Annotated in this window: 50 protein-coding genes and 4 pseudogenes (1 of these 54 running past the window's edge); 22 read left to right on the top strand and 32 right to left on the bottom strand. The window is 41.5% G+C overall.

The window, feature by feature from the left end; all coding sequences use genetic code 11:
• From LNTAR_RS20610 to LNTAR_RS20600, 3 genes are all read right to left on the bottom strand, one after another.
• Window positions 1-1,949, bottom strand: partial view of a serine/threonine-protein kinase gene (locus tag LNTAR_RS20610; protein ID WP_007280701.1) — the 5' portion only. Its footprint begins 55 nt before the window's first position; the window shows 1,949 of its 2,004 coding nt (coding positions 1-1,949); its start codon is at window positions 1,947-1,949; its stop codon lies off the left edge, out of view.
• Entirely contained in the window at window positions 1,950-2,546 is a 597-nt protein-coding gene (locus LNTAR_RS20605) for an RNA polymerase sigma factor (protein ID WP_007280700.1), read from the bottom strand.
• 80 nt (window positions 2,547-2,626) lie between these two features.
• Entirely contained in the window at window positions 2,627-4,321 is a 1,695-nt protein-coding gene (locus tag LNTAR_RS20600; protein ID WP_007280699.1) for a sialate O-acetylesterase, read from the bottom strand.
• Window positions 4,322-4,520: 199 nt separating this feature from the next.
• On the opposite strand from LNTAR_RS20600, the gene LNTAR_RS26185 reads away from it, so the two are divergent.
• The 6 genes from LNTAR_RS26185 to LNTAR_RS20570 all read left to right on the top strand — a co-directional run bounded on the left by LNTAR_RS26185 (window position 4,521) and on the right by LNTAR_RS20570 (window position 11,005).
• The gene (locus LNTAR_RS26185; RefSeq protein ID WP_007280698.1) at window positions 4,521-5,201 is read left to right on the top strand and encodes a type II secretion system protein; all 681 of its coding nucleotides are present in this window, start codon (window positions 4,521-4,523) and stop codon (window positions 5,199-5,201) included.
• Between the two features lie 92 nt (window positions 5,202-5,293).
• Window positions 5,294-6,745, top strand: coding sequence for an MltF family protein (locus LNTAR_RS20590; RefSeq protein WP_162026438.1), 1,452 nt, complete (start codon window positions 5,294-5,296; stop codon window positions 6,743-6,745).
• Between the two features lie 86 nt (window positions 6,746-6,831).
• A complete protein-coding gene (locus LNTAR_RS20585; protein ID WP_007280696.1) occupies window positions 6,832-8,205 on the top strand; it encodes an alkaline phosphatase D family protein in 1,374 nt (457 codons plus the stop codon).
• Window positions 8,202-9,122, top strand: a complete 921-nt coding sequence (locus LNTAR_RS20580; RefSeq protein WP_007280695.1) for a ThuA domain-containing protein — start codon at window positions 8,202-8,204, stop codon at window positions 9,120-9,122. Before LNTAR_RS20585 ends, LNTAR_RS20580 begins: the two co-directional genes overlap by 4 nt.
• Before the next feature lie 76 nt (window positions 9,123-9,198).
• On the top strand, window positions 9,199-10,044 hold the full coding sequence (locus LNTAR_RS20575) for an alpha/beta hydrolase (RefSeq protein WP_007280694.1): 846 nt from the start codon (window positions 9,199-9,201) through the stop codon (window positions 10,042-10,044).
• A gap of 58 nt (window positions 10,045-10,102) precedes the next feature.
• On the top strand, window positions 10,103-11,005 hold the full coding sequence (locus LNTAR_RS20570; protein WP_007280693.1) for an alpha/beta hydrolase: 903 nt from the start codon (window positions 10,103-10,105) through the stop codon (window positions 11,003-11,005).
• Between the two features lie 147 nt (window positions 11,006-11,152).
• Here the strand turns inward: LNTAR_RS20570 and LNTAR_RS20565 are convergent, their stop codons facing one another.
• The 3 genes from LNTAR_RS20565 to rpoN are packed head-to-tail and all read right to left on the bottom strand — an operon-like array spanning window position 11,153 to window position 13,854.
• A complete protein-coding gene (locus LNTAR_RS20565) occupies window positions 11,153-11,911 on the bottom strand; it encodes a ThuA domain-containing protein (protein ID WP_007280691.1) in 759 nt (252 codons plus the stop codon).
• Window positions 11,912-11,935: 24 nt separating this feature from the next.
• On the bottom strand, window positions 11,936-12,442 hold the full coding sequence (locus tag LNTAR_RS20560) for an RNA methyltransferase (protein WP_007280690.1): 507 nt from the start codon (window positions 12,440-12,442) through the stop codon (window positions 11,936-11,938).
• Complete coding sequence (gene rpoN / locus LNTAR_RS20555) at window positions 12,442-13,854, bottom strand: RNA polymerase factor sigma-54 (RefSeq protein ID WP_007280689.1); 1,413 nt, start codon at window positions 13,852-13,854, stop codon at window positions 12,442-12,444. The genes LNTAR_RS20560 and rpoN overlap by 1 nt, the downstream gene beginning before the upstream one ends.
• A 159-nt stretch (window positions 13,855-14,013) precedes the next feature.
• On the opposite strand from rpoN, the gene LNTAR_RS20550 reads away from it, so the two are divergent.
• From LNTAR_RS20550 to epmA, 10 genes are all read left to right on the top strand, one after another.
• Entirely contained in the window at window positions 14,014-14,829 is an 816-nt protein-coding gene (locus tag LNTAR_RS20550) for an endonuclease/exonuclease/phosphatase family protein (RefSeq protein ID WP_007280688.1), read from the top strand.
• A gap of 91 nt (window positions 14,830-14,920) precedes the next feature.
• The gene (locus LNTAR_RS20545) at window positions 14,921-15,523 is read left to right on the top strand and encodes a class I SAM-dependent methyltransferase (protein ID WP_007280687.1); all 603 of its coding nucleotides are present in this window, start codon (window positions 14,921-14,923) and stop codon (window positions 15,521-15,523) included.
• Window positions 15,524-15,536: 13 nt separating this feature from the next.
• Window positions 15,537-15,992 (top strand): hypothetical protein, encoded by a 456-nt coding sequence (locus LNTAR_RS20540; RefSeq protein WP_007280686.1) that lies wholly within the window; start codon window positions 15,537-15,539, stop codon window positions 15,990-15,992.
• Window positions 15,993-16,255: 263 nt separating this feature from the next.
• Window positions 16,256-18,751: a DUF6797 domain-containing protein gene (locus LNTAR_RS20535; protein WP_157473748.1), complete on the top strand. Its 2,496-nt coding sequence runs from the start codon at window positions 16,256-16,258 to the stop codon at window positions 18,749-18,751.
• 104 nt (window positions 18,752-18,855) lie between these two features.
• Entirely contained in the window at window positions 18,856-20,094 is a 1,239-nt protein-coding gene (locus LNTAR_RS20530; protein WP_007280684.1) for a prolyl oligopeptidase family serine peptidase, read from the top strand.
• A gap of 84 nt (window positions 20,095-20,178) precedes the next feature.
• Window positions 20,179-20,538 carry a GntR family transcriptional regulator gene (locus tag LNTAR_RS20525; RefSeq protein WP_007280683.1) on the top strand — a complete coding sequence of 120 codons (360 nt, stop codon included), beginning with the start codon at window positions 20,179-20,181 and terminating at the stop codon, window positions 20,536-20,538.
• A complete protein-coding gene (locus tag LNTAR_RS20520; RefSeq protein ID WP_007280682.1) occupies window positions 20,538-21,401 on the top strand; it encodes an ABC transporter ATP-binding protein in 864 nt (287 codons plus the stop codon). Before LNTAR_RS20525 ends, LNTAR_RS20520 begins: the two co-directional genes overlap by 1 nt.
• Window positions 21,398-22,858, top strand: coding sequence for a hypothetical protein (locus tag LNTAR_RS20515; protein ID WP_007280681.1), 1,461 nt, complete (start codon window positions 21,398-21,400; stop codon window positions 22,856-22,858). The genes LNTAR_RS20520 and LNTAR_RS20515 overlap by 4 nt, the downstream gene beginning before the upstream one ends.
• Window positions 22,859-22,943: 85 nt before the next feature.
• Window positions 22,944-23,519, top strand: coding sequence for an elongation factor P (gene efp, locus LNTAR_RS20510; protein WP_007280680.1), 576 nt, complete (start codon window positions 22,944-22,946; stop codon window positions 23,517-23,519).
• A gap of 1 nt (window position 23,520) precedes the next feature.
• On the top strand, window positions 23,521-24,399 hold the full coding sequence (gene epmA / locus LNTAR_RS20505) for an EF-P lysine aminoacylase EpmA (RefSeq protein WP_007280679.1): 879 nt from the start codon (window positions 23,521-23,523) through the stop codon (window positions 24,397-24,399).
• Here the strand turns inward: epmA and LNTAR_RS20500 are convergent.
• From LNTAR_RS20500 to radC, 9 genes are all read right to left on the bottom strand, one after another.
• Window positions 24,365-25,285: a cation diffusion facilitator family transporter gene (locus LNTAR_RS20500; protein WP_052607353.1), complete on the bottom strand. Its 921-nt coding sequence runs from the start codon at window positions 25,283-25,285 to the stop codon at window positions 24,365-24,367. The genes epmA and LNTAR_RS20500 overlap by 35 nt on opposite strands.
• A 255-nt stretch (window positions 25,286-25,540) precedes the next feature.
• The gene (gene ltrA, locus LNTAR_RS20495; RefSeq protein ID WP_007280677.1) at window positions 25,541-26,881 is read right to left on the bottom strand and encodes a group II intron reverse transcriptase/maturase; all 1,341 of its coding nucleotides are present in this window, start codon (window positions 26,879-26,881) and stop codon (window positions 25,541-25,543) included.
• Between the two features lie 2 nt (window positions 26,882-26,883).
• Window positions 26,884-27,006, bottom strand: coding sequence for a hypothetical protein (locus LNTAR_RS28305; RefSeq protein WP_274377967.1), 123 nt, complete (start codon window positions 27,004-27,006; stop codon window positions 26,884-26,886).
• 481 nt (window positions 27,007-27,487) lie between these two features.
• A complete protein-coding gene (locus tag LNTAR_RS20490; RefSeq protein ID WP_007280675.1) occupies window positions 27,488-30,820 on the bottom strand; it encodes a mechanosensitive ion channel domain-containing protein in 3,333 nt (1,110 codons plus the stop codon).
• 147 nt (window positions 30,821-30,967) lie between these two features.
• Entirely contained in the window at window positions 30,968-32,197 is a 1,230-nt protein-coding gene (gene gltS / locus LNTAR_RS20485) for a sodium/glutamate symporter (protein WP_007280674.1), read from the bottom strand.
• Window positions 32,194-32,682: a hypothetical protein gene (locus tag LNTAR_RS20480; protein WP_007280673.1), complete on the bottom strand. Its 489-nt coding sequence runs from the start codon at window positions 32,680-32,682 to the stop codon at window positions 32,194-32,196. Before LNTAR_RS20480 ends, gltS begins: the two co-directional genes overlap by 4 nt.
• Entirely contained in the window at window positions 32,679-33,092 is a 414-nt protein-coding gene (locus tag LNTAR_RS20475) for a hypothetical protein (protein WP_007280672.1), read from the bottom strand. The genes LNTAR_RS20480 and LNTAR_RS20475 overlap by 4 nt, the downstream gene beginning before the upstream one ends.
• Window positions 33,093-33,167: 75 nt before the next feature.
• The gene (locus LNTAR_RS20470; protein ID WP_007280671.1) at window positions 33,168-34,844 is read right to left on the bottom strand and encodes an alkaline phosphatase family protein; all 1,677 of its coding nucleotides are present in this window, start codon (window positions 34,842-34,844) and stop codon (window positions 33,168-33,170) included.
• Between the two features lie 93 nt (window positions 34,845-34,937).
• Window positions 34,938-35,645, bottom strand: a complete 708-nt coding sequence (gene radC / locus LNTAR_RS20465) for a RadC family protein (RefSeq protein ID WP_007280670.1) — start codon at window positions 35,643-35,645, stop codon at window positions 34,938-34,940.
• 312 nt (window positions 35,646-35,957) lie between these two features.
• Between radC and LNTAR_RS20460 the strand changes: the two genes are divergently transcribed.
• On the top strand, window positions 35,958-36,302 hold the full coding sequence (locus tag LNTAR_RS20460; RefSeq protein WP_007280669.1) for an Hpt domain-containing protein: 345 nt from the start codon (window positions 35,958-35,960) through the stop codon (window positions 36,300-36,302).
• 62 nt (window positions 36,303-36,364) lie between these two features.
• On the opposite strand, the pseudogene LNTAR_RS20455 reads toward LNTAR_RS20460, so the two are convergent.
• Window positions 36,365-37,102: pseudogene (locus LNTAR_RS20455) on the bottom strand (sulfatase-like hydrolase/transferase); the annotation flags it as partial.
• Window positions 37,103-37,234: 132 nt separating this feature from the next.
• Between LNTAR_RS20455 and LNTAR_RS20450 the strand changes: the two are divergent.
• On the top strand, window positions 37,235-38,680 hold the full coding sequence (locus LNTAR_RS20450; protein WP_007278401.1) for an ISNCY-like element ISLar6 family transposase: 1,446 nt from the start codon (window positions 37,235-37,237) through the stop codon (window positions 38,678-38,680).
• Between the two features lie 7 nt (window positions 38,681-38,687).
• Here the strand turns inward: LNTAR_RS20450 and LNTAR_RS20445 are convergent.
• The 14 genes and pseudogenes from LNTAR_RS20445 to gloA all read right to left on the bottom strand — a co-directional run.
• A pseudogene (locus LNTAR_RS20445) lies at window positions 38,688-39,452 on the bottom strand (sulfatase-like hydrolase/transferase); the annotation flags it as partial.
• A gap of 166 nt (window positions 39,453-39,618) precedes the next feature.
• Complete coding sequence (locus LNTAR_RS20440; protein ID WP_007280666.1) at window positions 39,619-40,899, bottom strand: BatD family protein; 1,281 nt, start codon at window positions 40,897-40,899, stop codon at window positions 39,619-39,621.
• The gene (locus LNTAR_RS20435; protein ID WP_007280665.1) at window positions 40,892-41,545 is read right to left on the bottom strand and encodes a tetratricopeptide repeat protein; all 654 of its coding nucleotides are present in this window, start codon (window positions 41,543-41,545) and stop codon (window positions 40,892-40,894) included. The genes LNTAR_RS20440 and LNTAR_RS20435 overlap by 8 nt, the downstream gene beginning before the upstream one ends.
• On the bottom strand, window positions 41,538-42,488 hold the full coding sequence (locus LNTAR_RS20430) for a VWA domain-containing protein (RefSeq protein ID WP_007280664.1): 951 nt from the start codon (window positions 42,486-42,488) through the stop codon (window positions 41,538-41,540). The genes LNTAR_RS20435 and LNTAR_RS20430 overlap by 8 nt, the downstream gene beginning before the upstream one ends.
• Window positions 42,481-43,482: a VWA domain-containing protein gene (locus tag LNTAR_RS20425; protein ID WP_007280663.1), complete on the bottom strand. Its 1,002-nt coding sequence runs from the start codon at window positions 43,480-43,482 to the stop codon at window positions 42,481-42,483. Before LNTAR_RS20425 ends, LNTAR_RS20430 begins: the two co-directional genes overlap by 8 nt.
• Window positions 43,479-43,970, bottom strand: a complete 492-nt coding sequence (locus LNTAR_RS20420) for a DUF4381 domain-containing protein (RefSeq protein ID WP_007280662.1) — start codon at window positions 43,968-43,970, stop codon at window positions 43,479-43,481. Before LNTAR_RS20420 ends, LNTAR_RS20425 begins: the two co-directional genes overlap by 4 nt.
• The gene (locus tag LNTAR_RS20415) at window positions 43,970-44,944 is read right to left on the bottom strand and encodes a DUF58 domain-containing protein (RefSeq protein ID WP_007280661.1); all 975 of its coding nucleotides are present in this window, start codon (window positions 44,942-44,944) and stop codon (window positions 43,970-43,972) included. The genes LNTAR_RS20420 and LNTAR_RS20415 overlap by 1 nt, the downstream gene beginning before the upstream one ends.
• Before the next feature lie 9 nt (window positions 44,945-44,953).
• Window positions 44,954-45,922 carry an AAA family ATPase gene (locus LNTAR_RS20410; RefSeq protein ID WP_007280660.1) on the bottom strand — a complete coding sequence of 323 codons (969 nt, stop codon included), beginning with the start codon at window positions 45,920-45,922 and terminating at the stop codon, window positions 44,954-44,956.
• Window positions 45,923-46,002: 80 nt separating this feature from the next.
• Complete coding sequence (locus LNTAR_RS20405; RefSeq protein WP_007280659.1) at window positions 46,003-47,568, bottom strand: arylsulfatase; 1,566 nt, start codon at window positions 47,566-47,568, stop codon at window positions 46,003-46,005.
• A gap of 141 nt (window positions 47,569-47,709) precedes the next feature.
• Window positions 47,710-48,042, bottom strand: a complete 333-nt coding sequence (locus LNTAR_RS20400) for a hypothetical protein (protein ID WP_007280658.1) — start codon at window positions 48,040-48,042, stop codon at window positions 47,710-47,712.
• Window position 48,043: 1 nt separating this feature from the next.
• A complete protein-coding gene (locus tag LNTAR_RS26180) occupies window positions 48,044-49,408 on the bottom strand; it encodes a rhomboid family intramembrane serine protease (protein WP_007280657.1) in 1,365 nt (454 codons plus the stop codon).
• Entirely contained in the window at window positions 49,396-50,097 is a 702-nt protein-coding gene (bioD, locus tag LNTAR_RS20390) for a dethiobiotin synthase (RefSeq protein ID WP_007280656.1), read from the bottom strand. The genes LNTAR_RS26180 and bioD overlap by 13 nt, the downstream gene beginning before the upstream one ends.
• On the bottom strand, window positions 50,094-51,305 hold the full coding sequence (tgt, locus tag LNTAR_RS20385) for a tRNA guanosine(34) transglycosylase Tgt (protein WP_007280655.1): 1,212 nt from the start codon (window positions 51,303-51,305) through the stop codon (window positions 50,094-50,096). Before tgt ends, bioD begins: the two co-directional genes overlap by 4 nt.
• A gap of 5 nt (window positions 51,306-51,310) precedes the next feature.
• A complete protein-coding gene (gloA, locus tag LNTAR_RS20380; protein WP_007280654.1) occupies window positions 51,311-51,694 on the bottom strand; it encodes a lactoylglutathione lyase in 384 nt (127 codons plus the stop codon).
• A 418-nt stretch (window positions 51,695-52,112) separates the two neighbouring features.
• On the opposite strand from gloA, the pseudogene LNTAR_RS20375 reads away from it, so the two are divergent.
• The 3 genes and pseudogenes from LNTAR_RS20375 to LNTAR_RS28525 all read left to right on the top strand — a co-directional run.
• Window positions 52,113-53,054 (top strand): annotated as a pseudogene (locus LNTAR_RS20375) (IS110 family RNA-guided transposase); the annotation flags it as partial.
• 130 nt (window positions 53,055-53,184) lie between these two features.
• Entirely contained in the window at window positions 53,185-54,630 is a 1,446-nt protein-coding gene (locus tag LNTAR_RS20370; RefSeq protein WP_007278401.1) for an ISNCY-like element ISLar6 family transposase, read from the top strand.
• Window positions 54,631-54,789 (top strand): annotated as a pseudogene (locus LNTAR_RS28525) (IS110 family transposase); the annotation flags it as partial.
• Window positions 54,790-55,288: 499 nt separating this feature from the next.
• Here the strand turns inward: LNTAR_RS28525 and LNTAR_RS20365 are convergent.
• Window positions 55,289-56,506, bottom strand: a complete 1,218-nt coding sequence (locus tag LNTAR_RS20365; protein ID WP_007280652.1) for an OmpP1/FadL family transporter — start codon at window positions 56,504-56,506, stop codon at window positions 55,289-55,291.
• A gap of 138 nt (window positions 56,507-56,644) precedes the next feature.
• Entirely contained in the window at window positions 56,645-56,848 is a 204-nt protein-coding gene (locus LNTAR_RS20360) for a hypothetical protein (RefSeq protein WP_007280651.1), read from the bottom strand.
• A gap of 187 nt (window positions 56,849-57,035) precedes the next feature.
• On the opposite strand from LNTAR_RS20360, the gene LNTAR_RS20355 reads away from it, so the two are divergent.
• The gene (locus LNTAR_RS20355) at window positions 57,036-57,473 is read left to right on the top strand and encodes a hypothetical protein (RefSeq protein ID WP_007280650.1); all 438 of its coding nucleotides are present in this window, start codon (window positions 57,036-57,038) and stop codon (window positions 57,471-57,473) included.
• Window positions 57,474-57,671 lie beyond the last annotated feature (198 nt).

Here is a 57,671-nt window from a genome sequence, read left to right as displayed (position 1 = left end):
TTCAAAACTAATTTTTCTAAATGATTTAATAAGCGCATAGAATATCCAGAAATCTGGCTTCCACGGATATCTAATTCTTTTACTGAAGATCCCATTAAGGAATCCATATTTTTAATCGAGCTATTAGAGAGATTGAGTTTTCTAATCGGCAGCTTTCTTAAAACATCTAAAGTAAAAAGGCGCTTATTATTGGATAAATCGATATCAACTTGTGACTCAAAAGTTGAGTACTTCATGTCACCTTTTACCGGGTTCGTCAGTTGTAGTGCGAGACTCGCAATTTCCATTTTTTCTTCCAGAGAATACTCTGGCAGTGTATAGGCGTAGTTGACGATATGGATCAAAAACTTCATGCTTTCATTAGCTTTTACAGGGATGACAAAGCTACTCCTCGTATCCTTGAGTAAAGACTTCAGCTCTGCTACGTTTAAGAATAAATCATCATTAATTTTTATTTGAGCGTACTTTGAACAAACTTCAGCGGTTTTTTTCCTTGGAAAGCTGGGGCTCATGATCCCCTGAAACAAGCGATTCGCTTCATCAAAACGCTGCGTAATCATCAGTATTCGCCCTAGATAAAATTGTGCATCTTCATTGTCGGGATCCCACAAAACGGCTAGGCGTGCGTTGGCAAGGGCTGATTCATAATCAAAGCGACCTAAGTCAGTTCTCGCCACGTTCACTAGGCGCGGGCTCGCCGCCTTGCTTATCGCTTCCTTTTCAGCCTGTTCTTGAAGCTGAGATTGATAAGCTTCTTCAGCACGATTTTTCTCTATTAGCGCTAATTGACCCAATTCTTCGGCACGAATTTTTTCAATTAAGGCAACTTCACTGAGTTCAACGGCTTTTTGTTTGGCAAAGAAAAGGAAAGAACTGAAAATTGAGGATGAAATCAAAAATAGAAAGAGTAAAAAGCTCAATTGCTTATGGCGTTTGAGTAAATAGAAAAGAGATTTCAGCGCATTATGATCTTCTGCCGAAGTCATGTAGCCCTCTTGGAATTTATGTAAATCCTCAATGAGTTCTTTCACCGTCTGATAACGTTGGTCTCGATCTTTTTCTAAGGCTTTTAAAATGACCAACTCCAAACTCTTGGCTAGCTTGGGGTTAAGCTCGCGTGGTCGCTTGCGTTTCCCTGCTAAAGTCTGTTTTAATAAATCTTTACAATCCTCGGCTGAGTTGGCGCGCTTGCCACACATCATTTCATATAAAATGGCTCCCAACGCATAAATATCGCATAACTCATCTCTTTTTCCTAAACTCTTTTCAATCTGTTCAGGTGCCATGTAACCTGGAGTCCCCTTCAACATCCCATGCTGACTATGTTCGTCATAGATATCTTCGACCAAAAGTTCTTCACTCAAACATTCATCGTTCACACCTCGCGCGAGCCCCCAATCACCGACTAGAACTTCGGCAAATTCCCCAAGATAGATATTTTCGGGCTTCAAATCTAAATGCACAACCTGCTTGGAGTGGGCATAGGCCATCGCTTGGCAAACCTTTAAGAAAAGCTCTAAGCTATGCTGATAATAAAATTCATCATGAAGTTGATTTTCTTTTAAATAATTTTTTAAAGTTTTCTTACCAACCGGCTTCATGGTAAAAAAGGCTTGCCCCTCGCGATCGTAACCTGCATCATAGACGGGAACAATATTCGGGTGCTGGAGCTGGGCCGTAATTCGAGCTTCTCTGAAAAAAGACTCTGTTTTTTGATCGTTTTGTGAATCCAGTAACTTGGCCTGAGCCACTTTTCGCGCGGTCAATTTGTCTTCACTTAAGAGAATTTTTTTCATTCCTCCACGGCCAATTTCATCGCCAGAAGTATAACGTCCCTCCCTCATCTGCATTTCTGTGCTTATAGGGTACTCGAATTCAGAGTCATCATCATTGAGCATATTGCTAAGACCCGATGTGACCTTTACATAGGATTTTTCCTCTGAATCCATTTAAGCTAACTCAGCTTTTAGGCGACGTATCTCATCTTTTAAGCGATCGCGAATGCGTTTGCGATACACGTAAATAACTTTGGATTTGAGTTCGTATTCGGCTTCTAAATCTTGAGGGTTTTCACCCTCTGCCAAACGTAAGAAAATCTCGATTAAACGATCAGAGAAATGGGGCTTAATATTTTCTAAGGCCAAAGAAGCCAAATAATCATTCCACTCACTCTCGGCAAGTTTTTCGACTTCTGGTAAGCTCTGATCTTCTAGGTATTGCTCTTTAACTTTGCCCTTGAGGCGACTCTGACTATTGAGTTTTCGATAAAAATCGCGCCCCGTATTTTGAATGACTCGACAAAGCCAACTCCGAAAGCGGCGTGACTCATCATATTCGAAATTGGGAAAATGGTTCCAGAGTTTAATCAGCACTTGCTGAACCACCTCGTCAGCTTCATGATGAGACATATCCATTTTTCTACAGATAAGATAGATAAAACCCTGATAGTACTGCACAAAGTCCTCCCAGCTCTTCTCATCTTTTTCATTTATGATGCGCTGAAGCAGGGTGACGCGAGTCCCATATGTTTCGTTATTTTCATTCATAGGTGAATCTATGCTTTGGCAAAACACTTGTCAATATTCTCCTCTACTTCAGTCATTTGCGATCGTCGCAATTCATCAACTTATTGTGTCATGACGGGGCGTTTCCAGTCTTCTGTTGCTTTAGTCGCGGCTTTAGCGGGTTTATGCACGGTAATGATCTCCGCTGAGGAATCATACAAATCCCATTGGTCCGTTCTGAAAGGCGATGCAGGGAGACCCTCTTTATTATAGAGCAAGTTGCGCTCCGAGGGATTCATTGCCCAAGCATAGCGAACCGCGACGGGTTTTGCGACTTTCGCAGAACTCAAGACGATTTTATCACCTTGGATTTCCGCATCTGCCCAATGCCATTTTTGATCTTCTCCTGCAATGGCAAAGGCATTCAGTTTACCCGCTTTTGCCGCCATCATCCCAGAACCAATTGAGTCGAAGCTTATCACGATTCTATTTCCCTTAACCTCATGAGATTTATACTTGGGGCCGTAATCGACAAAATCTTTTCCATAAGTATTTTTAAGCGCTAAATAAGCATGGCGAATCCCAATGGGTTTTTTATTTTTAGGGTGAAGTTGAATCGCATCTCCCGTATCAATGGCCACTGACATGTAGGCATTTTTGATATCTTGGGTGACCAAACGCATCATCTCACGATTAATTGACCAAACGGCTTCGGGTCCTTCCACGGCTTTAGATTGCGCTGGATTCCAGCTCGGAAGTTGTGTGAATTGAAAAGGGAAGTAGCGGTCTGTATTACCTTCACTCATTTCGTTCCAGCTCTTACGGTAAAAATCAATCATGAGTGCTAACTGTTTACGATAATTAATTGCTTGAGCGGCATCTTTTGAATTGCGTTCCCCTTGATACCAAATAGCTCCTTTGATTCCATAAGGACGAATTGGGTTAATCATCACATTAAAAATGTGCGACGGATATTGGTGACCCAAATTTGAGGGTTTTGTAATAATCGGCGGGGCAATTTTCTTGGTCTTATTTTTCATAATGTCTCCTGCTGCGACGCGCTTGTTATAGGTCGCGAGTTCTTTCGCATGTTGAGCTAATGATTTTTCTGCGCTTATCCCTTTCTTCTTGAGTTTCTCACTCATCTCATCCATTTGCTTCATGCCAGCTACGGTTCGCTGATCATTCATTTGAATTTCTTTGGGCATCCAGCCTTCAATAGGTGTCCCCGCAAAAGCTTGCACCACTATCCCCACTGGAATACCCAATTCTTGGTGAAGTTTTTTGCCAAAATAATAAGATACTGCAGAGGTTTCTAAGGCTGAATCTTTCTTACAGCTCTTCCAGGTCGCCATTTTGTCTCGTGCTTCATCCAAAGGCTCGTGCCAATGTTCACGCGCCGATTTATATATGCGGAAATTGGGCAAATCTACTGCCTCAGCTTCTTCTTCACCACCAAAAGTCATTCCCAATGCCCAACCCATATTAGATTGACCCGCACAGAGCCAAACTTCTCCTATTGCCACATTTTTAATATCAATCTGATTCTTGCCTTTTATCGTCAGACCAAAACCCGTGCCATGACCTGGCGTTGGCAACATGACTTTCCATTTGCCCTCGGAATTCGCCGTCGTACTTGCACTAGACCCCCAGCTCGCTTTTACTTGAACTTCTTCACCGGCATCAGCAAAGCCCCACACCGCATTGGATGTCTTTTGCTGTAAAATCATATTGTTGGCAAAAATTGTCGTCATGCGCACATCAGCCATACTTGCTGAACCCGCAAGAGCTAAAGCTCCTAAAATAAATTTCTTCATGGCTATCTCCTTGAGTTAATTTGAATGTAATTACCCTCAATACGGAATGAAAACTTTTGATCTAACACCTTTCTCAAAAAATAAAAAAATGTTCTTATAGATTTTTATCATAAAATTTAAAAAAAAACTGTCAACTCCTTATAGACCAGCTCTATAGAACGTCAAGAACCGCCTATAAATTAGCTTTAAGGATAGCACAATGAAAAAGAATTTCAGCCTCATAGAACTCTTGGTAGTGATTGCCATTATCGGTGTTTTGGCCTCCATGATACTTCCTGCATTAGGTAAAGCCCGTAGTACAGCTAGAATGGCAGACTGCCTCAGTGAATTACGTCAATATGGCACCGCTAACTACATGTACTTTGATGATAACGACTACAAGTTTAGCAAAAATTACTATGGCGGCAGCCAATACTACCTTAACGATACTGTCGTCACTACGGGATCGGCTCCCTTACATACTCAAGTTATTCTCGATAGTCTTTATACAAATAACAAATCTGTATACATGTGTGTGGAAAGTACTGAAGAAGAAAGGGATTCCTTTACTGGGGACCACTCATTTAATACTGAAATAATTCGTAATGATGGTTCCTTCACACCAGAAGGTATCAATTACAAAAATATCGAACCTAATATGATTAATAAACCCTCTGAATTAATGATCGCCACTGATACAAATTCTGGTTGGTTAAAAGCTGATACACCCCAACGTATTCAAGTACGCCATAGCAATAATAAAAAACTCAACCACCTATGGATGGACGGTCATGCCAATTCACTAAATTGGACCATATTTTATAATAATGCTCAATGGCTACAGCCGAATGCGGACACCCAAGTGAGCTTCTCCACTGAAGGGAACTTTGAATTTAATTAATTTTTTGTGCTTTTATAAAAAAGTCTAAGTCTTAGCTTAAATAGATTCTTTTAATCTTTTATCTTGGGCTTTTTCTTTTGTACAAAAAAATTTTGAAACTTACTGCCCCTTTAATCTGCACGATATCTCTCATCGTCTTGTGTAATGATGCTAAAGAAAAAAAGTCCACTGAAGGGACTTATCTTGAGGTCATCAAACCCCTTGTTGATAAAAAACTCGCCACATGGGAAGACATTAAACACGGTAAAAACCTTCGCATACTTGTAACGCCAAGTCGCACCAATTTTTTCATTGCTAAGGATAAGGCAAGAGGGTTCGAATATGAGATGTTTGAAGAGCTCGAAAAAGATTTGCAAAAATCCTTAGAGCTAAAAAACTTTCAAGTAACCTACATCCCTGTGGCCCATAATAAGTTAATTAGTTCATTAATGCAGGGCTATGGTGATGTGGCGGCGGCATTGCTCACTATCACCCCAGAACGCCAAAAACTCATCGATTTTTCTAGCCCCTATTTTCAAGGTATTTCCGAAGTTCTATTAAGACATAAATCAGCTCCCCCGGTTAAAAGTATGGAAGACTTGTCGGGAAAGGAAGTCTTTGTTGCCGATGGCTCGAGTTATTTAAGTTCATTAAAAAAACTTAATCGTCGTTTGGCCTCTGAAAATATTGCTCCGGTCAATATTATAACTTTAGATGAGCTCAATACAGGAGATGTTTTAGAGCTCCTAAACACGGGTCTTTTCCACTATACTTTTGCGGATCACAATTTAGCTGAGCTATGGAAAAGTGTCTTGCCAAATATTTTGATAGATCCCGAAATTCAAATCGGTAAGAACAAGGAAATAGCCTGGGCCATTCGCAAAAATTCTCCTCAACTCAAAGCTCACTTAGATCGTTTCGCTCAAAAACATCGCCAAGGAAGCTTGCTCGGAAATATTTTCTTCAAGCGCTACTACCAAAGACCCTACTGGGTTGATAATGCTCTTCTCTCTAATCTTGGGAAATTAGAAAAATATAAGAAGTTTTTTCAAGAAGCAGCAGAAAAATATGATCTCAACTGGGTTTTTTTGGCCATGCAAGCTTACCAAGAATCAAGCTTAAATCCCAATGCTAAAAGTCATGCCGGAGCCATTGGCATTATGCAACTTCTGCCGAGTACAGCAAAAGACATGGGCGTCAAGGACATTTATGACCCCTATCAAAACATTATGGGTGGAGCAAAATACCTTGATTGGATTCGTGCCCGTTATTTCAGTGATTTACCTAAAGACGAGCAATTATGTTTTTATCTCGCGGCTTATAATGCGGGTTTTCGAACTGTACAAAATTGGCGTAAAGACGCCAAGTCCTTGGGTTATAATCCTAATATTTGGTTTGGTCATGTGGAACACGTGGCTCTTCAAAAAACGGGCCTTGAACCCGTTCGTTATGTTTCTAATATTACAAAAGCCTTTACTGCTATATCACAATATTACAAAATCGCTGCCGAAAAAGCCAAACTTATCGAAGACGCCAAAGAAAAAGTAGGCAAAATAGGCAAATAATAAAAATAAAAAACTAATTATTGTGTAATTTATTCTATCTCTTGTGGGGTATACATAGAGATAGATAATTTTATAGGAAAATTTTTATGAGCAAACTTCAATTCTTTTATTCGCTTTTTTTACTTCCTCCCCTTCTCTTTGCTCAGGCTCAATTTGCCAATGGTTTAAAAGTTGGCGAAGTCACTGCGGACTCCGCAATTATTTGGACGCGCCTTACTGATGGCCCAGCCAAATTTTCCACCACAGTCCAACAGGATCGTGAAAAATTCAGCAAAATGCGCCCACCGCAAGTGGCTCCAGGCATCAGTGGTAAAGTAAAACTTACTTTAAAGCAAAATGATCAAATTTCTTACCAGAGTGAATGGATTTCAGTTGATCCCAAGAGAGACTTCACTCATCAATTTCGACTGCAAGAACTCTCAGCAAAAACCACTTACACAATAAAAATTGAATCTGAAGCGAGCAGCTTCGTCAAAGGTGAATTTACCACTGCACCCAAAGCTGAAGAAAAAACTGAGGCCACATTTACAGTTGTCACTTGCCAAGCCATTCGCTCTGCAGAAGATCACCGCAAAGGTCACTCAGTCTATGGTCAGATGCTCAAATTAAAGCCTGATTTCTTTATCCATACGGGAGATATCATCTATTACGACAAAGGTTACCTCGCGAAAAACGTCACTGACGCTCGACGTAAATGGAATCACACCTTTGCTTTGCCTCTCAATCGCGATTTCTCGACTCAAGTGCCTTCATTCTTCATGAAAGACGATCACGATACAGTAGACAACGACTCCGATCCAAACTCCGTTTATGGAGAACTGACTTTCCCGCAAGGTATCGAAATTTTCAAAGAACAAGTCCCCATGGGGGAATTCACTTATCGTCGTATTCGCTGGGGTAAAGATGTGGAGCTCTGGCTCACAGAAAATCGCGACTACCGTTCAGTCAACAAGATGAAAGATAGCCCCACAAAAACGATCTTAGGTGAAAAACAAAAAGCTTGGCTCAAGAAAACGATTGCTGAATCTGATGCAACTTTCAAATTTATTGTGACTCCCGGCCCCATTGTCGGACCAGATAAACCTAGAAAAAATGATAATCACTCTAATTCAGGTTTCTTTCACGAGGGTGAAGAACTACGTAAATTCATTGCTTCTCAGAAAAACCTCTACGTGATTTGTGGCGATCGCCATTGGCAGTACGCTTCCATTCACCCCGAGCACAAAGTTCGCGAGTTTGGCTGTGGCCCCATTAATGGTGAGCACCTCTTTGGCGGAGCTCCAAAAATGGATCCTAAATGGCACGAATTCCTCAATAACCGTGGTGGCTTTCTACAAGTGAAGGTTTCGCGTACAAGTGGCGTCCCCAAGGCTACCTTAAGTTGGTATGATGCAGAGAAAACCGATCAAAAAACTGGTCTACAACAAATTAATAATCAAATCATTCTAGAGCATAAATGAAACCATTTTTATCCCTCGTAATTTTTCTCTGTTTTTCTTTATCCGCTAAAGATAAATACGAAAAATGGCTCGAGTCTATTGAGGTACATATCCCCAACAAAACGACTGTAAAAGCTGAAAAGAAAAAAGTGCTGCTTTTTTCTTTGGCTACTGGATACAAACATTCCGTCATTCCCTACGTCGATGCAGTGATGGCGAGAATGGCTGAAAAGACCGGCGCTTTTGAACTCGTCGTTAGTGATGATATCGATTACTTCACGAAAGAAAAAATCTCACAATTCAATGCCATCATTCTCAACAATAATTGCTCTGATCGCAAAGAACGTAACCTCTTTCGCGATGTACTCATCAATAAGAAAGATAAGTTTGGTAAAAAGTATCAAAACTTGAGCTCCGAACAACGCGATCAATTAGCTGCTCAACTCGAAGATAACTTGCTTGAGTATGTTCATGGCGGTAAGGGACTCATGGTTCTTCATGGCGCAATCAATATGCTTAATAAGTCTGAGCGCATTAGTAAAATGATTGGTGGCAGCTTTGCTTATCACCCAAAATTCCAAGAAATAACTTTAAAGCTTGTCGATCCCGAGCACCCCATGCTTAAAGCCTTTGGAGGTAAAGAAGTTGTCTATAAGGATGAACCCTACATACTCAACAAGGCCTACAGCGATTTTAACTTTCAGCCTCTCCTGGAAATGGACACAGATAAGCTCGTCAAAATAAAAGATTCTGTTAAAGAACTCCCCCGCTATATGGCATGGATTAAAAAACATGGCGAAGGCCGAGTCTTCTACACCGCTCCGGGTCATAGCGAAACGACCTATGAGCGCGCCGATTTCCTGCAATTTTATCTCGATGGTTTGCAGTACACCCTCGGTGACCTTAAATGTGATGATACGCCGCTTAAAAAGCAGTAATTGAAATAAATTTGTCAAGTATTTAGCTTCGTGGTGTATTAAGCTATTAATGCACTTTAAAATAATAGGAAAACACATGAGAAAAACAACTGCCCTTATCGTCACTCTATTCATTTCAATGCTCACTCAGGCACAAGGTTTCAAAGCCTCAGAAGTCGTCACTTTCAAAGAAATTGAGGGCAAAGATGACCTCGTCCTCAACTTTTTTCTGCCAACTGATTTTAAAAAGAACGATGGTCAAAAACGCGCCGCAGTGGTCTTCTTCTTTGGTGGAGGTTGGTCTGGTGGCTCTCCAAAACAATTCTATGCTTTTGCCGATCATTTAGCAAAAAAAGGCATGGTTGCGATTTCCGCACAATACCGCACGAAAAAAAGCCATGGTGTTATTCCTTCTGAATGTGTAAAAGATGGCAACTCGGCGATTCGCTGGGTTCGCAAAAATGCCGCAACCTACGGCATTGACCCCAATCGTATTGCTGCAGGTGGTGGATCTGCCGGCGGGCACGTCGCTGCGGCCACCGCAACAACCACGAAGTTCGAAGACCCCGCTGATGAGCTCTCTATTAGTTCTCAACCCAACCTTCTATTACTCTTCAATCCCGTTGCCGATAATAGTGAAAAGGGTTACGGTTACGATCGCGTCAAAGCTTACTGGCAGGATTTTTCACCCCTCCACAATATTCACCAAGAAACACCTCCAAGTATTTTCTTCCTAGGTTCAAAAGACAAGCTCATCCCCGTATCAGTCGCTAAAGATTGGGACGCAAGAATGAAAGCACTTGGCATTGATTCCGAATATCACATCTGGGAAGGTCAGAAACATGGTTTCTTTAACTACAAAGGCAAAGATGGCGGAAAAATCTATCAAGAAATCGTCGCCAAAATGGATGCATTTTTGAAAAAACATGGCTATATAAAGTAAGCACTGTGTAGCAAATACTTTTAGAGCTTGTTATAAACCATAAACAATTAGGCCCCCTATGAAATACACCTTCTTCTTATTACTATTTATTCACGCTCTAGTAGCTCAAGACCATCAGCTAATCGACATTGGAGAGGCCTATTACTCTCCTGCAGAAAAGCTCATGCTCGAAAAAGTCCAAGAGCCCAAATCACTCTATCAAATTTGGCCTGATGATGGAAAGCGTGCAGATGACCCTGCCAAAGGCCTGCAAGAACAAGGTGTTGTCAAAGGTGTCTTGCGTATTAGCAATGTGGATCGCCCAACACTGACTTGGGTAAAACCTGAAAAGCCTGATGGGCGCGCCATCCTCATTTGCCCTGGCGGAGGCTACAACATTCTTGCTGCCACACACGAGGGTTCAGATGTAGCTTCATGGCTCGCCAAACAAGGCATCACGCCTTTTATCCTCAAGTATCGAGTTCCTCGCCGTAAAGGCTTAGATAAACACAAGGTTGCTTTAGAAGACTCTCAGCGCGCCATGAACCTTATTCGCTTTCACGCCAAAAGTTTTGGTATTGATAAAAATAAAGTCGGCATCCTCGGTTTTTCCGCTGGTGGACACCTCTCGGCACTCACTTCCGTTCAACAACGCTCTTACAAAACTATTGATGACGCTGACAAAGAAAACTGCTTGCCTAATTTTGCTGTACTGATCTACGCGGCCTATACTGGCGATAAAAAAACTCGCGAAATCGATCCCCTTCTTAAACCAACGCGAAAAATTCCCATTCTCTCAGTTATCGGTTCAAAGGATACCAACTTTCTTCCTGGTCTTGATGCGTATGTGCGCTACTTACAAAAAAATAATATTCCCATCCAACACTCGGTTTACGATGGCATTGGCCATGGCGTTGGTCTCGTGGGCAAAGTTTGGCAGAAAGACTGCGAAGCTTGGTTAAAAGAACTCAAATTCCCCTAATTAAGTTCGCTTAGGCTTCTCAATTTGACTTCTTCTACATTGGGAAAATCTTTGGGAAGCTCATGCAATTCTAAGCCTGCCAAAAACCTTGTGGCTCGAATAAACGACGTTTGAAAGGCCACACATCGTACACCCGCTGGATCTTGCTTAAGACCATGCCAGTAATGCCCATAAGTTGAATTGTAGACTTGCCCCCTCGCCATACTTAACAAGCCAATCAATGGTAAAATCCTTGCCGGTTTTCTCATCCTTCCCATAGGAAAGCACGCTCAAGTTTTCAGCGGGTCCTCGCGCATAACGATAAACTTCTAAGTCAGCCGCTCTCCACGTATCTGGGTAGCTGCTGTTGATTGGATGACTTGTGAGTTTATGAACCAAGACATTTCGCCTCTTGCCATGCCCTGTATTTTCACCTTCTCCCTGGGAAACATAATGAACATGATCGTCATGGATCATCACCGCCTTACCAAAATTCTTGTTTCTCCACCCAAGACCAATCATTTTATTGTATTCTTGCCAATTGGGGAAAGCATTATTTGCCGAGTAAAAAACCACCATGGCTCCACCTTCATACATATACTTTTCAAAAGATTTTTTCGCGGCTAAAGGCCATTTTGAACCATTATTGATGTCATTAGTATTTTGAATCACCACATCAAATTGCTTGAACTGAGGTTTCCAGCTGCCCCAATTGGGGTGATCCATGGCTGGTACTGTCGCGACCGTCAGCTCAATGTCAGCTTCTATTTTTAATAAACGCTGAATGATCTGGGTAGTCTTTTTCCAATCGTGATTACTAAAACCATCCACAATCAAAATTTGAGCTTTGTCTTTATGAGCTTTACTGACACAACTCGTTATGCCCACCAAAAACGATAGCAAAACAATTTTATAAAAGGCTTTCACGAAAGAACTCCTACTGAATTAAAATTATTTTCGAAGTTTATAAGATGCTTGAAAGAGGACAACTGCAGCACAATTCGAGACATTTATCGAATTCTTACGCCCATGGGCATTGAGGCGAATATATTCATCGCAGGCCTCTAGAGTTTCCTGCTGAATTCCAAGCGCCTCATTGCCAAAGACAAAGGCGCATTTCCCCGAGAACTGCGCTTCGTGAACATCAATAGCGGAATCAATTGTGTCGACCGCATAAACTCGGTAGCCATTTTTTTTAAGGGATCCCACGGCTTCAAGAGAATGATCAAAGTGCTCACAATTGACAAATTCATCTGTTCCCATCGCGGTTTTTTCTAACTTGGGATGCGGAGGGCTCGCGGTATAACCACAAGTGTAAACTGCCTCGACATTCGCCGCATCCGCCAAACGAAAAATATTCCCCACATTATGCGCTGATCGCAAACGATCTAAAACCACAATGACTTCAACTTTTTCACTCGCTTCCGTTTCGCGGTCACCAGTTTCAATGATCGCCATCAAAAAATCATCTTTCTTTTTGAAGCGGCAGAAAAACCCGCTGCTTCACGATATTTGGCCACTGTTCGGCGGGCAATATTGATTCCCATTTCTTCTAATTGAGTCAAAATTTTGCCATCGCTAATGGGTTTCTCGGGATCTTCATCGTTAATGATTTCACGAATGATTTCTTGAATGCCTTCGGCAGTCATTTCTTCGCCTTCGTTGACCTTCACCGCGTGATTAAAAAAGTCACGTAAAGGAAAAATTCCTTTGGGACTATCTAGGTACTTGCCGGCAACAGCACGTGAAATCGTCGTTTCATGAAGCTCGAGTTCACCCGAAATTTCACGCATGGTGACAGGCTGGAGGCTAGATGATTTTCCCGTAAAAAAGGACTTTTGATCACGAGCCACTAAGCGACTTATCCTCAACAGGGTGCTTTCACGTAAATCTAAACTGGCTAAAAGTGAGCGACTCTCTGCAAGCTTCTCACGTAGATAAGTTTTTGTTTCTGCTTCTACTTTAGGATCTTCCAACATATTCATGAAATTTTCCGATAAACGCAAGCGTGGTACAAAGTCTTTTGAGCTCGTCACTTCTATCTCATCATCTTTCAATTCAAAAATAATATCCGGAGAAATAAAGTCGGGACGCTTATTACTATATGCCAAGCCAGGCGCAGGATTGAGTCTTTGTAGGTACTCAATTAAATCTTGAACTTCAATCGGACTTATTTTAAGCGATCTAGCAATTTCTTTGATCTTATTCTTTTCAAGTTTCTCTAAATGTTTATCGACTAATCTATAAATCAAAGATCCTTTTTCGTTTTTTAATTGAATCAGAAGACATTCGCGCAAATCCCTCGCTGCAATTCCAGGTGGGTCAAAAGTTTGCAAAAGTTCTAGTACACGACTCGCATCTTTTAATGGGCACATCGCATTAAATGCGACCTCTTCAATACTCGCGTTGAGGTAGCCTCGATCATTTAGTAAGGCAATGATTACATTAGCGATTTCAATATCTTCGTCGGATATTTCACCTTGGTGAATCTGGGATAAAAGAAAACTCGATAAATCCTGTTCACAACTCAATGAGTCAAAATAATGCTGACGCTTTTTATCTTGATCGGGGTTAAATGCACTATCACCGTAATAAGATTCTAACTGTACCATGCCAATCAAAGATTCATCCTTGTCGACAGCATTCATTGCTTCACTGGTCATTTCTGTACTTTCACTCAAGGGATCGCCTGCTAAGTTTTCTCCAAGAGCTTTATCCAATTCTAGTGTAGGATTTAGCGCCAATTCTTCATTAATTTTTTGCTGTAACTCCATAACTGGCAAGCTGAGAATCTCTAAAGACAATAATTGATGCGGGGCAAGAGTTTGCTCTTGCCTCATAGTCTGACTTTGAAAAAATGCGTGCTCCATTACAATACCTTAAATTGACATTAGTTAAGATGAACATGAACAGAACTAAATCAAGTATCTTAAGCTTATAATTTTTTTTTGATAACAATATAAATACTTGCTTTCCTACTTAAAGAGAGATTCTTTAGAACATGTTAACATAGATAAGGTCACTCACCCATGCCCAAATGGCTCCAAGCTGGAGAAACAAAGAAAATCTCTCCCCTAAGTACCAAGCATAATTTTTGCGATCAACGCAAAGATATCTTGCGCTTGAGCACCTTTAACCTCGCTCACGGACGAGGACGTTCACTCAGCCATTTCACCTTAGGCAGAAAAAAGATTGAAGCCAATCTCATTGCCACTGCCCAACAAATCCAAGCTTCCCCCGTGGATCTACTCGCTTTGCAGGAAGCTGAAGCAGAAATGACTTGGCATAAAAATTTACATCAGAGTCAATTTCTTGCGGAACAGGCCGGCTTCTCTCAAGTCGCCCAGGGTGAACACGTCCGTGGCAAGCGTTACTCCTATGGTACGGCCGTTTTATCGAAACTCAAAATTGTCCATTCCGAATCCCATGTCTTCCCTCGTTCTAAGCTGACTTTCCCCAAGGGTTTTGTCTCTGCTGAAGTCATTAGTCATTGCCAAAAACATTTCCGAGTCATTTCCCTCCATCTTGATTTTTTACATGAAAAAACGCGCCAACGACAAATTCAGATGTTGTGTAATTACATACAAAATCAAGCGCCCCTGCCCCTCATCATTATGGGGGACTTCAATTGCCAATACCGCAAAAATGGCGTCCTTGAACGCCTTGCACAAGAACTCAATCTGCAAGTTTGGAATCCTCAAGAAAAAATCGTCAGCTTCCCAAAGTTGGGTTTGCGACTCGATTGGATTCTCATTTCACAGGAAATGCGCTTTAATTCCTACGAACTCTGGGATGATTTAGCCAGCGATCACCTCGCCGTCCGCGCCGAGCTCGAATTTATTTAATAAAAATAGGCTAATTCAAGCTTTTCTAAGTGGATGAAAGTCTCTAGCCAAGTTTATTTATGATTCAACGAAACTTGGGAGTCAATCATTCATGCGTACTAAAGGCAATGAAAAAGCGGAGAGCTGGGACAAAATTTACCGAGAGGGAAATCCCGGCTGGGATATCAAAAAGCCCGCACCACCTTTTGAAGATCTTTTTAAGCAAAACCCATCATGGCTCAAAGCAGGCTCTTTAATCAGTTTTGGTTGCGGTGGGGGACACGACGCCAATTTTTTTGCTCAAAATGACTTTAATGTGACTGCTGTCGACTTCGCTTCAGAAGCCGTAAAACTTGCTAGAAGTAATTATCCGCAGCTCAATGTCATTCAAAAAAATATCCTCGAGCTCAGCCCAGAATATGATGAGCAATTTGATTACGTTCTCGAACACACCTGTTTTTGTGCCGTTCCCCTCGATCATCGCCGAGCCTATATGGAAAGTGCCCATGCGATTCTCAAAGCAGGAGCCTATCTCTTTGGACTCTTCTACCGTTTTGATCCCCCCGATCAAGATGGCCCGCCCTATTCTCTGAGCCTTGAAGATTTAGAAGACGCCTACTCTGGACTTTTTACTCTCGAAGAAAACGCCATACCCAAACGCTCTCATGGCCGCCGCACCCAACGCGAACGCTTCATTGTTCTCAAAAAAATATAAGGATTACCCTCTGATGAAAAAACTTATTTGTACGCTTTTAATTTTAAGCTCAGCTCTTTACGCCGACTTCTCTCACAATGACTTTCAAATCACGCCACCAAAAGCTGACTCTAAGCTTTCACCGAATGGCCCTCAAGTTGCCATCTTTTTCTTGCCTCCCATGGATAATTTTCAGGCTAACGTCAATGTGCAAAAACAAGCCTTCAAGGGAACAATTGAAGAGTATAAAAACATTTCCATGGGGCAATTTACAAAGATGAAATTCACCCTAATCAGTCAAAACCTCAGCCAAGGCGTTTTCACCGTTGAATACACAGGCAATATGCAAAATCGCGATTTCCAATGGTATTCAAAAGCAGTCAAAAAGGGTGATTATGTCTACCTCGTCACTGGTGCAGCCCCAAAACGCACATGGCAGTACCAAGGCGACAAAATCAAAGCCTCAGTCAATAGCTTTAAACTGAAATAGGCCACAAACTTTAGGATATTTCAAAACATTAATTTGGCACTTGCCGTCATCATAATTTATCTAATTCAAAGCTTATCATAGATACCGCTTATTCTTTTAAGCACCTCACCTATTCAAATTAGGCATATTATTAGGTTCCCTATGATATGTAAGCTCTTTACTTTATTGCATGCAAATATAATTTATTTCTCATGAAAGTACTTCTTTGCATACTGTTATTTTTAGGTTTTCAGTTGAGCTCGGCTGAAAATTATGGCCCATTTGTGGAAAAAAATTTCCCCTTTGTGCAATCAGCCTTAATTGCTGACTCGCAAGCCCCCTTTCCCAATACTAATACATCTTCACGAGCTGTTCTTATTCAACTAGGAGAAAAGACCTGGGCGAGTTTCGATACCGAACTCATGCGGATTTCTGCCATTTGGAAAGGAAGCTTTGACTTGAATTCGATGTCTCAAATATCCTACCCAAATAAAGGTGCCAAGTCATCCACATTCCCTAAAATCAAAGGTGACTTGCTCTTCGCAAGCCCCATGCAACGAGGCCCTAGTTTAAGTTTGGATCATCAGGACAAGCGAAAAGTCCCCCTTGGGCTTCACAAAAACCTGAATTGGCAGGGACTTCAAACGAGCCACAATAAAGTCATTTTAAATTATCAGCTCCAAGACTTAAAGATTAAAGAATTCCTTAGCCTTGATTCCATGGGAATTTTTTCTCGTAACTTTCAACTCTCCCACAAGCAAAACATCTCCCTATTACTCTTTCAAAAAAGCTCTTACAAAAACCTTAGAAAAGTGGGAAGTACTTATCAAGTTGATGATGGTAATGAGCAGCTCAAGCTTTTTGCTACATCAGGTGACTTTACTTTGGATAAAGGCGGACGCCTCTTTTTGCGTAATCCGCAAAAGACAAATTTTGAAGTTCGTTTTTCATACGAAACCGCTAAGCTAGATAAAGTATTATCAAGCGATTCACCCTCCTTTCAGGTTTCCAAGAAGTTGCGCTGGCCGCAAAAGATTCAGACAAAAGCCAAAATTTCCGCTTCGAATCAAGCTTATGTGGTCGACGAAATTGAACTCCCAAAAAATAACCCTTGGCAACGCTCTCTACGTTTAGCGAGTCTCGATTTTTTCAGTGATGGTCGCGCCGCCGCGGTGACTTTTGATGGCGATGTATGGCTCATTGATGGACTAAAAGGAGATATGAAGACGATAACTTGGAAGCGCTTTGCTTCAGGTCTTTATAGCCCGCTCTCACTCAAAATTCACAAAAACAAAATTTATATACTTGGACGAGATCAAATCACTCGCCTTCACGACACAGACAACAATGGCGAAGCTGATTATTATGAGAATTTCTGCAATCTCTTTGACCATAGCCTCAACACTCGAAATTTTGCCATGGACATGGTCTTTGACGAAAATGGCGATATCTACATTGCGCGTGGAGGCATCCTCGACAAAAAGGATAAATACGCCCAAAAACCTTTTAAAATCCCCACAGACACAGGGTCTATTTTAAAAATAAGCAAGGAGGGCAAATACATAGAAACTTTTGCCGATGGTTTCCGCGAGCCCTTTTTAGCCTACAATCCGCTTACTCAACAATTGTTTGCTAATGATCAACAAGGGCACTTTGTTCCCTCTAGCCCCCTAATCAAAATTCAAGCAGCTGACTTTGCAGGATTTCAACCCGCCAATCATCGAAAAGTCGTCAAAACCCACCAGCCTTTTGTTTGGCTCCCCCATAGAGTTGAACCCTCCTGCGTTGGCATGAACTTTGTTAATTCGCAAAATCTAGGTCCCATAAATCATCGCATGATTAGTCATTCCTACAGTAAAGGACGTTCTTTGCTAATGTATGAAGGCAAAGGCTTCGGTGCAGCAGTCATCTTACCATACAGCACCCACTTTCCTCTCCTCAAAGGCACTATTCATCCGTTGGATGGTTCACTATTCCTAACTGGCTTTAAAATCTACTCAAATCGACTTGCTCCAAATAGTGGACTCGCACGCATACGTTATACTAAAAAGCCAGTGAACTTCCCACTAAGAGTCCAAGTCTACAAAGAAGGGCTTGAACTTACTTTTGATGAAGCCTTGGACGAAAACTCTGATCTTAACCTCAAATCCTACACATTTAAGCGTTGGAAATACAAACGTAGCTCAAGGTATGGTTCTGGACACTTTAAGCTCACTGGCGAAGCTGGTGAAGAAAGTTTATTAGCTTCACAAGCCATCCTGAGTCAGGATAAAAAAAGCCTCATGCTCATCATTCCGGGCATGACTGCTTGCGATCAATTCACCGTCAATTATAGCTTCAAAAAGGGTCAAAATTATATCAAAGATACGATCTATTTAACTCTCGATCATTTTCAGCCCATCCCGACTCAACATTACGCTTTTACTGAAGTTAAAAAACACGACTTAAAGCAAGTCAAATTTGCAAACACAGCAAAAAGAAAAGCGAGTGCCACACACGGTAAAGAACTACTCCTTAAAAACGCTTGTATCGCCTGCCACTCGCTGGATGGAAGTCAAGAAGGCAAGTTGGGCCCCAGCTTTAAAGGCATGTTCGGCTCAACTCGGAATTTTGAGAAAGCAAAGTCCCTAAAAGCCAACGAGGACTTCATCAAAGAATCACTCATTTTCCCCAATAAAAAAGTCGCCAAGGGTTATGCGGTCGCCATGGCCTCTTACGCAGGTATCCTTTCAGATAGCGATATGGAATCCATTATCCTCTACTTAAAGACGCTTAAATAACTTTCTTATTTCTCCTCTTAATGAGAAAATTTTTCTTCAATTTCAACTAGGTATTTCTTCTTTTACATTAATTGTAGGCTGGATAGAAATACTTAGGAGGAATTATGAAATTTATTTACACAACGCTTACTTTATTACTTACTTTAGCCAGTTATGGAGAACAACACCGTAAAGGTAAATATTCTATTACTGATAAGGCAATCCCAAGGCCGTATTATGAGGGAGTTCATCAACGTTGGCCGGGAAGCGAAGATAAGATCCCTGATGGTGAACGCATCCCTATAATGACAATTAAAGATAAGACCTTTCATGAAGTTACATGGGATATAGTCGTTCCCGAATCATACGATCCAAACATCCCCACTGGCATCATAACTTATATCACTCCTGGATCTGGAAAAGCCTTTATTAATTTGCTCAGTAAATATAATTTAATTTTAATTACAGCAAAAAATTCTGGAAATGATACCTACACCTATGCTCGTATATCCATGGCTCTGTGGGGCATTGATAAACTCAAAGAAATTTATAATATCGATGCTGACCGTATTTTTGTTAGTGGCATGTCTGGCGGTGGTCGTGTTTCGAGTATAGCTGCAGCTCTTTTCCCGGAAATTTATAAAGGCGCTATTTATCAGTGTGGTTGCAATTTCATGCATAACAACGAAAAAAGTCAGATAAGTAAAATGCAAGAAAATTATTTTTACTTTTTAACTGGTGATGGAGATTTTAATTTAGAAGATACACAAAGAGTTCATAAAAAATACACTGATGCAAAAATTCTCAATACTAAAATTCACGTCCAAAAAAATCATAAGCACCGCACTTTGCCGACTGAGGTTTTAGATAAAGCGCTCGCTTATATTGACACGCCCCGAGTCGCGAAGTTAGAGACTCTATACACCAAAGGCATGAGCGCTATTAAGAAAAAACAGTTCTCCGAAGCCTTTAAAAATCTTCAAGTTGCCGCTGCAGGTGGTCATGAACTAGCAAGTGAAGAGTTTGAGAAAATCCAAGCTCCCTACACTGAAATCCAAGATGCAATCTCCTCCTTTGATCAAGAAAAATATTACGTCCAAGCCTATAAACACATTCAAAAACTCATTTCGACTTACGGAAAAGAAATGGCCAGTGAAGAACTCAAAATTGTAGAAAAGTATAAACAAAACCCCGCCATCCTTAAAGAATTTAAAGCGGATGCTTACCTAGAAAAAATTAAAGCTGCCATGAAACGTAAAGGCTCTTCCAAAGAAAAAATTGCGGCTGGCTTAAAAAAGATTTTAGAGCTCTGCCCCAATACCAAAACTGCCGAAAGAGCTCAAATTTTACTTGATACACTTTAAATAAATCTCATTTATTTTTAATCATTGAGAAAAAATAGTACAACTAAATATTTGACTTACTGTTATAGTGTTATATAACAGTATATGAACTTATCTATAAACACTGGCTCAAATACTCCTTTGTATGCTCAAATTACTGAGCAACTTGAGCAGCATATTATACTTGGGCAATACAAATTTGGGGATAAGCTGCCTTCACTGAGGCAAGTCTCAAAAGATTTGTGTGTCAATTACCTCACTGTAAAACAGGCTTACTCTGAATTAGAAAAGAGAGGATTAGTATATATTGAGCAAGGGAAAGGAGCGTTCATTTCGTCTAATCAATCAAGACGCCAAGAAGTAATTCACCAAAAATGTAGTGACCTAGTTGAGCTAGCGAAACAAGTTGGATTGAACGTTAATGATCTGACTGAAATTTTAAGAAACATTGAGGAGGAAAATTAATGTCTTTTATTCAACTCATGGGAATTAATAAAACTTATGATTATCCAGTTTTAAAAAATCTAAATTTAAGCATTACTCAACCAGGAGTATACGGTTTACTTGGCCGAAATGGCGTAGGTAAAACGACACTAATCAAAACGATTACAGGTACATCTTTACCCGATAGTGGTATTGTTTCAATTTTAGGTAAAGACCCCGTTAAAGATGAAGTTTGGTTGAAAAAGAATACTGGATATTTATCGGACGATGATAGATGGCCCGTTCTGATGAGCTTTGGTGATTTACTCAAACTTTATTCTCAATTGCACTCTAAATGGGATAAAAATTTAGAGAAAAAGCTCATCTCTGAGTTTCGTTTAGACAAACGTATCGGTATTGGTGCCATGTCTAAAGGTCAACGCCAAATGGCTGGACTCGTATTAGCTGTTTGCCATAAACCTAAAGTTCTCATTTTAGATGAACCCGCATCTGGTTTAGATGTAATCGTCAGAAAAAAAATGTATGAGTGCCTAAATGATTTAGCTATGGAAAATGAATCTTGTATAATCTTTGCAAGCCATATACTAGATGATGTTGAGAAACTAGCCGACAGTTTGATCGTTTTAACAGATCATAATGTGGCTCTTTTCGGCACTATTTTTGATCTATTAAACTCTCATACTTTCATTTCATGTGATTACACAGAACTTGAATCCTCTCTAATCATGTCCTCTTCTTCCAAAAGCGGAAATTTTGAATTTATTTTTAAAGGCTCTCAACACGATGCTGAACAATTTGCGACAGAACATAGCTTGAATATTAAGTACTTGCGAAGCCCCAGTTTAGAAGAGCTCTTCATTGCCTGTAGCGGAGGCGATGTATGAACCAAAAGCTTTCCCAGTTTTTATTTCAGCACAACCGTACATATAACTATAAAATCGCAGGTGCTCTATTTCTAATCAATGCCTTTGCCGCTCCTTTTCTAAAAGACTTTTCGTCTACTCTTTCTGTGTTATTGATCATTAATGGTGCCTATTTATTTAAAACGATTCTATCAGAAGAAGAGCAAGAATTCATTCTATTGATTAATAAAATTCCTCTCCCAAGTATTGAAATATATAACCAGGTTTTAATATATAATTTAAAAAAACTCGCTTTTTGGCTGTTTTGTGGCCTTCCCTTCTTCCCCGTTTATCCCCAAGTTAGTCTTAGTATATTTCTCGTACTCGCTGGTTTTTTCTATATGAGTGCCTTTACCAATATGCGAGAAGGAGCCCTATCATCTTTCGTACTAGTCCTCTTTCTTTTCGCTGCTGGATTTGCAATTTATGGAGCCCATAATCCTGTAGGCTACCTTTTCAGTCTGTTGACCTATACAGCACTTTACATTACAGGAAAAAAATTCTACCAATCCAAGTTTGCATTCACTTGGCCACGTTTCCTCATTGCTTTTCTAGTTAACTTTAAACTCCCTAAAATGATCTCGCCAAAGATGAAATTTTGGATAGAATCTACCCTAAAATCTTACAAGGGATTAACGCTTTTATTCTCTCTATTAGCCGGGTGGATTATGGGGTCGAACTTCTTTTCTAGTAATTTATTTTGGGTTTACATTATTTTTATGGGCCAAGCATCTTCAGGTAATAATAATTACTCAATAATCTACAAAATTTATGGGCGTAAAATAGATTTTTTACACACAACAGCCTGTTATACGCTTCCGTTTTTATGCACCTTTCTTTATTTCTTTTCACAAGTTGAACCGATTGAATTTAATTCTAACTCTCCTCGTTATTCAAATCGAATTTTCGAGGATGCTTACCCCTTAAGCGACATTGAATCTACACTAAAAAACGTTCGATATGATAATAGTACAGGCATTACAACATTGAAAACTATCACAGATTTAAATCAGATCCGCGAAACACTCTACGGTGAAAAATTCATTCAAAATCTTGATAACTATCAACCCTCAAAAAGTCTTAGTCTAAAAGTTGAAGACAATAAAATTCTCCAACTCTCTTCTCTCTGCCTCATCATTATGCTCATTGCATTGAGTAATAGCTCGAGACAAATAAATAACTTTTTAAATAAGCTAAAGATTCTAAAATTAATCTCGAGAGCTGTTGTCGTCTTGGTCATAATTTGTGTAGCAGCACTTATCTTTGATTATAAGCCTGAATTCTTTAATTCAATCTTTATTATGATTATAGGCTTTTTCAATAAAAACATTTTTTCCATGTTAATTTTATCTAGTATTTTATTTATTTTTAGCATCTACTTAAACTACCTTTCATGGATGCAAAATGACTATTGCACTCATAGAAAAGCTGAAGAATAAAGTCCTTTTAAAGCTATTGCTTTTTGAGCAAGGCTTGGCATTGTAGGAGGAAATTTTTAATTAATGCAAATACTTAGGAGTCAACATGGCTGTAATCGGCGTCGAGCAACTTAAGAAAAACATCAAACTCAAAATTGATGGTCAACCTCACACAGTAACGGATTTCAATTTTACTAAGCCCGGTAAAGGCCAAGCAGTTTACCGCTGCAAACTCAAAAACCTTATCACGGGCAATACTTTTGATCGCTCATGGCGCTCAGGTGATAATGTTGAGAAAGCTGATCTCTCTACAAAACAACTCATTTTCTCTTACGTCGAAGACAACGCTTTTGTTTTCATGGATGGCGAAACTTACGATCAAGTGATGCTCAGTAAAGACGTCGTTGGCGATAACGAGCACTTCCTCATCGACGATGGTGAAGTTGAAGTCCTTTTCTTCGAAGACAGAGCTATTGACGTTCAAATGCCTAACTTTGTTGTTAAACCCATTCACAAGTCTGAGCCTGGTGTAAAAGGTGATACAGCCACAAACGTAACTAAGCCTGCTTATACTGATACAGGCCTCGAACTTCACGTTCCAATCTTCATTAACGAAGGCGACCTCGTAAAAATCGATACGCGTAATGGCGAATACGTTGAGCGAGTTAACGCTAAGAAGTAGTTTGTCTCGTTTAAACTCACTCAAGCAGCGCAGTGACCTTCTACAGGCTCTGCGCCGTTTTTTTTGGCAGAGGGACTTTATCGAAGTTGAAACTCCCATTCGCCTACTCACCCCTGCACTCGAAGATTACATAGATGCGATTCCCGCAAATGGAAAGTTTTTGCGAACCTCGCCAGAACTACACATGAAGCGTTTGCTCTGTGAAGGCGCAGAGAAAATCTTTCAAATTGGTGCCTGCTTTCGCGAACATGAACACGGTGAGCGCCATCGCGAAGAATTCACCATGCTCGAATGGTATGAAGCTCATTGCGATTACCGCAAAATTGCCGATGACTTGCAGGCTCTCTTTAAATTTTGTTCAAAAGAACTCGCCTGCCGTGAAGACTATTTCTCACAAACATTTGAAGTCCTCAGTCTCGAAGACGCCTTCGGGTCATACGCAAAAATCAGCCTCGACGAAAGCATCGCACAAAATAATTTTGAAGAAATTCTCTGCTTTGAAGTGGAACCTCACTTGGGCAAAGAGCGCCCCACACTAATCAATGATTATCCCGCCTCGATGGCTGCCCTCTCCCGCAAAAAGCCAAATGCTCCTCACTTAGCTGAACGTTTTGAAGTCTATGTCGATGGCCTCGAACTCGCCAATGCTTACTCAGAACTCACCGATGCCCAAGAACAGCGTCAAAGATTTGTGGAATGCCAAGATTTGCGAACTTCGCAAAAACGCATCACTTATGATTTGGATGAAAACTTTCTCCAGGCCCTAGAAAAAGGCATGCCCGAAGCTGGGGGCATTGCCCTCGGAGTCGATCGCCTCGCCATGGTTCTCTTTGGTCACAAGGATATCAGCTCGGTTTTAGCGTTTGGCGACGAGCAATAAGTTCTTCGTCCACCGCGCTAATGGGATCCATGTGCACTAAACATTCTGAATCTTCCCAACGTTGCTGGACTTTTTTCTCGATGCGATCAGCAATGTCGTGGGCCTCACTCAAGAGTGCTTGATCCTCAAATTCTAAATGCACTTGAAAGAATAAAGTTTTTCCAGAGCGACGCGTTCGCACATCGTGATAACCCAAGATATTTCTTTCATCCTCAATCATTTGCTCAAACTCTTTCACATCTTCTTGGGGAAGTTCGTGATCTAAGAGCATTTCCAGGGCGTGTTCAAAAACTTCCCAGGCAGCTTTCACAATCAACAAAGCCACCACAATGCCACCTATGGCATCCGCATAGGAAACGCCTACATAAGCTAGAATTAAGGCCACAATTGCGCCCGCGTTGGCCAGGATATCGGAAACAAAATGGGCGCGATCGGCCTTCACCACTAAAGAGCCTGTAATATTATAAACTTTCTGCTGATAGGTAATGAGGGCTAAAGTTAAAGCCAAAGAAAAAAGCATAATGCCAATAGCCAAGCCCGTTTTCTCCATGGGTGCGGGATCAAATAAGCGCACACCAGCTTGATATAAAACACTGAGCCCCGCAATCAATACAATGCCCGATTGAAAAACAGCAGCCAAGCCTTCAGCTTTGCCGTGGCCAAAGCGGTGATCCTCATCGGCGGGTTTAAGCGAATAAGTTAAGACGGCAAAACTTAGCATTGAAGCTAAAAAATCGAGGCTCGAGTCAGTTAAAGAGGAGAGCAAGGTCGCTGAACCCGTAAAATTCCAAGCTATAAATTTTGAGATAAGCAGAATAAGCCCCGTGGCCATCGAAAATTGAATCGCTCGCCGACTGAGTTTGCTATATTCATCGTTTTTATCCATAAAAGAATTTTGTCGTCTTAAGTTGATTTTACAAGCTAATAAGCCATGTGTATTTTGAATACTACAGAGTTGCGACGCTGATAAAAAAGTTCCCCCCACTCAGGGCACAGAGAACACCGAGGGTTTATCCACACATTCCTCAGATTAACACCGATCAGAGATTAAAAATGATCTAATAAGGGTAGGGAAGACTCCTTGCGGAGTCTCCCCTCATTCCGAACCGTACGTGCGGTTCTCCCGCATACGGCTCTCCAGTCAGTGCTTACTCCGAAGAGACTGAAATTCCAGTTTCCAGGCTTCCTCCAGTGAAAAGAAGCCTAGATCTGTAAAGTAGGCTTTATTGTATTTACGAGTATCAATCATGCGATGAGAACCTTTCTTGCGATGATGCTTAGCCAGAATACTACGCAGTCTTCTGCGTGTAAATTCATCTATACCTCGCATTGCATACACAGTGGAGTGCTTGAAGTATTGATACCATCCGACAAGATTTGGCCGAAGGTAAGCAATTATGTCCTCTATTGAGTCCTTATTGCTTCTCCTCGTTTTCTTGCGTATGGCATCTTTGCATTTCTTCAGGCTCTGCTTCCTTGGCCAACGTTTAATACTATGGGTATTTCGCGTTCTCTCGAAATGGTATCCGAGAAACTCGAAGTACTCGCACTTCTCTGTCATGTCGGCAATTCGCGTCTTTTCTGGATGAAGTTTTAGCCCATTGGCTTTCATCCACCTTCGCGTTTTGCGCAATGCCCTTTTGGCCGATTCTTTACTTTTACACATGATCAGGAAATCGTCTGCATAGCGCACTATCTCAAATCCAGCCTCGGTCATCTTGTGATCAAAGGGATCAAGATAGATATTTGCTAACAGAGGACTGATAATTCCTCCCTGCGGTGTACCTTCTTCAGGTTCCCAATTCTTGAGACCATCAAAGATATTGGCTTTGAGGAATTGTTCGATCAAGCCAAGAATTTTACCATCAATGATCTTTTCCTTGACTCGACTCATGAGTTTCTCATGTGGTATAGTATCGAAGTAGCTTTGGATGTCGGCATCCATAACATAGAGATAGCCCTGCTTTAACAATTCATTCACTCGTCTAAGTGCATCCTTGCAACCCAGCTTTGGACGAAATCCAAAACTGTAGGGCGAGAAGTCGATATCAAATATCGGCTCTATCACATGTTTCAGAGCTGTTTGAACTACTCGATCACGCACTGTGGGTATTCCCAAAGGTCTGGTCTTTCGACCATCACCTTTTGGGATTTCCACTCGGCGCACTGCACTGGGATCATACCTTCCATCTTGCAGTTCTTCGAGAAGCTTAGCGTTATTATGTTCTAACTCTGACTCGTAGCGTTTAGTTGATATCATATCCACTCCATGTGAGCCCTTATTTGAGCAGACTTTTTCCCAAGCTTCCATGATATTATTCTTACGCATCAACTTATCGGATAAGCTGTACCATTTACCTCTTTCAACTCCTCTATGAAGAGTTTTCAGCATCTGATCCGTCCAGACAGAAGGTGACGCCCACGCTTGTATTTCCACAAAGCGTTCATCTCGTCCTAATATTTGTTTAGCCATTTCTGACATTCTTATATTCCTTCTATTCTTTTCTTCTCAGTTTTACCTTCCTGCCCCCCTTTGCTCCAGTGACTTTCACCACCTTCATCGCTACTATGAGGGCTCTGACTTCTGCATGCCTTATTGCACTGCACATGCAGATCTCCCTGATTAACGTCACACAACCTTCACCGCATTCCGTCTCCAACCACTCTATAGACTTCCTCTACTGCTTTTCTACTCGCTGATATTCAGCATAAAGGATCTTCAGAATTACTCCTTATTATTATTTTCATTTCGTTCCAAGCTTCGCCACGCGATCGCAGGCTCGCTAGTACTATAAAGCCGAATCGAGTTCGTCATCCTACGGACTGCTGCTTCGCCTTGCCTTGCTCTCCACCCCGCCTCACGACAACGCAGTTAGGTTCGACTACAACATAATCAGCCTTTGTTGATGAGGACTTTCACCTCACTGATTGTGTGCGCTCTCAGGCGCACGAGCGCAGGCATCCTGCCTGCTTTAAAAAAGTGGATAGAATGGGCACGTAGTCCACGGTTTAGAGGCTGTACTACGAAGCTTCACCAAAGATTGGTCGTCTAGGAGAATGAAATCATTAGATAGTTATGCTTGACCCATTAAAGTTTGCCTTGTGGAGTCATGAGAGAGCCTGAATGTTGTCCATTTTGTAATTCGACTGTATATCCGGGTTTCGCCATCTTAATGCCACTTTCAGTAAATTTTTGATGGATGGCTGAAAGGAGTTGGTCTTTGGTGCTGAGGCGGTATTTACTGGCAGGTACAAAGACACGTAAATCAAAGTTAAAGCCATCACGGGTCATATTCGTCATGAAAACTTGAGGTGCGGGGTCATCAAGAGTGTTTTCGTGATTATCGCCCAGGTCTTTAAGGATCTGATGGACTTCTTTAACATCTGAATCTAAGGCAACCGAAAGTTCAATGACCACACGGCTGATGGAATCAGATAGCGACCAGTTAATGAATTCACCAGTAATAAAGCTCTTATTGGGGATAATGAGCTCGCGTCTATCCCAGTCACGGATGGTGGTTGCTCGTATTTGAATCTTCGACACAGTTCCGCTCGTTTGACCGACAGTGACAATGTCGCCTACGCGGTAGGGACGTTCGAATAAGACAATGAGGCCGGATACGAAGTTGGCGACAATTTCCTGGAGACCAAAACCTAAACCCACACTCAGTGCAGCAACGAGCCATTGCAATTCAGACCAGTTTAACCCCAGCTTTTCAAAAGAATAGAAAAGACCCACAGTAAAAATAATGTACTGAAGGATGGTAACAATTGTAAATTTCTGTCCTTGATCAAAAGAGAGCTTATTGAGGATAAATACTTTGAGAATATTTGGCAGTGCACTGGAACAGTAAAAAGTTGCGATGACAAAGATAAAGACAATTAGCAAGTTCTTAACGGTGATTTGAACAATAGTTGAAGTTTCATTATCCATGACCGTTTGGTTCCAAAGTGGATATTGATCGAGGATATTTAAAGCGGGGAAAAAAACTTGCCAGATGTAGAAAACACCTGTAAAAAAGACGATTTTTATAAGGCTTGAGAAACCCCGACGGGTTTCACTCATTTCATTTTCAAGTTTCTTTTCTTCTTGCTCCAACAAGACTTCGTGCTGAAGTTGAAGTTTTTCCGTTTCCTGAATCGCAAGTTTTTTCCGTACACTAAGTTCAGCAAGTTTTTGTCTTTTGGTGAGTAAATAGCAATTTATCAAAGAACTCACGAAAAAGATCACTATGCAATGAACACCCATTTGCACGATAAGATTTTTCAAGACAAATGCAGAATAGAAGTAACCTCGAAAGGCGAGTATGAGAATCGAGACCATGACGATTATCGATGAAAAGTAGGCCAATTTAAGCAACTTATTGGCTCGAGGATTTTCTGAAGAACTCGGCAAAAAATCATTTCTTTTTACAAAACAATATAAGCAAACACAAAGGACAACTGCGATATTTCCAATTATGCCAAATTTAGAAATATTATCTATATGTTCATCGTAAACTTTATTGGATAGTTGCCCCAAAAAGACAAAGGGAGCGACTAAATAAAGCCAAACGCGAATGAGCTTATAGTAACCATTACAAAGTTCTTTATCCCAAGTAAAAGCTTTTATCCCAAGACCTTTAGGTCGCATTGAGTGGGTAAAGAAAATCGAGAAAAAATAGAAGAAAGATAAGGCTTTAAAGCTATGGGAAATATTAATGGTAACTTCACTACTTGCATTAGCTCCTGGAACGAGTGCAAATGAAAAGTAATACAGAATCCAAGGGACAACTAAACTCAGAGCAATGGTGGTGAAAAATAACTTAAGTGTATAAGAAAAATTCTTATTTTTGTTAATTTCATCACTGACTTTAGGAACAACTTTTCTAAGATAATAAACTCGAAAAGCAATGAGTAAAATTAAACCAAATAGAAAATTTCGATGGGTATTTTGATACGAGTTCCATGAACTTTGATAACGCTTTTTGATATCATCCCATGAAAGAACTTTTGAAGTGGCTTGGAAATCTTCATTAAGCTTGGTGAAGTTAGTGAGTTTAAGTTCCTGTGAACTGGGGATCCAAAAGAGGTGACCTTTGATATAAGTCTTGTAAGCATCAACTTCTAAATTAATTTGTTCGTTGAGCGCATGCAAAGCATGAATTTTGTCAAAGTAGAGTTGACTAGCATCTTGTATTTGAATGATATGATTGCGTTGGTCTGAGTAAGTTTGTAAGATTTTTTCCTGTAGCTTTTTATCGGGGTTCTTCGAGCTTGCCAGCAAATCTTCTGTGAGCTGTGGAATATTATTGAGTCCCTTTAATTCCTGTCTCCAATCAAGTATATCGCGTTCTAAATCAGACATAATAACGAGGCTTTTATCTTCTGAATTCTTAAGCTGATTGAATTCATCCAAGATCGCAAATTTCTGGCGTAGAGCGACTCCCACAACTTCGTTGAGGATTCGACGGGAAAGCATATCCTTGGTATCGGTGAAATTGCTCTTTAGTGCTTCGAATTTTTCATTCTTTAGTTTAAGTTCTTGATTCACACTCGCGCGAAGCTGATTGAGTTCTTTAAGTTTTTTCAGGAGAGCAATGTTCTTATCAAAGACAAGTTTGATCTCAGGAGATTCAGCGACCATTTCTTTCGATTCAGCAATGGCGACCTGTTCTTTTTTTCGCACTTCTTGAGCTCGGCGCTTGAGGATGTATTCGCTCCAGAATTTATCAATTCGTTCATAGTTTGAATACTGGGTATCAAGCAGGGATTTTTGAGCATTGCGGCGTTTATTGATGGTGGAAAAGGAACTTTGTTGCAGTCGTAATAAGCGGTTTTCTGTATCGATCTTTAAAATCTCATATTTTACTAAGAGTCGACTGGCTTGCTTTTCTTTTCCTGGATCGGAACTTTTCTTGTTGAGAAGCCCTAGACGATCGACATTTTTCAAGATTTTATCTTGGACAGAGTCGCGTAATTGCTGACTCTTAATTAAGTCTTGGGAACTTAGGTCGAGGTCTTTTTTAAGCTTAATGCCTTGTTCATTATGTTTTTTGTAAATGACTTCGAGTTCATCAAGCGGCAATTTATCGAGTCTTTTTTTATCGACCTCAAGCGGCTTGAATTTAGCGAGTTTTTCTTCGAACTCTTTTTGGACTTGAGGAGCCAATTTTATATCTTCTTCAAGTTTCTTGATTTCCTGCTCTATGCTGAGCCCCTCCTCGATGAGCTTAATCACTTTCTCGAGACCTTGGAGTTCTTGCTGCTCTTTGGCATTAAGAGTGTCTTTATTTTTTTCGAGTGCAGAAGCTTGTTCTTTGAAGCGCAGTAGATCTGCTTGACTATCAGAACTTGCAGTCACCTGTGAAAACAGTGTATAAGTCAAGCAGATGAGGCAGCTAAAATAAGCCCAAAATGAGTTTCGTGATTTTTGCTTCATTGCTTTTCCCTTTGACACACAATAAATAATTGAACTTAATATAGTTTATGAACAGAAATTTTAAGTAAATTTATGTTTTTTTCTAGTTAAACTCAGTCTTTATTGCTCAATCCTTCGGCGTGATTTTATCTAAAAAATTGATTCTCTTCAGCCTGCCTGGAAGATGGGGAGTGCAATAAAAAATTTAATAATCAAGACATTCATGATATCGATAAAAAAGGCCCCAGTCAGAGGTACAATAATCAGCGCTTTTTGCGAATGGCCGAATTTTCTCATAATCGCATCCATATTGGCGATGGCAACAGGTGTGGCACCGAGACCAAGTCCCATGAAGCCTCCCGCAATAACGGCAGCATCATAATCTTTACCCATGAGGCGAAAGACAATATGCACGGCAAACAAGGTGATGAGTAGACCCTGACCGAGGACAATAAACAAGAGAAAGCTAGCTGATTCCATGAGAGAAAGAAGATCCATACTCATTAAGCTCATAGTTAAGAAAAGTTGCAGTGATAGACCACTAATTAGATCAATGGCTGGCTGACTCATTTTTATTTTAAAGTGGTCGGCGCTATTGGTCAGGATAATACCAACGAGCATAGCAGTTAAAAAGCCAGGTAATTTAATATCGTGAGTAAATAGATAGCGATTCACGGAGTCACCCAAACCTAGGCATAGGCCTAGAGAAAAGATAGTGCCGATAGCATCGTTGACAGTGAGCTTATGGAGAGGTGAGTTTGCTTCAGAGCTCACTGAGAAGTCATTAGCAGAAGCCACTTTTTCATCTTTGGGACTCAGTTGATGTTTTTTGATAAGACGATTGGCGATGGGGCTGCCGATAAGTCCTCCAACAACTAAGCCAAAGGTGGCACAAGCTAAGCCGAATTCAGCGGCTCCTTCGAGGCCGGCTTTAGTGGCTTCTTCTCCCCAAGCAATCGCCGTACCATGTCCGCCGGCAAAGGAAATACTTCCTCCCAATAAACCAAAGCCTGGGTGGGCCCCAGCTATGTAAGCCATGATCAAGCCTAATATATCTTGAACAATCAAAAATAGGGAGCAAGCAAATATCATAATAACTAAGCCCTTTCCTCCAGTAATAAGGCTTTTGATTTTGGCGTTTAAGCCAATGGTACTAAAGAAAACGAGTAAGAGTGTATCGCGTAAGTCGAGGTCAAAACTTACTTTGTAATCACCGAAGTAGTGTAAACAGGCGGTGAACAGGCTAAAAATAAGCCCGCCTGTCACAGGTGAAGGGATGCTATTTCTTTCTAAGAACTTCCATTTTTTATTAATTCGTTCACCGAGATAGAGCACTGCAATTGCGAGAACAATGATTTGTGTCCCGGCAAGCTCTAGCTGGTTAGAAGCTGAAGTCATTTTTGTGTTGGGGGAATCACTTTAACGCTTTGTATTTTCCAGGTGCCAGAAGGTTTTAATAAGCGAACTTTTAGGGTGCGGCTTTCATTAAAACTATAATTTTTGTTGTGGCCTTTAATGGTGCACACGAGTTCAACTTCGGCCTGATCGTCATTAACATTTATCGTGTACGAAGATAAAGTAGATTGAAAGTTGGGCACCATGGGGGCGATGCTGGTGGCCTTATTAATGAAGTCTTCGCGATTCGACATTTCCATTTTGTACTCAGGAACAGAGAGGGAGAAATCTTCTGTTAGGTACTGCTTAAAAGAGCGAATGTGACTGAAAAGAGGAATGCCTTTAAGTGCAGGGGTCTCTTCAGCTTTTCTTAAGATCAGCCCAAATTGATCTTTGATTTCTTGATGAGGGTCAGCTTTGGGTTTGAGGAATAAGTAAGCTACAAAAGCGACAGCAAGAAAGGCAATTATTGGGAGGACTTTCTTCATTCTGTAGCAATCCCCATATCGTCACGCATGCTCGAAACCACGTGGATAATTCCCTGCATCGCCATTTCGATTTGTTCATCATCAAAACTAAATTCTTTTGAAATGAGCTTAATACTGAAGCAGAGTCCTAGCCCCTCTTGTACGGGGCGCAACATCCATGAACCCAAGGGCCAGGTAAAGTTTTCCTTGAGCAACTCTTCATAATGAGCCGCTTCTAAGGCTTCTTCAGCTACAATTACATCGGCAAGTCCCCAGACTTCTAGAACTTGATGCTCTGCGAATTCCGCAGGTGGAGTGAATTGAACTTGAATGACGTGACCCGATTCAGATTGAGCAGCGACCACAAGAAATTCATCCTCGGAAAAAGGAAGCCCTAAGCGAGCGAGTGAGTCTTTTATTTTGTCGTACATAATAAACCTTAATTTTTAATTCAGTTTATATGCTGAGATAAAAAAATAAACTTTAGCGCCCAAACTAATCAGAACTTAATCTTCTAAGACTTCTTCCAAGACATTGGCCACTGAGCCAGATGGCGGACGGCAACCAATGATATTTGAGAGCGTCAGTGCTAAGTCACAGGTGCTGACGCGACGGGGAACTTTTTGATCGTCAATACCAAAGCCGGCAAAGATAAGTGGCACATGAGTATCGTAGGCCCAGGGAGACCCGTGAGTGCAGGCAACTTCTAAACCATCAAAATCATTGATGAAGCAATTGGAGTCAAAAACGATGTAGATATCTCCCGATCTTTCGGGATGAAAATTATTGAGCACGGCTTTATGAATGGCAGTATTAGGTAGAGCATTATTCTCGAGAGCACGGCTCGAGATAGCTAGGTTGACGCCATTAATTTTGGTCAGGTAATCCACCGCAGCTTTTTCGATGGCTAAGCGTTCTTTATCGCTTCTTGAGTAGACTTCTTTAGAAAAATATACATAGGGATGTTGGTACTTTTCGATGAGCTTAGTTTTGATATCGAACTCTTTCTCAAGGCTTTTGATAGCACTATCATTTGGCCATTCGCAAGGGTGAATAAACTTGGCGGGTATCTTGAGGCTATTGAGGTAGCCGGGAACTTCTGGAGCTCCATGATCAGAAGATAAGACCACAAGTGTATTTTCGAGACCCACTGTATCGTCGACATATTCAAGTAAGTTGGCGATAAAGCCATCCAGTTGATAGAGGTTATCTTCCATCTCTAGACTCGAAGGTCCAAAAATATGACCGACGTAATCAGTTGAGGAAAAACTGACCGAGAGATAATCGGTAACATTATCTTGTCCTACTTTTTCCTGCTTCATGAGTTCTTTGGCAAAGTTCAAAGTCAGCTCATCACCAGCGGGACTTAATGTGAGTAGCGTTGTAAAGTATTTACCTTCTTTCCAAGGGTGAGGAAATTTTTTGCCAAAGCCCGCTAAATCAGTTTCCCAAGGAACGTCATCCATATGCGCCAGTTCATACTCGCTTTTGTCTTTACTTAGAGTCCAAGATTGCCCCTTGTATTTATCGAGAATTCCTGAGCTATTCCATGTTTCAAGCCAAGCAGGGTATTTCTCTTGGTAGTAATTAGAAGTCACAAATGATCCCGCTTTTTTAGAAAACCAATAAGCTTTTCCTGCGTGACCAGCCATAGAAACAGCGCCTCTATCTTTTACCGATACACCAAAAACTTTTGATTGACCCTTGGTGAAAATGGCGAGTTCGTCACTAAAGGTAGTGGATAAAATCCCCATGGGTGAGCGTCCATCGGTACTGGCAGCTTTTTGGGTGGGATCAATTTCATTTTTTTGATCCACATCGGCATTTTTACTGAGCAAGTGGTAGTTGGGGTCTTCTATATTATATGTGGTTTTTCCCGTGGCGCGGTCGACCCATACATTGCCGATCATGCCATGGACTGAGGGCGTCGCCCCAGTCGCTAAAGTTGTATGTCCGACAATTGTCTCGGTATTCGCATGGGGATGATGAGCATCGGTGTAAACTGTGCCCTCTTCATAGAGGTAGCGAAAGCCCCCATCCTTGAAATTATGCATGTAGCGCAGCGGTAAGTCGGCACGCAATTGATCAACAGTAATTTGTAAAACTAGTTTAGGTTTTTTCTCCGCAGCGAAGCTAGTGAAAATACTTGCGACTAGAGCACAAGTAAAAATTTGTTTGATCATCTTTATCTCCTATTAAATAAATGAATTTAGCTAACTTAAATCCTCGGATTAGCGGAATCAATTCTAGATTTGTAAGTGTTCCATTTAATTATCTTAAAAATCTACTAAGCCTAATTGGCGTAAGCTCACAAATTGACGACTATCACCTGGAAGTTTGTGACCAATGATGAGGTGATCAACGACTTTGACACCTAAGATTTCGCCCGCTTCAATGAGGTTCTTGGTACACTCTATATCTTGAGGTGAGGGTGAAGGGTCCCCCGATGGATGGTTGTGCGCGAGGATGATTTTTGCCGTACCATAACGAAGAGCTTCCCGAAAGACTTCCCGCGGATGAACATGAGAGCGATCGAGCAAACCGATCGAGATTTGCGAGGAGCGCATAAGTCGATTCTTAGTATCGAGCAATAAAATATGGAATTCTTCTTTACTTTTACCCGCTAAAAGTTGAATCAAATAAGGAGCAGCTGATTCTGGTCGGTGAATCGTAAATTGCTCCATGGCTTCCTCTGCAACCAGCTTGCGAGCCAGAGCGAAGACGGCACGCAAACTCGTGGCCTTGGCGGGGCCCACGCCATGAATAGTTTCCAAGTCTTCAAGTGTGGCGCGACTTAGTCGAAAAACAGAGTTATCAAAGTGAGCTAAAATTTCACGTGCAAGCCCCAAGGCGGATTGCTCTCGAGTTCCACTACCGATTATAAGAGCGAGTAACTCTGATTCACTGAGTTGTGCCTCACCTAGTTGCAGCATACGCTCACGGGGGCGATCAAATTCGGCTAAGTCTTTTATTTTTTTATTCATCCAAGCTCCAATTCATTATAAAACCTGAATCCGTTAGTAGGCTTTGGAAGGATCTCGCAGGGATTTTATTTTCAGAACTTTACAACTTTTTGCAGAAATACCCGTAGGTCTTTTGAAAAAGTTGTAAGTCAATGAAGGTGAGAGAGCAAGATGATTCAATAAATACAGCTCACGGATTCAGATAAAAGTTAAAACTTGAAAATCCATAAGTAAAATTTCTTTTATTAATTTTAAAAACTTTAGGCAAAATACTTTACAAACAGTCTTTAAGCTTACAGATTTAAGTCAAAGATGGAATAAAAGGGAAGTGATATGATCGAATTTGAAACACTAAATGTCGAGCAGGGCGTTCGTTACACCAATGATAACTTAGATTTATATAAGACGATTCTAGTAAGCTTCTATGAGGATTATAAAGATGCTTTTATTAAATTAACTCAGCTTAGTAATAATGATTTAGAGAGTTGCCATATCTTAGCTCATTCCTTAAAGGGTACTACGGCAATTATTGGAAGTGAGCAACTGCCGCCTCTTTTTTATGCTATAGAGACTGCAGCAAAAGAGAATTCTACGGAATTAGCGACTTGTATTGAAGCAGTGAAAGAGCCTTTTTCAGCTATGATCAATGAATTAAAAGCCAAAGGTTTTAGCGAATAAATTGTCACGAAAAAGCCCCCGTAAACTTAGTTTACGGGGGCTTTATTTTAATGTCTTTCTACTTACTTAGATCCGGTAGAGTTTTTCATCTTCTCTAGAACTTGGTCCAAACTAAAGCTAGCTGCTTTTTGTCGTGGAGGGAATTCCTTAAATGTAGAGAGGAATTCACCGACGTATTCTTGTGCTGGGACGAGAAAGAATACGTGATCCATTAGCCAGTCATAGTAAGTGTTTGAGGTGAAGTAAGCACGCTCATAGGGGTCACGACGAAGATTAAAGATGAGTGGGATTCGCAATACGGTCCAAGGCTCAATCCATGCACGTAAAGTGCCCTTTTCCTTTTGTTCCATGAACATGGCCTTCCAATCGTTGTAGCGAAGAGCTGTTAAGTCACCATCATCTGAGAAATAGAAAATTTCTTTACGACCAGACTTATCAGTTTTCCCTGTAAGCATGGGTAAGATATTGTAGCCATCGAGGTGCACTTTGTATTCACGGCCAATAGCCTTGACACCGCCTTTTTTCAGATCTTCTTTGATAGTATCATTTCCAGCCATTGCCAAGAAAGTTGGTAACCAGTCCATATGGTGAACAATTTCATTACTAACCGAACCTGGTTTAACTTTACCGGGCCATTTTACCATAGCCGGTACGCGCCAGCCACCTTCCCAGTTAGTATTTTTTTCACCTTGGAAGGGAGTCATACCCGCATCAGGCCAAGTGTTCATGTGAACGCCATTGTCTGTTGAATAGAAGACAAAAGTATTATCGGCAATGCCCATTTTATCAAGAGCATCTAGCAGGATGCACTCCGACAGTTCATTCAAGAGGCTCATAAATAATAGCTTTAAAATGTATTTATTTGTAAAAAATTCCGCCTAAAATGCTATATTGTAGTTCTTTACAAAAACAAATAGCAGGCGGAATTCATCATGAACGATACTCTTTTTTCCGAATATTTCATCGGGGAACTACAACAAACGGCAGGAATTTTAAGCGGTCCGCTGAAGATTGCGGGGGAAATCATACTTCTTCCTGAATTTGAAGGGATCCGAAAAGCGATTGAGAGTGATCAATTCCAGTTGAGTATGGATAGGGCCGCTACTAAAAATCGCGAATTTAAAAATGGCAATACCAAAAAGCATCCACCAGCGGAATTAGTGGTTGCCTTGTTCATAGCCCGTCACTTTTATAATAATTGTTACGGGGAACGCGGCTATAGCATGTTATGTGAGAACAGTTCATTACATCAATTTATCGGGCGCCTAGGCATCGGGAAGTTCCCTTCACGCAATACGATTCATGAACAGATTTCTGCACTTTCTGAACATACCCTTACACTTTTTCATCAAGCTATTTTGAACTGTGTCAAAGCATGTGACTTAGATGATTTCTCAGCAGTAATCATTGATTCCACAGCCATCAAAGCCGATTCGTCCTGGCCGGTTGATAGTGCATTACTGAAGAACCTTAGTTGTAAAGTTATGAAAAATATTCAGAAAGTACATGATAAGCTCCCTTGCCTTGAACGTAGAGGAATCCCTCTCAAACGTCTACAGAATTACTGTGATGATATGAGTAAATTGGATTTTGTGATTTCGATGTTTAAAGGGAAGAAAGGAGCCAAGAAAATGAGGTATAAGTCTTATACACAAGAACTTTTGCCGAGGTGTCGAAAATTTATAACACGCCTGGAAAAGGTTCTACCTAAAATCAAACAGCACTGTAGCAGTATAAAGTCCTCGATGCTTGATGAAGATTTTTCTCGCTTTATTGATAAAGTTTTGATGGTTGAGCACCGCTTTAAGATGGCTCCTGAGGACTACGATGCCAAGACGGCAAGAAAAATTTACAGTATGAGTGATGACGACGCTGCCTTTATCAAAAAAGGCGGTCGTGAAACAGTTTTTGGTTATCGTCCAAACTTTGCTTTTAGTGCCAATGGTTTTCTGACTTCTTTCATTTTGGAATCTGGAAATACCAGTGACAGTAAAGTCTTTGCAGATTGCCTTGTGGAAAATAAAAAAATGACTGGAGAATCCGCTATGATGGTCAGTGTTGATGATGGATATAGCTCTGCAACGAATTTGGATTACGCCATAGAACAGGGAGTGGAATTAGTCAGTATCAGCGGTTCAAAGGGCAAGAAGCTTCTGGGAGAAGAAATTTATGAAAGTGAAAACTATCAGCTGGCGAGAAACATCCGCTCAATCTCTGAAGCGGGGATTTCAAAGATGAAGAACTATCACAATCTTGAGAGGTTTACCGTTTGTGGCTTAAAGAGAGTTCGACAGGAAACGCTCATAAGCACTATAGGGTTCAACTTGGAGAGACTCTACCAGTTATTATCTCAAATCGAACTTCAAGTTGCTGCGTAGAATGTCGGAGTGCATCTAGCAGTTCACCCACGTGCATATCGTGTTCAACCATGCCGTCGCCATATACATCCTGTCCAGAAATACCTTTATGCTCATCCTTTACGTGAGTTCTAAAGTGCATGCGTGTACCATTCCACCAAGTGAAGAAGGGCTTGCCTGCTTTATGCTGACGTTCCATGAAGTCGATAGCTGCAGCTACGGTTTCGTTATCAACTGTTTCCATACGTTTCTTGGTCAGAGGACCCGTATCTTCAATTTTGCCATCGGCAGCAGATTTAATCACACCGCGTGGGCCATATTTTTTTCTGAATTCTGGATCTTTGGGGTAGTCAGGACGCTCAGGTTCTTCTTCAGCGTTAAGGTGATAGAGGTTGCCCAAGAATTCATCAAAACCGTGATTTGTTGGCAGGTGTTCGTCTTTATCGCCGAGGTGATTTTTACCAAATTGGCCAGTTGCGTAGCCCTGCGCTTTGAGTAAGCCCGCAATTGTAGGATCAGCAGGATGCATACCTTCTTTAGCTCCAGGAAGACCTACTTTCGAAAGTCCAGTTCTAAATACCGATTGTCCCATAACAAAGGAGGAACGACCCGCGGTACATGATTGTTCACCGTAGTAATCAGTGAAGATCATGCCCTCTTTGGCAATGCTATCAATGTGTGGGGTTCTATAACCAACGAGGCCCATGGTGTAGGCGCTGATATTTGACTGACCTATATCATCGCCCCAGATGACGAGAATATTGGGTTTTTCTGTTGCGGCAGTAGCAGCCATTGTTAGGGAGAAGAGTCCCCCAAGTGCGAAGGCTTTATTTAAGTTCATATTGATCTCCTCTATTTTTGATCGAAACTAATAAAGTCCCGACCATATGAGGAAACAAAAAATCCCTAATCTTTAAGGAAAGAAATAAAGCTTTTTTGACAGGAAATTAACTTATGTATCAAGCAAAGTCTAAAAAGCTCTTTTTTTGCTTGTGGAGAACTGATTTATTTTTCAGGTAAGCCTTCCTAGATTTGCGCAATTCGCCAATAAAGACTTGTGTGTCAAAGGCTGATTTAGGTGCAGTAAAGAGTTCTTGGTTGAGGGCGTTGAACTGATCTTTTAAGCTGGGATTCGAGTTGCTTTCAATCAACTTAGCGACAGAAGAAAAACCGAGTTTTTTCACCCATAAATCAGCCTCTAAGTAAACTTGCTGAGGGCTTAAATGGGGAGCCTTTTTTGCGAACTCCGCAAAAAGGTAAGCTTCGCTTTCTTTTCTCTCTTGATTCCAAATTTGAAAACGAATTTGGACTTGCTTCCTAAAGATGATAAGTGCAAGCAAAGGAATGAGTATAAGTGCGAACCACCAGGGCTTCATCTTTTCTTCGACCATAGCTTGATCAGTCGTCTCTTCTTGATAGAGAGGGTTGGGGGCAATGGCTAATTTTACTGCATCGAGTTTATGCTCGGTTATTTCTTCGTTTTTTGGATTAAAGGAAGAAATTTTGATTTCCGGTAAAGTGAGCTCAGTTTCTTCTTTAAAGAGGTAAGTACATGAATCTATGCGTTGTGCTGAAAAATCCCCACGGACCATGGAGTCCTTTAATTTAGCTTTGTCAGGGTAAACTAAAAATTGTTGAGTAGGCTGAATGATGATGGGGGGAAGAATCATCGATAAATTATTATCTGCCGCTTGTGTGATTGTTCGCTTAAGTGAATCACCAACTTTGAATGAATGGGAATCCGGAGTTTTGTCCCAGTGCTCTTTAAGTGAGTAATTTTCACTCACAATAAAAATTTTACCCATAAGTTCCTTGGGAACTTGAGTCTCTAGAGTTAGGGGCTTTGATTTGAGGGTGACTCGTTCGGGATCTTTTCCCGTCCTTGCTATGCCGTACTGCACATTAAACGCAGGAATGGTAACTCGACCAGGCCGACGAGTAAAAATGGCAAAAGAATGAATTTGCTTGGTATAGCTTTGACCATCCTTTTCTAGGTTTCCGAGTACAGGCGAGCCAGGGATTTTGAAAATGACTGCATCTTTCATTTCGGGAATATCAAAACGAGGTGTTCCTGAAAACCATGTAGGGGAATGAAGTTCTACATAAAAATCGAGCTTTTGTCCGACCCATTGTTTATCCAATTTCTTTGAACTCGTGGTCACAAAAGGCGCGCCTTCTTGAGCCGCTATTTGAAGAAAACTAAAGAGGCAAAAGTAAATAAAAGTGAGTCGCTTATTCATTGTTTTCACCTTCTCGGCTCAGTTGGTAAGAGAACTTAATTTTCATAAAATCTCGAGGTTTACTTTGCACGCGTCGCATCCACAGCTCGTTGATTTCGGCTTCACTCATCGTCTCTTCCGTAGTTACTTCGACTGAGCTTTGATTATTCTGAGCCGGTTTATCATCGAAAACGATTTCATCGGCACCGAGTTTTCCTCCTGTCCCCTCGTCCATTTTATCCTTGGCGTCATCCAAGATTTTTTTTCGCTTGAGGGCAAGTTCTCGATTAAATTGGGCTTCACTAAATTTGGGCTTGAGTTCAAGGGCGCGATCGTAAGATTTGATGGCTAGATCATAGTTGCCCATCATAATGAGTGAGTTCGCCGAATTGAAGTAGGCTTCGGCGGTTCCCGCTTGATTAAAGGCGATGGCGGCTTCTTCGAATTGCGCATTTTTATACAAAGCCTGACCTCGTTTCAGGGGATCCTCAAAAAGTTTTGCGGCCTTCGCAAATTCAGCTTTCTCTAATGCGACTTGGCCCTGTTGGTTTTTTGTTTGCCAAAAATCATTAAATGAATCAATACTTTTCCCCTGAGTCACGTAAAAAGTCACGCTTGCGAGGACCGCAATTATGAGGCTGATGTGGAGAGTGATTTTTTTATTCATAGTTCAACTCCCAGCCTTTGCGGAACCATAAAAGTGAGAGCATGAGAATGAAGGGAACCAAAACGTAACCCGAGTCTTTCCAACGTTCACCACCTTCTTTCATAGAGGCCTGCATACTACTTTCTATATGTGAGTTGACGCGATTTAAATCTTCATCATTAACGGTCATTTTTGTCACAGAGCCGCGCAATTTTTGAGCCGTGGTTTTTAAATCATTCTCGTTCAAAGCTTGGACCGGTGGGATATCCAAAGGCGCTTTTGCACCGGGAGGCCCAGCACTTGCGTAAACTTGTACCGCAAAGGGGTACGGACTCTCTTTGAGTTCAGCTTGTTCTTGTTGGTTAATACCGTCGCACATTAAGAGCACGGTTCCAGGAATTTTTCCTTCTTGGAGAACTTTATTGGCTAAATCGAGGGCTGCTTTTAAAGAACTGCCTTCTTTGGGCATAATAGATGGATCGAGTTCTGAGGCAAAGCGAGATAAAATCTTTTGATCTTCGGTGAGGGGCAAGACGAGGTGGGCACTGCCCGCATAGGCAATGAGAGCGGTCTTTGTTCCCTTGCGTTTGGTCAAGAGGTCGGAGATTTTCTGTGCACTGCGACTCAAGCGGCTCGGCTGGACGTCTTGAGCGAGCATGGAAGGGGTGGTTTTGAGAATAATGACTAAGGCGGCTTGGTCTTCACTAAAGGGCGAGGCTTCTTTTTCGTAAGTGGGGCCTGCCAAAGCAAAAATACTTAGAAAGCCCGCAAAAATAAAGATGTGGTGAGGGCGCAAACGGGATTTCGTCCCCGACTCAATCAGGAGATGTTCAAGTAAATGTGGCGCAATGACTTTGCCCCAAAGTTGAATCACATTATGGCGCTTAAGCAAAAGATAAGTCAGCAAGAGCATGGGAATCAGCGCTAATAAAAAATAGGGGCGAATAAAATGAAAATCACTCATGACTCACCACCTCACTTTTTTTGATATGACGAGAAATTTTGTAGAGATTATAAAAGTGATAGAGCATGATTAAAACTAAGAAAAACGCGAGGGGAAGGTGATAGAGTTCTTGTTTGGGGCGGTGACTCACTGTATCGAGTTCTCTCACCCCAATTTTGTCGATCTCATCGTAGATCCCCGCTAATTCCTCACGATTCCCTGCCCAATAATATTTCCCTTTCGTGAGTGAAGAAATACTTCTTAAAGTAGCTTCATCAAGAGCTTGTTCACCCGCAGCTGCGGGATCGCCCACGGCTACTGTGTGAATAACAATTCCTTTGTCGCGGGCAATTTGAGCTGCTTTTTCGGGGGCGACCAAACTTCCAGTATCATTGCCATCGGTAAGCAAGATCAGCACTTTGTCCTCTAATTCACTTTGGTCAAAAATGCTAATGGATAAGCCAATGGCATCCCCGAGCATGGTTTGGGGCCCGGCCATGCGAACTTGAGCTTCATCCATGAGTTCCTGGCAAATTTCTAGATCCTCGGTAAAGGGCATTTGAATAAAGGCGGCACTCCCGAAAAAAACCAGGCCGACTCGATCGCCTTCACGTTCAGCTAAAAATTCGGAGAGGACTTCTTTTACAGAATCTAAGCGCGTGACATTTTCGCCGGACTTATTTTTGAAATCCTTAGTTTCCATGGACCCCGAGAGGTCGACGGCAAGTAAAAGGTCACGTGAGGCAATGGTCTTGGTCAGTGGTTCTTCAATCAGTTGCGGGCGAGCGAGAGCCACAACGAGTAAAAACCAGGAGAGGTAAACAACGCATCTTTGAGCTAATGAAGAAGCTTTGGTACGAGCTTTGTTGGGGTCGATTCCCGTGAGTTGTGTGAGGTCCTTGAAGAAGGGTAGTTTAATGGAGGATTTATGCCCTTTGTGCTCAGGAAGAAATTTTATCAAGACAAAGGGCAGTAGCCACAAGCCGAGTAAAATGGGGTAGGCAAAAGTGATCATAATAGTTCCCCTTCAAGAACCCGGTGAGTTCTCACCCACAGCTTGGCGTCTTCGATGAGGGATTGTAGATCTTGCTCAGGAATTGAATGGATAACTTCGTCTTTCTCATAGGATAATGAAGCAAGGATTTGAAAGGCTGTGAGCTTAATTTCTGCTTGTGTTTGATGCAGGAATTGCTGCCAAGCTTCCCCACTTAAACTCGATGATTGAGGCGCAAACTGATAAGCCACTTTTTTTAAGATTAAAGGAATTTCTTTGAGTGGAGCCTTATCTTTCTTCGTCACCCAAAGATTTTCGATTTTTCTTAGTTCAATGAGACCCTTACGGCGATAGAGATTTTTTCTGTGGCGAGTGTAGATGAAAAGAGCCAAGTAGCAAAGCAGGATGATAATGAGTGTAAATAAAATTGGCCAACCCGGCGCGAGTTCATTCTCTAAAGGGGGAATGATGTTTTCTTTGAGATCATTGAGACTAGTGGACTTCTTCATCAGCGAGAGCCCTTCATTGCCTGGGGTTTATGCGCTCTTTTTAAGTGTTGGCCACCTAAGATTTTTCGCAGCTGATCCGCCACGTCTTCATGAGTGTTGATCGGTAAAATGGGGACATCAAATTTTCCAAGTGAATCACCCAAGCTTTTGAGTCGTCCTTGGAGTAGGTCGGGAATGCTTTTTCTCAGCTTGGCTTGGCTTAAATCCAGCTCAACTTGGTCGATGCCATCACTGAGCCGTATGGGGAAATGATTTTCGGGAAACTCTTTGGCAAGTTCATCGTAAACCAAAGTTAAGACCACATCATTATGTCGACTCAAAGCGCGAACATGATGATAGGTTTTTTCGTCCATGCCATGAAAGTCCGAAATAATGATGATCAAGTTATTGTGACGAGGCTTATGAAGTAATTTCTCTAAGCTCGAATTGAGCATATCTGGAGATTCAATAATGCCTTGATCGACGCCAAGCTGATGATTAAATTTGACGGCTTCACTCAACATCGCCATGGTCGCTTGTCGACTGCGCTGAGCTCTGAATTCGCGACTTTCGCAATCGTTAAAAATGATTCCTCCAACGCGATCCCCCGAGTCTAAGACTTTCCAAGCACCGAGTGTGAGTGCTTCCACGGCGGTCACGGACTTAAAGGATTTTTTTGAGCCAAAAAACATGCTCAAACGTTGATCCACGACAAACATTACCTGACGTTCTTTTTCTTCGCTATAGACGCGTACATAGGCCTTGCGAGCGCGATTGCTCACCTTCCAGTCAATGGTACGTGTGTCATCGCCTTTTTGATAGAGTCGAAGCTCCTCGAAATCGAGTCCACGTCCTCTTAAACGCGAAGCATGACGGCCGGCTAAAAGGCTTTGCAGTGGCTGACGAGGCAGGAAGTGAAAACCCGAAGCTTTGTGCTGCAGGCGAATCACATCTTCGAGTTCGATGTAGACTCCATCTGTATTTTTTTTCTTCAAGACGGGGCCTTATATGACGGGAACTTTTTCAATCATTTTATCAATAAAGTCATCGACTGTGAGTCCTTCGGCACTCGCTTCATAGGAAAGCACGAGGCGGTGACGCAAGCAGTTGTGAAGGATGGCTTTAGCATCGTCTGGAGTGACGTGATCGCGATCCTCTAACCAAGCATGAGCACGTGCGGATTTATCGAGTGCTAAAGTTCCACGGGGGCTCGCACCAACGGCAATATAATCAGCGTACTCATCGCCCATTTGAGCTGGGTTACGGGTCGCACTTATAAGTCGAATCATGTATTCTTCCACATTCTCGGCAACGTGAATATCTTTCACTTCATCTCGTGCTTGAAATAAAATGTCTTGAGACATGGCGCTGGGCTTGGAGTCATTGGCTTGTTTTTGCTCGCCGCGAACGAGACGCATGATTTCGAGTTCATCTGCATCAGAACCATATTGCACTAAGATGTGCATCATGAAGCGGTCCATTTGGGCTTCAGGAAGCGGGTAAGTGCCTTCTTGTTCGACGGGGTTTTGCGTCGCTAAAACCATGAATAATTTGGGCATGGCATGAGTTTTTCCTGCCACAGTGATTTGCTTTTCTTCCATGGCTTCGAGCAAGGCCGCTTGGACCTTTGCTGGGGCGCGGTTGATTTCATCCGCTAAGACGAGGTTGGCAAAAATAGGACCTGGTTCAAATTTGAAGCGTTCGGCACTATTTTCTCCGAGGTAGACTTCAGCACCGGTGATGTCTGAGGGGAGTAGGTCGGGAGTGAACTGCACGCGACTGTAATCCGATTCAATATTCTTGGAAAGACTTTTGACGGCGCGAGTTTTGGCGAGGCCAGGAAGACCTTCGAGCAATAAGTTGCCATCGGCAAGTAGGCCAATAAGGAGAGATTTGACCACGTCTTTTTGACCGATGATCGAAGCTTCGATACGTGTTTGAAGTTCTTTTATTTCATTGTGAATTTGAGACATATCTATCCTCAATTTTAATTTGTGGATAAAGTAAAAAGCCACCAATCTCTTGAATTGGTGGCTTTAAAATTTAAGCGCTACTACTGACGGTTGCCAGGTGTGAGTTTTTCTAATTGATTTAGCTTTTTCTGAAGCTGAAGCATATCAACGGTATTGTAACCGATATCACTAGCACCAAGAACTTGACCTTTTTGGTAGGGGTAATCAAAGAAGCCTTTAGCGACTTCCGCAATTTGTGCCTGGATAGGAACAAAGAGCCACATATTATCCGCATACCAGCGAACGTACATTGAAGATTCCTCAGCCATTTTTTCATAGGGATCCGCTTTGAGGTGAGTGATTACTGGCCAGTTGGGGACAATTCTAACTCCTTGAGCAATGTTACCCTCAATCTGCGCAAAGCTAACTTTCCAGTCTTTCCAACGAACTGCAGATAAGTTACCTGCCTGGTCCCAATAGAAATAAGATTCACGTGGAACTTCTTTAGCTTCGCCTTTGAAGTACGGAAGGTAGTTGTAACCCGCGAGTTTTACGCGCCATTGTTTACCGTTAGCTTTGTGACCCTTTTTAGACATAAGTTTTTCTTTTACATCGGGCTCACCAGCAGCTGCTAAGAAGGTAGGCATCCAGTCCATATGAGAAATCATGTCATTGTACTTGGTGTTGGGCTTAATAACACCAGGCCATTTTACGAGAAGTGGAACGCGGTGACCACCTTCCCAGTTTGTGCCTTTTTCACCGTGGAAAGGTGTAATACCGCCATCAGGCCAAGTAAATGTTTCAGCACCATTGTCAGTAGAGTACATGATGATGGTGTTATCAGCAATACCTAGCTCGTCGAGTTTGTCGAGAAGTTGACCCACATGGCCATCGTGCTCAACCATACCATCTGCGTAGATGCTAATGCCTGTTTTTCCTTGGCTCTCTTTTTTGAGGCGAGTCCAAACGTGCATACGAGTTGAATTGAACCATAAGAAGAAAGGTTTCTTAGCTTTGTGAGCGCGATCCATGAAGTCGAGACCGTGAGCAAGGAAATCTTCGTCACAAGTTTCCATGCGCTTACGCGTCATTGGACCAGTATCTTCGATTTTGCCATCAGAAGTGGATTTAATAACGCCACGAGGACCATATTTCTTGCGGAACTCAGGATCTTTTGGGTAGTAATAAGTTTCGGGCTCTTCTTCAGCGTTAAGGTGATAGAGGTTGCCGTAGAATTCATCGAAACCGTGATTTGTTGGTAGGTGCTGGTCTTGGTCACCGAGGTGATTTTTACCAAAGTGAGCGGTCATGTAACCATGGTTTTTAAGGAGGTCACCCGTTGTTGGCGCCCAGTCAGGGATACCGTGAGTAGAGCCAGGCATACCAATAGTGAGTAGACCCGTACGGAAAGGAGATTGCCCGAGAATAAAAGAAGCACGACCAGCAGTACAAGATTGTTCGCCATAAGCATCTGTAAAGAGAGCCCCTTCATTTCCGATTCTGTCGATATTCGGTGTTTGGTAACCCATTATTCCATGGTTATAGGCACTGACATTGTGAACACCAATATCATCGCCCCAAATGACGAGAATGTTTGGCTTTTCTGTAGCGGCATACGCAGACCCCAAAGTGAGTGCAGCTGTTGCAACGAATTTAGTTAATGACATCATAATTCCTTAATCCCTATGTTTAATTTTAAGGTTATTAAAGATATACGAGAGGCAATGATTTTATTGCTTTTTTATCGGCTCAAGCAAGAAATTAATCATTCTTTAACTTAAAAAAGACAAATTCATCCTGAAAGTCACCTACTTATATTGCTTGAGTTCTTGGATCAGTAATTCGCAATTAAAATTGCGCTTGTTGATGATGGCGTATTGCAGAGCCAAAATTTGACTGCAGAGCGCTTTATTTTTCTTGTCGCGCATGAGGATTTTGAGCGAATAAATTTCATTGGAAGAATCTTTTTCTTTGAGCCAGAGGTAAACCGAGACTAGTGCTTCTCGCAAGTCACCTTTTTCAGCATTTGATTTTATGGCTTTAAAGAGTTTGCGTTTCTTGGAAGTTTGGATGAAATAGGCAAGTCCAATAAGTAGAGCAAGACCTAGGGCGAGAAAAAGCTTTTCTTCAAAGTTCGTCATCTTATTGAAGGAGCCTAAACCATTCTTTTTGTTTGTCTATTTTAAATAAATTCATTTTTTTCTTATCATCTGTATACAAAAGAACTTCTTTTTGAAATTGGATTTGGAATTCGCATGCTTTTTGAATTCGGATTATTTCTGCATAATTACGAGATTTTGGATCATGCTCTATCGAGTTGATTTGCTTGAGTAAGTGTTTCCAAAAAACATTATGAGTTTCAATCCCTTTTTTCATTTCATCTACAGTACTTTCTCCATTAATGAATGAAGTTAAATGTCTATTAACTCCTTTTAAATGAAGCACTTTTTTATCATACCATGAGATACTAATTTTATTAAGAGTAACTATTGGCTTTTTTTGAATTAAACCACTCTTCCAAATACCTACGCAAATCAGTGGGAGGCAAACAAGCCCTAAAATTAGCTTTGGAATAAATTGAGCTGTTCTTTTTTGCGGATCCAGTGAACGGCTCATGATTGCAGCGCCAATAAATCCGCCTAATAAACCACCGAAGTGAGCGGCGTTATCTATACCGGGAACTAAAGTGCCGAACAAGAAGTTAAGCACGACAATTTGCACCATGCTATTCTTGAGGTTTTTAAAGGCTGTTGGAGGCACGTCATCGCGACGCATGACAAGGAAAGCTCCGACCATACCCACAACACCAAATACAGCACCTGATGCTCCCGCACTAATTACGCCATCGGAATTCCAAAGCAGGCTAGCGAGGCTGCCCGTAAAAGCAGAGAAAATGTATATGATAAAGTAAAAGCGAGGACCTAGGAGCTTCTCGCTCAGTCGTCCAATGGCATGAAGAAAGTACATATTGCAGGCAATGTGTAAGAGACCAAAGTGAATAAAAGCACATGTGAAGAGTCGCCAAGGCTCATCAATAGTTTCAAAAATTCGATTACTCCCCCACTGTATGAATACATCTAAGTTTTTAGGTTGGATAATATTGAGTTTTTCTATGCCATACATTAGGAAAAAGACAATGATATTGAGGGCAATAATAACTGTAGTTACAGGAGTCTTTTTAGCACTGAAATCGAGATTCTGCATAAAGCTTTGGCTTTCTTGCGCTTCTTTTTGAAGGGGCAAGTAGGACATCAGGTCCTTGGCTTCGTCTTTATTTTCAAAGACCATGGCAAAAGTTTGGGGTCCCTGAGCCGAGTTAATACGAATGCGAAGTTCATTTGCCTGTAATTGCAGGGTATCTATATCGCTCAAAGGAATGCGAATATCGCGATCGGCCATCACCAAGAGCAAGTAATTGGAGTAGTACTGCAACGAAGCTGAGATCTCGCGCATCGAGCCCTCGATATTGACGAGTACTTTGACTTGTTTAGAAACTAAATAGTCCACGGCATGAGCTCGAAATGAGTTTCAGAAGCTTGGAAATCTTCAGGGAGTGAGCCTTTTTCGGAATCGAGGCCAGGGTAATGAGGCAGACAGGCTAAGTTAGGGGCCATTTGCGTCAGTCGTAAAAGGTTATCTTTTTCAATGACTTCCAATTCGCTTTCAGGACGCATGAGGATTGTAGAGATTTGATCAATGCCGTGTTGCTGCAGGTAGTTAATTGTCAGTTTGCTATGATTAAGCGTTCCCAAAGCCGAGGAACTGACCACAATGGCGTGGGCGTTTAAAGCTTTACAGAGGTCATGCATTTCATCTTGATTGTTGAGGGGGACAGCAATGCCACCAGCACCTTCGACCACCAAGTAATCGGGCTGAGTCTCATCAGCAAAAGCCTTCATTTTTTCAATGAGATGATCCAGAGAAATGGGGCGATTTTCTCGTTCGGCCACTAAGTGAGGGGAAGCAGGGATATGAAAATTCATGCAACAGAGGGTCCCCACCATTTTGGCTGCGGAAGCTTTGACGTACTCTAAGTCAACCGAGAGCAAAACTTCGCCACAGGGAATACCGCCAGTTTGTATGGGTTTCACATAGGCCACTTTGTGTCTTTGTTCACTGAGTTCGCGGCAAAGCCAAGCACTCGCAACCGTTTTGCCTACGCCTGTGCCCGTTCCTGTAATGAATAGAGTCTTCAATCTTTTTTCTTTGGCTGAGTACGCATTTTTTTGCGAGCGCGCTTTTCATCGAGAATTTCTTTATCGAGAGCTTTATTGCGTTTCACTTGACGTTCTTCACGTTCGCCTTGACCCCGTTGATATTTCGCATGGAAGTCCTGACGAAATTCTTCGAAACGATCTTCGGCAATCGCTTCGCGAATGCGTTCCATGAGGCGCAAGTAAAAATGCAGGTTGTGATAAGTCATCAGGCGCATGCCCGAAAATTCATTCGTGCTGAGCAAGTGACGCACGTAAGCACGCGAATAACCTTTGCAGACTTTGCAGTCACATTCATCGTCAATGGGACCAAAATCATTGCGCCATTTGGAGGCTTTAATTTGCACTTGTCCGCTGGACGTATAAGCAGTGCCATGGCGGGCGACACGAGTGGGCAAGACGCAGTCAAACATATCGACGCCGCGAGCCACGGATTCGACTAATTGTGGAGGTGTTCCCACGCCCATGAGGTAGCGTGGCTTGTCTTCGGGCAGTTCGGGAAGCACCCAATCAAGAGTTTTGAGCATTTCCTCTTCAGGTTCACCCACGGAAAGGCCGCCGATGGCGTAACCCGGCAAGTCCATATCAGCTAAGTAACGAGCGGACTCAATGCGCAGGTCTTCGTAAGTGGATCCTTGAACAATGCCGAAAAGCATTTGGTGCGGATGAAGTTCCTGTTTGGCACATTCATCGCCCCAGCGTTGAGTGATTTCTAGCGATTCTTTGGCTTGCTCGTAAGTGGCCGGATAGGGTGTGCACTCATCAAAAATCATCACGATATCAGAACCGAGGCTCTTTTGAATTTCCATAGATTCTTTGGGGCCGATGAAGATTTTTTCACCATCAATATGCGAGCGGAATTCAACTCCATCGTACTTGAGTTTACGCAGCTTGGCTAAACTAAAAACTTGGTAGCCGCCGGAGTCGGTGAGGATGGGACGATCCCAGTTGATAAATTTATGTAAATCACCGGCTTCATCAATAATTCTGAGTCCGGGACGTAGGTAGAGGTGGTAAGTATTGCCGAGAATGATTTTGGCATCGAGCTCCATCATGTCTTCGGAATCCATGGTTTTGACAGAACCCACGGTTCCCACGGGCATGAAGATTGGTGTAGGCACATCGCCATGAGATGTTTTGAGTGTGCCGAGGCGCGCCTCACCATCTTTTTTGTGAAGTGTAAAACTCATTAAAACTACTTCCGTTCGATCAGCTCAATACTGTAGCCATCGGGATCTTTCACAAAGGCAATCACGGTTGTGCCGTGTTTCATGGGGCCAGGTTCACGAGTAATGATCACGCCATCTTCGCGGAGCTTATCGCAAACGGAATAAATGTCTTCCACGCCGAGAGCAAAGTGACCAAAGCCATTGCCAATATCATAGGAATCCGTTTCCCAGTTGTGGGTGAGTTCGATGACGGTATTATCGGCTTCATCGCCATAACCAATGAAGGCGAGGGTGAATTTACCGCCGGGGTAATCTTTTTGGCGGATGAGTTTCATACCGAAGTTTTCTGTGTAAAATTTGATTGATTTTTCAAGATTGCCGACGCGAATCATAGTGTGAAGGAATTTCATTTCGAAGGGACCTAATTAATTATTTTATTTCGCCCACTTTACTCGCAAGAGGCGCATCTTCAAGAATCCCAATGTTTATTAATCTGGCAAGTCTAGCGTTTGGCGAAAAAAATGTGCATAGAAAGCTACAAAGCATAGAGTCCTATGCCGTGCCCTCGGCACTCATTTATATTTCTTCGTATGTGCAACCTAGCACTGCGTACTAGGCTAGTTTATGTCGTGCTTTCAGCACTCTTGAACAATGAATGCTGAAGGCATGGTATAAAATAGCCCAAAGGCGTGAGCCTTGGGTAGAGGATGTCTCATCATTATGAATGCTGAAGATAGTATGAGAAGGCAGCCCTCGGCAAAGTCCACTTGCTAGCAGACCTTGCCTGACGTTAATTAAGTTACCACAACAAACTAACGGAGAGCTACCATGTCTAAAATTACTATCGCTGTTCCTGAAATCACAATCGGAATTGATCTTGGGAACAAAAAACACGACCTTTGTGTTCTTAATTCAATGGGAGAAGTTGTCGAACAAATACAAATTGATAATCATATCGAAGCTTTACATGAGTATTTTGAACAATATAAGAATCGTTCAAGTATTCGAATAGCTTTGGAAGTAGGCGCTTGTTCAATGTGGGTTTCTTCGATTCTCAAGGAAATGGGCTTTAAGGTTATTGTCGCCAATGCACGAAAACTGCGGATGATTTGGGGGGACACAAATAAATGTGATGAAAAAGATGCAGAGAAAATAGCTCGTGTAGCTCGAATGGATCCTAAACTTTTACATGGCATTGAGCACCGAAGCCTATCTGCTCAAAAAATGTTATCAGTAATTCGTGTACGTGAGCATTTTATTGGGGCTCGCACGAGGTGTATAAATTGTGTACGTGGCATACTAAAGAGCTTTGGTGTAACAGATTTACCCAGTTGTGCATCAAATCGTTTTGGTGAACGAATGCTTGCACATATTCCTGATGACTTGATATCGACTTTAGGAGAACTCTTGGAAGAATCTAAAGATTTAACAAACCGTATTGAGGGATTGGATGATCGGATTTATATGCTTAGTGAAGAGTCATGCCCTGAAGCTATAAAACTTCAGGAACTACCAGGTGTCGGTCCAGTTACGGCCTTAACTTATGTATTAACTATTGATGACCCTAAACGCTTTCAAAAGAGTAGAGATATTGGAGCTTTTCTTGGGTTAACTCCCAAAAGAGATCAATCGGGAGAGATCGACAAACAATTAAGCATCACAAAGCAAGGAGATCGTTATTTAAGGGCTTTATTAGTTGGTTCTGCTCAGTTTATTTTAAGTGACCGTTCACCTGCTTCTGATCTTAAAAATTATGGTCGTAGGATTGCTAGATGCACTCCGACAGTTCATTCAAGAGGCTCATAAATAATAGCTTTAAAATGTATTTATTTGTAAAAAATTCCGCCTAAAATGCTATATTGTAGTTTTTTACAAAAACAAATAGCAGGCGGAATTCATCATGAACGATACTCTTTTTTCCGAATATTTCATCGGGGAACTACAACAAACGGCAGGAATTTTAAGCGGTCCGCTGAAGATTGCGGGGGAAATCATACTTCTTCCTGAATTTGAAGGGATCCGAAAAGCGATTGAGAGTGATCAATTCCAGTTGAGTATGGATAGGGCCGCTACTAAAAATCGCGAATTTAAAAATGGCAATACCAAAAAGCATCCACCAGCGGAATTAGTGGTTGCCTTGTTCATAGCCCGTCACTTTTATAATAATTGTTACGGGGAACGCGGCTATAGCATGTTATGTGAGAACAGTTCATTACATCAATTTATCGGGCGCCTAGGCATCGGGAAGTTCCCTTCACGCAATACGATTCATGAACAGATTTCTGCACTTTCTGAACATACCCTTACACTTTTTCATCAAGCTATTTTGAACTGTGTCAAAGCATGTGACTTAGATGATTTCTCAGCAGTAATCATTGATTCCACAGCCATCAAAGCCGATTCGTCCTGGCCGGTTGATAGTGCATTACTGAAGAACCTTAGTTGTAAAGTTATGAAAAATATTCAGAAAGTACATGATAAGCTCCCTTGCCTTGAACGTAGAGGAATCCCTCTCAAACGTCTACAGAATTACTGTGATGATATGAGTAAATTGGATTTTGTGATTTCGATGTTTAAAGGGAAGAAAGGAGCCAAGAAAATGAGGTATAAGTCTTATACACAAGAACTTTTGCCGAGGTGTCGAAAATTTATAACACGCCTGGAAAAGGTTCTACCTAAAATCAAACAGCACTGTAGCAGTATAAAGTCCTCGATGCTTGATGAAGATTTTTCTCGCTTTATTGATAAAGTTTTGATGGTTGAGCACCGCTTTAAGATGGCTCCTGAGGACTACGATGCCAAGACGGCAAGAAAAATTTACAGTATGAGTGATGACGACGCTGCCTTTATCAAAAAAGGCGGTCGTGAAACAGTTTTTGGTTATCGTCCAAACTTTGCTTTTAGTGCCAATGGTTTTCTGACTTCTTTCATTTTGGAATCTGGAAATACCAGTGACAGTAAAGTCTTTGCAGATTGCCTTGTGGAAAATAAAAAAATGACTGGAGAATCCGCTATGATGGTCAGTGTTGATGATGGATATAGCTCTGCAACGAATTTGGATTACGCCATAGAACAGGGAGTGGAATTAGTCAGTATCAGCGGTTCAAAGGGCAAGAAGCTTCTGGGAGAAGAAATTTATGAAAGTGAAAACTATCAGCTGGCGAGAAACATCCGCTCAATCTCTGAAGCGGGGATTTCAAAGATGAAGAACTATCACAATCTTGAGAGGTTTACCGTTTGTGGCTTAAAGAGAGTTCGACAGGAAACGCTCATAAGCACTATAGGGTTCAACTTGGAGAGACTCTACCAGTTATTATCTCAAATCGAACTTCAAGTTGCTGCGTAGAATGTCGGAGTGCATCTTGCTAGTAGTGGAGGACGAATTGCCAAGAAAAAGGCTGTTGTTGCCATCGCGAGGAAACTTGCGATATTAATGCATCACTTATGGGTCAGTGGGGGAGATTATATTCCATTACACAAACAAGCTTTAAGAAAAGCTTCTTAATTATCCACCAATCCAGCCAACCTCCCCTCCATTTATTTTGAACCAAATTAAGGAATGAATTTAAAAAGAAAAGAGTTTAACAAATGTCTTATTCGATGACTGCGGGCCATGCCTAGAACAATAACCGATGACTGCGGGCCATGCCTAGAACAATAACCACGCCAAGGTTGTAATAAAATAGTTCGTCCTAAAGATAGCAGCATCAGATAGGATACAATCATGCACCGGACTTGGCGGTCCATAAAATGAGTGCGAATGGAAGCAAGACAAAATTTTATCGACACTTGAAAACTGATTTTCTCAATTATCTGAATAATATAACTTTAATGTAAACCGTAACTTGTAATCGCCTTCTCATGGAAGGCATGGTGCATATTTCTCGTCTTGTTTGTCTTAGGGCTTTGCCCTAAGCTATTTAAAGTTTAATGGTTTCACCATAATTTACCTATGCTGTAAATGTATATAAGTCCTTAACTAGGTAATCATGATAATTTATATTTTAAAGCTTATAATTTATTGAGACTGTATAGAAGTTTATGTAGTTATCGTAATCACCACTTAAAGTGTTGCCACCATTAATTCCATTTGTTTGGTTGATATTTGGTGAACCTAAATCGACATGTTCAAAAGCAAAACCGATAGTCATTTTATCAGAATATTGGTACTCTGTACCAATACCATAGCGGTGAATATTTCCCGTTGGTAAATCTGCCGTACGAGTTGCTGTGTCCGTCATCGCTGAATCGTAATGATAACCACACATAAGTAACCACTCTGGGTTGAGTTGATATTCAAAGGCAATACCCGCGCCCCAAGTATCATCAAGTTCTTTGTCGACTCCCAAGCGATTGCCATTTATATCGGTGGGCATCTTACCAAAATCTGACCATTCCTGCCAATTGGCGGCGCCCAAAACAGCTAGATCTTCATTTAATTGATGCCTCACACCAAACATAACTTGCTGAGGTGTGTTCACTTCTACATCTACATCAGGAGAAAAACTGGGTATAAAACCAGTTGCTTTTGCGGTATCTTCAAAATCATGTTCAATTTTCGAGCGATAAGTCAAACCAAAGCGCGTGTCTTCACTGGGCTCATACATTAGTGAGACAACTGTCCCTACAGCCAAGTCATCATCTTCGACTTCTAATGTCCCATCACCCGGACCAAGAGTGTTTACTTTTAACTCTATATCCATGGTTGCATAATCTAGAACTAAACCAAAACCAACTGACCACTCATCATTGATGCGAAAAGCTAAACTAGGAGTTAAATTGATACTTTGTAAAGTAATTTCTTGAATTTGATAACGTCCAGCCCAGCCCGTTGGATATTCCAAACCTAAACCAAAATGACTATTCAATGTCAAACCAAACTTCACATCTTCATTAATACTATGAACATAGCCTAAAAAAGGCACGCCAAACTGTCCGCCTGCATTACTAGTATTAGAACCACCGGGAACGGAGTTACCATCATCTTTAAATTCTATACCCAAATCCATAAGGCTTAAACCACCTGTAACATGATCACCTTCTAAGTTGGTCATTGCTGCCAAGTTCAGTGCCGAAGTTGAGGCATCACGATTATGCGTTTGATTTGCTACACCCGCAGAACCTACACTTGAAGCAGTTGAAAACTCAGATAAATCCAAACCACCGGCAAAAGCCGAACTCGCTCCTAGTAACAGGGATGTTGCAATAAATTTCTTTAACATGATCACTCTCCAAAAATTTAAAAAATATTTTCTAAGCTAGAAGCTTAAACTGCATTAAACAAGATTTATCGGACTTATGAAAAGAAAAATTAACTCTTTTTTGAACAGACTTATGGCTCAAATTGAAGCAGGTAAATTTTAAAGTGCCTTAGCGTCAATAATTAAGAATTGATGACATTCAAAATCACAAGGCTTACTAAGTAAGATGTCTGAAGTCTTTTGCGATCGCGTTTGAGTCATGGTCTCACCAAAGTAGCGCTTATAAAACTGACAAAAGTGGGCCACATGTAAATTATGGAATTTGGAGAGAACACTTGATAAATCACCGCTTTTTGCACTCAAGATTTCACACCTCACCTGTAAAAGACATTTTCATTCCATTAATAAGAGATGAGACTAAAAATTTTAAAGCGCTGAGCTTTTTCTAAGTGAGTTCTGCGCAAATTGAATATGATAAGAATCTTGTATTCCCCCACTTAATGACATAAACTAAAAGTTATTTTATTGGAAAAACTATAAGGAGTGTCCTTTGAAAAAATATTTATGTCTCTTGAGTCTTTTAAGTCTAGGCTCAGTTTACGCTAATGAAGCTGATAAAGACTTAGCAAAAGAATCGCAGAACCCAATTGGTAAGTTAATTAGTGTGCCTTTTGAACTTAACGCTATCCCAGATAACGGCACTGAAGATGGCGATATTTACACGCTCAATGTGAAACCCGTTTATCCGGTAGCTCTCGATGAAGATCTCACCCTCATTAACCGCTTAACCATCCCTTTTTCTTATCAAAAAAGTCTTTTTCCTGGACAAGGATCTGACCAAGGTTTAGGTAACATCACCTACCAAGCCTTCTTTGCTCCTAAAACGGATAGCGGTGTTCTCTGGGGTGTCGACCCTGCCCTATTATTTCCCACTTACAGTAACGATCGATTTGCGATGATGCTTGGGCTGCGGGTGCGGCGGCTGTAGTCCTCGCTAAACCAGGAAACTGGCTTTTTGGTGGCCTCGTTCAACATTTACAGGATTATGCGGGTGATGATACGTTTAGTCAGTCTAGTTTTCAGTACTTCATCAACTACAACTTCGAAGAATTTTACTTAACCTCTACACCCACTATGGTCTATGACTGGAATGCCGATAGTGATAATGCGGCGACTATCCCCGTAG

It is taken from the genome of Lentisphaera araneosa HTCC2155, from assembly GCF_000170755.1.
GTDB classification, from domain to species: Bacteria; Verrucomicrobiota; Lentisphaeria; order Lentisphaerales; family Lentisphaeraceae; genus Lentisphaera; species Lentisphaera araneosa.
The sequence above is the reverse complement of the archived record's forward strand: the minus strand, read 5'-3'. Positions and strand labels throughout refer to the sequence as shown.

Excerpts from the sequence above, each read along its gene's own strand:
- LNTAR_RS20545 (WP_007280687.1), top strand. The coding sequence starts at position 14,921 with ATGCGTACTAAAGGCAATGAAAAAGCGGAGAGCTGGGACAAAATTTAC.
- LNTAR_RS20530 (WP_007280684.1), top strand. The coding sequence starts at position 18,856 with ATGAAATTTATTTACACAACGCTTACTTTATTACTTACTTTAGCCAGT.
- LNTAR_RS20405 (WP_007280659.1), bottom strand. The coding sequence starts at position 47,568 with ATGTCATTAACTAAATTCGTTGCAACAGCTGCACTCACTTTGGGGTCT.
- LNTAR_RS20570 (WP_007280693.1), top strand. The coding sequence starts at position 10,103 with ATGAAATACACCTTCTTCTTATTACTATTTATTCACGCTCTAGTAGCT.
- LNTAR_RS20520 (WP_007280682.1), top strand. The coding sequence starts at position 20,538 with ATGTCTTTTATTCAACTCATGGGAATTAATAAAACTTATGATTATCCA.
- LNTAR_RS20410 (WP_007280660.1), bottom strand. The coding sequence starts at position 45,922 with ATGTCTCAAATTCACAATGAAATAAAAGAACTTCAAACACGTATCGAA.
- LNTAR_RS20500 (WP_052607353.1), bottom strand. The coding sequence starts at position 25,285 with ATGGATAAAAACGATGAATATAGCAAACTCAGTCGGCGAGCGATTCAA.
- LNTAR_RS20420 (WP_007280662.1), bottom strand. The coding sequence starts at position 43,970 with ATGAAGAAGTCCACTAGTCTCAATGATCTCAAAGAAAACATCATTCCC.
- LNTAR_RS20560 (WP_007280690.1), bottom strand. The coding sequence starts at position 12,442 with ATGGCGATCATTGAAACTGGTGACCGCGAAACGGAAGCGAGTGAAAAA.
- gltS (WP_007280674.1), bottom strand. The coding sequence starts at position 32,197 with ATGACTTCAGCTTCTAACCAGCTAGAGCTTGCCGGGACACAAATCATT.
- LNTAR_RS20435 (WP_007280665.1), bottom strand. The coding sequence starts at position 41,545 with ATGAATAAAAAAATCACTCTCCACATCAGCCTCATAATTGCGGTCCTC.
- LNTAR_RS20605 (WP_007280700.1), bottom strand. The coding sequence starts at position 2,546 with ATGAATGAAAATAACGAAACATATGGGACTCGCGTCACCCTGCTTCAG.
- LNTAR_RS20440 (WP_007280666.1), bottom strand. The coding sequence starts at position 40,899 with ATGAATAAGCGACTCACTTTTATTTACTTTTGCCTCTTTAGTTTTCTT.
- LNTAR_RS20580 (WP_007280695.1), top strand. The coding sequence starts at position 8,202 with ATGAAACCATTTTTATCCCTCGTAATTTTTCTCTGTTTTTCTTTATCC.
- LNTAR_RS20600 (WP_007280699.1), bottom strand. The coding sequence starts at position 4,321 with ATGAAGAAATTTATTTTAGGAGCTTTAGCTCTTGCGGGTTCAGCAAGT.
- LNTAR_RS20585 (WP_007280696.1), top strand. The coding sequence starts at position 6,832 with ATGAGCAAACTTCAATTCTTTTATTCGCTTTTTTTACTTCCTCCCCTT.
- LNTAR_RS20460 (WP_007280669.1), top strand. The coding sequence starts at position 35,958 with ATGATCGAATTTGAAACACTAAATGTCGAGCAGGGCGTTCGTTACACC.
- radC (WP_007280670.1), bottom strand. The coding sequence starts at position 35,645 with ATGAATAAAAAAATAAAAGACTTAGCCGAATTTGATCGCCCCCGTGAG.
- LNTAR_RS20490 (WP_007280675.1), bottom strand. The coding sequence starts at position 30,820 with ATGAAGCAAAAATCACGAAACTCATTTTGGGCTTATTTTAGCTGCCTC.
- LNTAR_RS20370 (WP_007278401.1), top strand. The coding sequence starts at position 53,185 with ATGAACGATACTCTTTTTTCCGAATATTTCATCGGGGAACTACAACAA.
- tgt (WP_007280655.1), bottom strand. The coding sequence starts at position 51,305 with ATGAGTTTTACACTTCACAAAAAAGATGGTGAGGCGCGCCTCGGCACA.
- LNTAR_RS20525 (WP_007280683.1), top strand. The coding sequence starts at position 20,179 with ATGAACTTATCTATAAACACTGGCTCAAATACTCCTTTGTATGCTCAA.
- ltrA (WP_007280677.1), bottom strand. The coding sequence starts at position 26,881 with ATGTCAGAAATGGCTAAACAAATATTAGGACGAGATGAACGCTTTGTG.
- LNTAR_RS20400 (WP_007280658.1), bottom strand. The coding sequence starts at position 48,042 with ATGACGAACTTTGAAGAAAAGCTTTTTCTCGCCCTAGGTCTTGCTCTA.
- LNTAR_RS20575 (WP_007280694.1), top strand. The coding sequence starts at position 9,199 with ATGAGAAAAACAACTGCCCTTATCGTCACTCTATTCATTTCAATGCTC.
- gloA (WP_007280654.1), bottom strand. The coding sequence starts at position 51,694 with ATGAAATTCCTTCACACTATGATTCGCGTCGGCAATCTTGAAAAATCA.
- LNTAR_RS20480 (WP_007280673.1), bottom strand. The coding sequence starts at position 32,682 with ATGAAGAAAGTCCTCCCAATAATTGCCTTTCTTGCTGTCGCTTTTGTA.
- LNTAR_RS20470 (WP_007280671.1), bottom strand. The coding sequence starts at position 34,844 with ATGATCAAACAAATTTTTACTTGTGCTCTAGTCGCAAGTATTTTCACT.
- LNTAR_RS20365 (WP_007280652.1), bottom strand. The coding sequence starts at position 56,506 with ATGTTAAAGAAATTTATTGCAACATCCCTGTTACTAGGAGCGAGTTCG.
- rpoN (WP_007280689.1), bottom strand. The coding sequence starts at position 13,854 with ATGGAGCACGCATTTTTTCAAAGTCAGACTATGAGGCAAGAGCAAACT.
- LNTAR_RS20540 (WP_007280686.1), top strand. The coding sequence starts at position 15,537 with ATGAAAAAACTTATTTGTACGCTTTTAATTTTAAGCTCAGCTCTTTAC.
- LNTAR_RS20425 (WP_007280663.1), bottom strand. The coding sequence starts at position 43,482 with ATGATCACTTTTGCCTACCCCATTTTACTCGGCTTGTGGCTACTGCCC.
- efp (WP_007280680.1), top strand. The coding sequence starts at position 22,944 with ATGGCTGTAATCGGCGTCGAGCAACTTAAGAAAAACATCAAACTCAAA.
- LNTAR_RS20430 (WP_007280664.1), bottom strand. The coding sequence starts at position 42,488 with ATGAGTGATTTTCATTTTATTCGCCCCTATTTTTTATTAGCGCTGATT.
- LNTAR_RS20475 (WP_007280672.1), bottom strand. The coding sequence starts at position 33,092 with ATGTACGACAAAATAAAAGACTCACTCGCTCGCTTAGGGCTTCCTTTT.
- LNTAR_RS20450 (WP_007278401.1), top strand. The coding sequence starts at position 37,235 with ATGAACGATACTCTTTTTTCCGAATATTTCATCGGGGAACTACAACAA.
- LNTAR_RS20550 (WP_007280688.1), top strand. The coding sequence starts at position 14,014 with ATGCCCAAATGGCTCCAAGCTGGAGAAACAAAGAAAATCTCTCCCCTA.
- LNTAR_RS26185 (WP_007280698.1), top strand. The coding sequence starts at position 4,521 with ATGAAAAAGAATTTCAGCCTCATAGAACTCTTGGTAGTGATTGCCATT.
- LNTAR_RS20515 (WP_007280681.1), top strand. The coding sequence starts at position 21,398 with ATGAACCAAAAGCTTTCCCAGTTTTTATTTCAGCACAACCGTACATAT.